Source organism: Nocardiopsis trehalosi NBRC 14201 (assembly GCF_001552555.1).
Lineage (GTDB): Bacteria > Actinomycetota > Actinomycetes > Streptosporangiales > Streptosporangiaceae > Nocardiopsis_B > Nocardiopsis_B trehalosi.
This window is the reverse complement of sequence record NZ_BCRK01000006.1, coordinates 1-56,095: the sequence shown is the minus strand read 5'-3', so window position 1 is coordinate 56,095 and position 56,095 is coordinate 1. Positions and strand designations below refer to the sequence as shown.

56 protein-coding genes and 1 tRNA gene (1 of these 57 cut by a window edge) are annotated in these 56,095 nt (G+C 74.3%); 24 read left to right on the top strand and 33 right to left on the bottom strand.

Annotation, left to right across the window (positions count from 1 at the left end):
• The 6 genes from NT8_RS02275 to NT8_RS02255 all read right to left on the bottom strand — a co-directional run.
• On the bottom strand, nt 1–526 hold the 5' portion of the coding sequence (locus NT8_RS02275; protein ID WP_174549504.1) for an alkaline shock response membrane anchor protein AmaP. 89 nt of this gene lie to the left of the window's left edge; the window shows 526 of its 615 coding nt (coding positions 1–526); its start codon is at nt 524–526; the stop codon falls past the left edge of the window.
• Nucleotides 527–531: 5 nt separating this feature from the next.
• A complete protein-coding gene (locus NT8_RS02270) occupies nt 532–1,137 on the bottom strand; it encodes a DUF6286 domain-containing protein (protein WP_067963661.1) in 606 nt (201 codons plus the stop codon).
• 44 nt (nt 1,138–1,181) lie between these two features.
• Nucleotides 1,182–1,580, bottom strand: a complete 399-nt coding sequence (locus NT8_RS02265; RefSeq protein WP_067963659.1) for an Asp23/Gls24 family envelope stress response protein — start codon at nt 1,578–1,580, stop codon at nt 1,182–1,184.
• Between the two features lie 28 nt (nt 1,581–1,608).
• Nucleotides 1,609–1,779, bottom strand: a complete 171-nt coding sequence (locus tag NT8_RS29730; protein ID WP_169805181.1) for a hypothetical protein — start codon at nt 1,777–1,779, stop codon at nt 1,609–1,611.
• 145 nt (nt 1,780–1,924) lie between these two features.
• The gene (locus NT8_RS02260) at nt 1,925–2,227 is read right to left on the bottom strand and encodes a hypothetical protein (protein ID WP_067963655.1); all 303 of its coding nucleotides are present in this window, start codon (nt 2,225–2,227) and stop codon (nt 1,925–1,927) included.
• A 4-nt stretch (nt 2,228–2,231) separates the two neighbouring features.
• Nucleotides 2,232–2,726 carry an Asp23/Gls24 family envelope stress response protein gene (locus tag NT8_RS02255; protein ID WP_067963652.1) on the bottom strand — a complete coding sequence of 165 codons (495 nt, stop codon included), beginning with the start codon at nt 2,724–2,726 and terminating at the stop codon, nt 2,232–2,234.
• Nucleotides 2,727–3,025: 299 nt separating this feature from the next.
• Between NT8_RS02255 and NT8_RS02250 the strand changes: the two genes are divergently transcribed.
• Both NT8_RS02250 and NT8_RS02245 read left to right on the top strand, forming a co-directional pair.
• Nucleotides 3,026–3,574, top strand: coding sequence for an RNA polymerase sigma factor (locus tag NT8_RS02250; protein ID WP_067963649.1), 549 nt, complete (start codon nt 3,026–3,028; stop codon nt 3,572–3,574).
• A complete protein-coding gene (locus NT8_RS02245; RefSeq protein WP_067963646.1) occupies nt 3,565–4,119 on the top strand; it encodes an Asp23/Gls24 family envelope stress response protein in 555 nt (184 codons plus the stop codon). Before NT8_RS02250 ends, NT8_RS02245 begins: the two co-directional genes overlap by 10 nt.
• Before the next feature lie 20 nt (nt 4,120–4,139).
• Here NT8_RS02245 and purU read toward each other — a convergent pair whose 3' ends face one another.
• Nucleotides 4,140–5,021: a formyltetrahydrofolate deformylase gene (gene purU / locus NT8_RS02240; protein ID WP_067963644.1), complete on the bottom strand. Its 882-nt coding sequence runs from the start codon at nt 5,019–5,021 to the stop codon at nt 4,140–4,142.
• Nucleotides 5,022–5,164: 143 nt separating this feature from the next.
• Here purU and NT8_RS02235 point away from each other — a divergent pair, with 143 nt between their 5' ends.
• On the top strand, nt 5,165–6,370 hold the full coding sequence (locus tag NT8_RS02235) for an alanine racemase (RefSeq protein ID WP_067963641.1): 1,206 nt from the start codon (nt 5,165–5,167) through the stop codon (nt 6,368–6,370).
• A 67-nt stretch (nt 6,371–6,437) separates the two neighbouring features.
• Here NT8_RS02235 and NT8_RS02230 read toward each other — a convergent pair whose 3' ends face one another.
• Nucleotides 6,438–6,842, bottom strand: coding sequence for a DUF3618 domain-containing protein (locus tag NT8_RS02230; RefSeq protein ID WP_067963637.1), 405 nt, complete (start codon nt 6,840–6,842; stop codon nt 6,438–6,440).
• Nucleotides 6,843–6,859: 17 nt separating this feature from the next.
• Nucleotides 6,860–7,927, bottom strand: a complete 1,068-nt coding sequence (locus NT8_RS02225) for a CDP-alcohol phosphatidyltransferase family protein (RefSeq protein WP_067963632.1) — start codon at nt 7,925–7,927, stop codon at nt 6,860–6,862.
• A gap of 268 nt (nt 7,928–8,195) precedes the next feature.
• Here NT8_RS02225 and bcp point away from each other — a divergent pair, with 268 nt between their 5' ends.
• Entirely contained in the window at nt 8,196–8,681 is a 486-nt protein-coding gene (gene bcp, locus NT8_RS02220) for a thioredoxin-dependent thiol peroxidase (protein WP_067963629.1), read from the top strand.
• A 101-nt stretch (nt 8,682–8,782) separates the two neighbouring features.
• Nucleotides 8,783–8,855, top strand: a tRNA-Leu gene (locus NT8_RS02215).
• A 57-nt stretch (nt 8,856–8,912) separates the two neighbouring features.
• On the opposite strand, the gene NT8_RS02210 is transcribed toward NT8_RS02215, so the two are convergent.
• The 8 genes from NT8_RS02210 to NT8_RS02175 all read right to left on the bottom strand — a co-directional run bounded on the left by NT8_RS02210 (nt 8,913) and on the right by NT8_RS02175 (nt 18,187).
• A complete protein-coding gene (locus NT8_RS02210; protein ID WP_084468580.1) occupies nt 8,913–10,208 on the bottom strand; it encodes a serine/threonine-protein kinase in 1,296 nt (431 codons plus the stop codon).
• 254 nt (nt 10,209–10,462) lie between these two features.
• The gene (locus NT8_RS02205) at nt 10,463–11,809 is read right to left on the bottom strand and encodes a M16 family metallopeptidase (protein ID WP_067963623.1); all 1,347 of its coding nucleotides are present in this window, start codon (nt 11,807–11,809) and stop codon (nt 10,463–10,465) included.
• A 59-nt stretch (nt 11,810–11,868) separates the two neighbouring features.
• Complete coding sequence (locus NT8_RS02200; protein WP_067963621.1) at nt 11,869–13,188, bottom strand: M16 family metallopeptidase; 1,320 nt, start codon at nt 13,186–13,188, stop codon at nt 11,869–11,871.
• A 142-nt stretch (nt 13,189–13,330) separates the two neighbouring features.
• Nucleotides 13,331–13,951, bottom strand: a complete 621-nt coding sequence (locus tag NT8_RS02195; RefSeq protein WP_067963699.1) for a class I SAM-dependent methyltransferase — start codon at nt 13,949–13,951, stop codon at nt 13,331–13,333.
• Between the two features lie 81 nt (nt 13,952–14,032).
• On the bottom strand, nt 14,033–15,334 hold the full coding sequence (locus NT8_RS02190) for an SUKH-4 family immunity protein (protein ID WP_067963618.1): 1,302 nt from the start codon (nt 15,332–15,334) through the stop codon (nt 14,033–14,035).
• A 106-nt stretch (nt 15,335–15,440) separates the two neighbouring features.
• Nucleotides 15,441–16,619, bottom strand: a complete 1,179-nt coding sequence (locus NT8_RS02185; protein WP_084468576.1) for a pyridoxal phosphate-dependent aminotransferase — start codon at nt 16,617–16,619, stop codon at nt 15,441–15,443.
• 81 nt (nt 16,620–16,700) lie between these two features.
• Complete coding sequence (locus NT8_RS02180; RefSeq protein WP_174549506.1) at nt 16,701–17,087, bottom strand: BlaI/MecI/CopY family transcriptional regulator; 387 nt, start codon at nt 17,085–17,087, stop codon at nt 16,701–16,703.
• 200 nt (nt 17,088–17,287) lie between these two features.
• On the bottom strand, nt 17,288–18,187 hold the full coding sequence (locus tag NT8_RS02175; protein WP_067963608.1) for an SDR family oxidoreductase: 900 nt from the start codon (nt 18,185–18,187) through the stop codon (nt 17,288–17,290).
• A 725-nt stretch (nt 18,188–18,912) separates the two neighbouring features.
• Between NT8_RS02175 and NT8_RS02170 the strand changes: the two genes are divergently transcribed.
• The 4 genes from NT8_RS02170 (at nt 18,913) to NT8_RS02155 (ending at nt 25,069) form a co-directional block, all read left to right on the top strand.
• Nucleotides 18,913–22,587 (top strand): multifunctional oxoglutarate decarboxylase/oxoglutarate dehydrogenase thiamine pyrophosphate-binding subunit/dihydrolipoyllysine-residue succinyltransferase subunit, encoded by a 3,675-nt coding sequence (locus NT8_RS02170; RefSeq protein WP_067963604.1) that lies wholly within the window; start codon nt 18,913–18,915, stop codon nt 22,585–22,587.
• A gap of 2 nt (nt 22,588–22,589) precedes the next feature.
• Complete coding sequence (locus tag NT8_RS02165) at nt 22,590–22,775, top strand: DUF6104 family protein (protein ID WP_067963601.1); 186 nt, start codon at nt 22,590–22,592, stop codon at nt 22,773–22,775.
• A gap of 225 nt (nt 22,776–23,000) precedes the next feature.
• Nucleotides 23,001–23,855 (top strand): DUF4097 family beta strand repeat-containing protein, encoded by an 855-nt coding sequence (locus tag NT8_RS02160; protein WP_067963598.1) that lies wholly within the window; start codon nt 23,001–23,003, stop codon nt 23,853–23,855.
• On the top strand, nt 23,852–25,069 hold the full coding sequence (locus NT8_RS02155) for a PadR family transcriptional regulator (RefSeq protein ID WP_084468575.1): 1,218 nt from the start codon (nt 23,852–23,854) through the stop codon (nt 25,067–25,069). The genes NT8_RS02160 and NT8_RS02155 overlap by 4 nt, the downstream gene beginning before the upstream one ends.
• 106 nt (nt 25,070–25,175) lie before the next feature.
• Here NT8_RS02155 and NT8_RS02150 read toward each other — a convergent pair whose 3' ends face one another.
• Complete coding sequence (locus tag NT8_RS02150) at nt 25,176–26,144, bottom strand: zinc-binding dehydrogenase (protein WP_067963596.1); 969 nt, start codon at nt 26,142–26,144, stop codon at nt 25,176–25,178.
• Nucleotides 26,145–26,476: 332 nt separating this feature from the next.
• On the opposite strand from NT8_RS02150, the gene NT8_RS02145 reads away from it, so the two are divergent.
• Complete coding sequence (locus tag NT8_RS02145; RefSeq protein WP_245645997.1) at nt 26,477–27,373, top strand: helix-turn-helix domain-containing protein; 897 nt, start codon at nt 26,477–26,479, stop codon at nt 27,371–27,373.
• 12 nt (nt 27,374–27,385) lie between these two features.
• On the top strand, nt 27,386–27,586 hold the full coding sequence (locus NT8_RS02140; RefSeq protein WP_067963591.1) for a DUF397 domain-containing protein: 201 nt from the start codon (nt 27,386–27,388) through the stop codon (nt 27,584–27,586).
• A gap of 88 nt (nt 27,587–27,674) precedes the next feature.
• Here NT8_RS02140 and NT8_RS02135 read toward each other — a convergent pair whose 3' ends face one another.
• Nucleotides 27,675–28,853, bottom strand: a complete 1,179-nt coding sequence (locus NT8_RS02135) for an NAD(P)-dependent malic enzyme (RefSeq protein WP_067963589.1) — start codon at nt 28,851–28,853, stop codon at nt 27,675–27,677.
• Nucleotides 28,854–29,240: 387 nt separating this feature from the next.
• On the opposite strand from NT8_RS02135, the gene NT8_RS02130 reads away from it, so the two are divergent.
• From NT8_RS02130 to NT8_RS02105, 6 genes are all read left to right on the top strand, one after another.
• Nucleotides 29,241–30,161 (top strand): ABC transporter substrate-binding protein, encoded by a 921-nt coding sequence (locus NT8_RS02130; RefSeq protein WP_067963696.1) that lies wholly within the window; start codon nt 29,241–29,243, stop codon nt 30,159–30,161.
• A 7-nt stretch (nt 30,162–30,168) separates the two neighbouring features.
• Complete coding sequence (locus NT8_RS02125) at nt 30,169–31,131, top strand: amino acid ABC transporter permease (RefSeq protein WP_067963587.1); 963 nt, start codon at nt 30,169–30,171, stop codon at nt 31,129–31,131.
• 38 nt (nt 31,132–31,169) lie between these two features.
• The gene (locus NT8_RS02120; protein ID WP_084468579.1) at nt 31,170–31,922 is read left to right on the top strand and encodes an amino acid ABC transporter ATP-binding protein; all 753 of its coding nucleotides are present in this window, start codon (nt 31,170–31,172) and stop codon (nt 31,920–31,922) included.
• Nucleotides 31,923–31,974: 52 nt separating this feature from the next.
• Complete coding sequence (locus NT8_RS02115; protein ID WP_067963582.1) at nt 31,975–32,457, top strand: GNAT family N-acetyltransferase; 483 nt, start codon at nt 31,975–31,977, stop codon at nt 32,455–32,457.
• A gap of 126 nt (nt 32,458–32,583) precedes the next feature.
• Nucleotides 32,584–33,009, top strand: a complete 426-nt coding sequence (locus NT8_RS02110; RefSeq protein ID WP_067963580.1) for an ATP-binding protein — start codon at nt 32,584–32,586, stop codon at nt 33,007–33,009.
• A 41-nt stretch (nt 33,010–33,050) separates the two neighbouring features.
• On the top strand, nt 33,051–33,809 hold the full coding sequence (locus tag NT8_RS02105; protein ID WP_174549505.1) for an RNA polymerase sigma factor SigF: 759 nt from the start codon (nt 33,051–33,053) through the stop codon (nt 33,807–33,809).
• Nucleotides 33,810–33,902: 93 nt separating this feature from the next.
• On the opposite strand, the gene NT8_RS02100 is transcribed toward NT8_RS02105, so the two are convergent.
• Nucleotides 33,903–34,310 (bottom strand): hypothetical protein, encoded by a 408-nt coding sequence (locus NT8_RS02100; RefSeq protein WP_067963577.1) that lies wholly within the window; start codon nt 34,308–34,310, stop codon nt 33,903–33,905.
• Between the two features lie 82 nt (nt 34,311–34,392).
• Between NT8_RS02100 and NT8_RS02095 the strand changes: the two genes are divergently transcribed.
• Both NT8_RS02095 and NT8_RS02090 read left to right on the top strand, forming a co-directional pair.
• A complete protein-coding gene (locus NT8_RS02095; protein ID WP_067963573.1) occupies nt 34,393–35,328 on the top strand; it encodes a diacylglycerol/lipid kinase family protein in 936 nt (311 codons plus the stop codon).
• 342 nt (nt 35,329–35,670) lie between these two features.
• Nucleotides 35,671–35,928: a WhiB family transcriptional regulator gene (locus NT8_RS02090; RefSeq protein ID WP_067963570.1), complete on the top strand. Its 258-nt coding sequence runs from the start codon at nt 35,671–35,673 to the stop codon at nt 35,926–35,928.
• 69 nt (nt 35,929–35,997) lie between these two features.
• On the opposite strand, the gene NT8_RS02085 is transcribed toward NT8_RS02090, so the two are convergent.
• Nucleotides 35,998–37,548: a sensor histidine kinase gene (locus NT8_RS02085; RefSeq protein WP_067963568.1), complete on the bottom strand. Its 1,551-nt coding sequence runs from the start codon at nt 37,546–37,548 to the stop codon at nt 35,998–36,000.
• Between the two features lie 94 nt (nt 37,549–37,642).
• Here NT8_RS02085 and NT8_RS02080 point away from each other — a divergent pair, with 94 nt between their 5' ends.
• Nucleotides 37,643–38,386, top strand: a complete 744-nt coding sequence (locus NT8_RS02080) for a GntR family transcriptional regulator (protein WP_067963566.1) — start codon at nt 37,643–37,645, stop codon at nt 38,384–38,386.
• Nucleotides 38,387–38,540: 154 nt separating this feature from the next.
• Nucleotides 38,541–40,202, top strand: coding sequence for an acetolactate synthase (locus NT8_RS02075; RefSeq protein ID WP_067963563.1), 1,662 nt, complete (start codon nt 38,541–38,543; stop codon nt 40,200–40,202).
• 37 nt (nt 40,203–40,239) lie between these two features.
• Here NT8_RS02075 and NT8_RS02070 read toward each other — a convergent pair whose 3' ends face one another.
• From NT8_RS02070 to NT8_RS02045, 6 genes are all read right to left on the bottom strand, one after another.
• On the bottom strand, nt 40,240–40,626 hold the full coding sequence (locus NT8_RS02070; protein ID WP_067963561.1) for a thioesterase family protein: 387 nt from the start codon (nt 40,624–40,626) through the stop codon (nt 40,240–40,242).
• Nucleotides 40,627–40,675: 49 nt separating this feature from the next.
• Nucleotides 40,676–40,888 (bottom strand): biotin/lipoyl-containing protein, encoded by a 213-nt coding sequence (locus NT8_RS02065; protein ID WP_067963559.1) that lies wholly within the window; start codon nt 40,886–40,888, stop codon nt 40,676–40,678.
• A gap of 63 nt (nt 40,889–40,951) precedes the next feature.
• The gene (locus NT8_RS02060) at nt 40,952–42,268 is read right to left on the bottom strand and encodes an HD-GYP domain-containing protein (protein WP_157515454.1); all 1,317 of its coding nucleotides are present in this window, start codon (nt 42,266–42,268) and stop codon (nt 40,952–40,954) included.
• On the bottom strand, nt 42,265–43,581 hold the full coding sequence (locus NT8_RS02055) for an HD-GYP domain-containing protein (protein WP_067963556.1): 1,317 nt from the start codon (nt 43,579–43,581) through the stop codon (nt 42,265–42,267). The genes NT8_RS02060 and NT8_RS02055 overlap by 4 nt, the downstream gene beginning before the upstream one ends.
• A gap of 749 nt (nt 43,582–44,330) precedes the next feature.
• Nucleotides 44,331–44,615, bottom strand: coding sequence for a mycothiol system anti-sigma-R factor (gene rsrA, locus NT8_RS02050; RefSeq protein WP_067963552.1), 285 nt, complete (start codon nt 44,613–44,615; stop codon nt 44,331–44,333).
• The gene (locus tag NT8_RS02045; RefSeq protein WP_067963549.1) at nt 44,612–45,250 is read right to left on the bottom strand and encodes a sigma-70 family RNA polymerase sigma factor; all 639 of its coding nucleotides are present in this window, start codon (nt 45,248–45,250) and stop codon (nt 44,612–44,614) included. Before NT8_RS02045 ends, rsrA begins: the two co-directional genes overlap by 4 nt.
• Before the next feature lie 418 nt (nt 45,251–45,668).
• Here NT8_RS02045 and NT8_RS02040 point away from each other — a divergent pair, with 418 nt between their 5' ends.
• Nucleotides 45,669–46,511 carry a class I SAM-dependent methyltransferase gene (locus tag NT8_RS02040; RefSeq protein ID WP_067963545.1) on the top strand — a complete coding sequence of 281 codons (843 nt, stop codon included), beginning with the start codon at nt 45,669–45,671 and terminating at the stop codon, nt 46,509–46,511.
• 39 nt (nt 46,512–46,550) lie between these two features.
• Here the strand turns inward: NT8_RS02040 and thiC are convergent, their stop codons facing one another.
• From thiC to NT8_RS02020, 4 genes are all read right to left on the bottom strand, one after another.
• Nucleotides 46,551–48,215 carry a phosphomethylpyrimidine synthase ThiC gene (gene thiC, locus NT8_RS02035; RefSeq protein WP_067963542.1) on the bottom strand — a complete coding sequence of 555 codons (1,665 nt, stop codon included), beginning with the start codon at nt 48,213–48,215 and terminating at the stop codon, nt 46,551–46,553.
• Nucleotides 48,216–48,463: 248 nt separating this feature from the next.
• Entirely contained in the window at nt 48,464–49,327 is an 864-nt protein-coding gene (locus tag NT8_RS02030) for an SOS response-associated peptidase (protein ID WP_067963540.1), read from the bottom strand.
• Nucleotides 49,328–49,387: 60 nt separating this feature from the next.
• Nucleotides 49,388–50,833: a sodium/glutamate symporter gene (locus NT8_RS02025; RefSeq protein WP_067963536.1), complete on the bottom strand. Its 1,446-nt coding sequence runs from the start codon at nt 50,831–50,833 to the stop codon at nt 49,388–49,390.
• Between the two features lie 260 nt (nt 50,834–51,093).
• Nucleotides 51,094–51,600 carry an OsmC family protein gene (locus tag NT8_RS02020; RefSeq protein ID WP_067963533.1) on the bottom strand — a complete coding sequence of 169 codons (507 nt, stop codon included), beginning with the start codon at nt 51,598–51,600 and terminating at the stop codon, nt 51,094–51,096.
• 132 nt (nt 51,601–51,732) lie between these two features.
• Here NT8_RS02020 and aroA point away from each other — a divergent pair, with 132 nt between their 5' ends.
• Together aroA and rsgA are read left to right on the top strand one after the other, a co-directional pair.
• Nucleotides 51,733–53,010 (top strand): 3-phosphoshikimate 1-carboxyvinyltransferase, encoded by a 1,278-nt coding sequence (aroA, locus tag NT8_RS02015; RefSeq protein ID WP_067963530.1) that lies wholly within the window; start codon nt 51,733–51,735, stop codon nt 53,008–53,010.
• On the top strand, nt 53,007–53,999 hold the full coding sequence (gene rsgA, locus NT8_RS02010) for a ribosome small subunit-dependent GTPase A (RefSeq protein WP_067963527.1): 993 nt from the start codon (nt 53,007–53,009) through the stop codon (nt 53,997–53,999). Before aroA ends, rsgA begins: the two co-directional genes overlap by 4 nt.
• 33 nt (nt 54,000–54,032) lie before the next feature.
• Here rsgA and NT8_RS02005 read toward each other — a convergent pair whose 3' ends face one another.
• Both NT8_RS02005 and NT8_RS02000 read right to left on the bottom strand, forming a co-directional pair.
• Entirely contained in the window at nt 54,033–55,322 is a 1,290-nt protein-coding gene (locus NT8_RS02005) for a YeeE/YedE family protein (RefSeq protein ID WP_067963525.1), read from the bottom strand.
• Nucleotides 55,323–55,716: 394 nt separating this feature from the next.
• Nucleotides 55,717–56,095 (bottom strand): DUF2087 domain-containing protein (locus tag NT8_RS02000; RefSeq protein WP_245645996.1); only part of this gene is annotated, 379 nt, incomplete at its 5' end.

The window sequence follows — 56,095 nt, the reverse complement described above, 5'->3', positions numbered from 1 at the left end:
GCAGGTTCTCCAGGGCCTCGGCGCGGACGCGCCGCCACACGGCGGGCACGTCGGCGTCGTCATCCAGGGTGAGGTCGAGACGGACGTGCGGCGCGTGCTCGGACTCGGTCATGCGCGCCCGGGCGTGGCGCACCCCGGGGTAGTCGCCGACCTCGTCCTCGAACGCCCCGCGCGCCGCGCCCGCCGCCATGCGGGTGGTGCCGGCGCCGGCCGTGTCGCCGCCGGGGGTGACGGGGTCGAGGGCCAACCGGTCGACGGTGTCGGACCGGCCCTGCACCAGCAGCCAGCGCAGCGCCAGCAGGGCCGCCACGACCGCGAGGACGGCCGCCGCGTACGGCGGCCACACGCCGACCGCGCCGACCGCCGCGGCCCCGCCGGCCGGCGTCGTGCCGGAGACGCGCCCCCCGAACGCGCCCAGCCCGGCCGCCAGCGCCGCCGCGCCCGCGGCGGCGAGCAGCGCGCCGAGGAGCGCCAGCCCCCACCGGTTGCCGCGCGCCGTGGCGCGGGCCCTGTCAGTCCGGGTCATGCTCATCACGCCTTCGCATTCCGCACGCGCGTGGACACCTTCAGGTCGTACAGGGGCGCGAGTTCGGCGACGCGTTCCCGGACCGCGGCCGCCACCTCCTCGCGCAGGGGGGCGGGCTCGCGCAGGTCGGTGCGGACCCGCACTCGCACCCGGCGCCCCTGGACGGCGACCCGCGCCCCGCGCACCCCGCTGACGCGGTGCGCGGCCGCCGCCAGGGTGCGGCGCAGGGCCGGTCGCGACAGCCCCACCACGAGGCCGGGGTCGTCGGTGCGCAGCACCGTCCACCGGCCGCGCCCCGGCACCACTGCCAGGCCGATGAGGGCCAGGCCGATCACCGCGAGCACCGCCGACGCGGCCTGCACGGTGGGGTCGCTCCACCGCGTGGAGGCGGCGTAGTCGACCGCCGGGCCGGTGACGGGCAGCCGGAGGGGCGTACCGACGAGCGCCGAGATGACCTCGGCGGCGGCCACGGCGGCGACGGCCAGGACGAGGACCGCGGCCAGCAGCGCGGGCCAGGACCGCCGCGGCCGGAAGGTGTGCACGGCCACGCGCCGCGCCCGCCGCGCAACGGCCGGGTCCGGCCCGCTCAGTGCGTCGTCCACCGTCGTCATGCCCGTTTCCTTCCCGTCCCGGACCGGCCCCGTTCGGGGCCCGGTCAGTGTGCGCGCCGTGCGCGCCGCAGTTCCACGATCTCGATGTCGATGTGCCGGACCGATCTGCCGGTCAGGTGGCCGACGCGCTCCATGACACGTACCCGCACGTCGCGCGCCACACGTCGGGCCGGCCGGGGGTAGGCGACGGCGATCTCCAGCGCCAGGAACACGTACCGCCCGCTGGTGCGCACCCGCACCCGGGCCGGCGCGCCCCGGCCGCCCCCGACGCCCGCGACCCGGCGGGTCCGGACCGCGACGACGCCGTCGACCTCGGCCGCGGCCCGCGCCGCGATCCGGCCGATCACGCCGTCGCGGATGACGGTGGCGCCGCGGTCGGCGGGCGGGGCGAGCGGTGCCCGCTGGCGCGGGCCCCCGGTCGGCGGTGCCTCGGTGGCGGTCATGGCCGCCCCCTCGCCGCGGTCGGCCGCGCTATCCGCGGCGGGTGAACAGTTCGGCCAGGTCGAGTTCGCCCTCGTAGGCGCGGCCCGCGATGAACCCGAGCAGGCCCAGGACCAGTACCAGCCCGAAGGCCCCGAACCCGCCGAACGCTCCGGCGAGGCCCAGCACCGTCCCGAAGGCCAGTCCGACGATCGGCCACATGGGTCATCCCTTCCGTCCCCCTCCGATGGTGCGGAGGCCGTGTCCTTGGAGGCTCTGTCTGCGGAGGCGCTGGCCGCGGAGGCCCTGGCCCCGACTGCGGTGCCGGCCCCGGTACCCGGGGGCGGCGCGGTGGTCGGCCATGGCGTCACTCCGTTCCGGTGGCGACGTCGGCGACGTCGACGTGGACCCCGACGCCCTCGGGCAGCAGCCCGGCCGCCGCCGCGCGGACGTCGTCGGCGATGCCCGGCAGGGGCCGGCCCCACCGCGCGACCACCGCGATCTCGACCGTGTCGGCGCGGACCGCGACCCCCTCGACCCGACCGCCGAGGTCGGGCGTGGCGACCGTGCCGAACGGCCCGGCGGACAGTCCGGCGACGTCGGGCAGGGCGCGGACCGCGGCCGCGATGCGCCGCGCCGTCGCGGCGCCGTCCGGCACCGCGGAGGCCACGGGGTCACCGCACCCGGGGCTCGGCGGACCCGCCGGCCCCGGGGTCGTCGGTGTCGTCGTCCTCGTTGGGCAGGTGGATGTCGTCGACGGTGATGTTGACCTCGGTGACCTCCAGGCCGGTCATGCGCTCGACGCCGGTGATGACGTTGCGGCGCACCGCGGAGGCGAGGTCGGGGATGGCGACGCCGTACTCGACGACGAGGTCGATGTCGATGGCGGCCTGGCGCTCGCCGACCTCGACGGCGACCCCGCGGGCCGCGTTGTTCACCGAGGTGGAGCCGGGGATGCGGTCGCGCACCGCGCCGAACGCGCGCGCGGCTCCGCCGCCCATGCGGTGGACCCCGCCGACCTCGCGGGCGGTCATGCCCGCGATCTTGGCGACGACGTGGTCGGCGATCGAGGTGCGGCCGTTGGCGGTGACGAGGTCCCGCCCGCCGCGCGCGCCCTCGGGCACGTCGCGCGCTCCGGGCACCTTGGCTTCGGACTTGGTGTCGGTCACGTTCCCACTTCCTCGTCAGTGCGTGCGCGGCGGGCCGTGCGGCGCGCCGCGGTGCGTCCGCGCCGGGCGCGGTGGTCCGCGCCACGGCCGGCCCCTGGTCGGTCGGTTCGGCGGGCCGGGACGGCGCCGCCGTCACGCACTAAGGACACGGATGGCCCCCCATGCCTCACGGCCGGACACGTGTGATGCGCGACACACCCCACTCGGGGTGAATCCCCTTCACCTTAGCGCTACCGAGTGTAATCAATAAGAGGCGCGTTGTAACGTGCCGTTGAGGGGTGGGAGGTGACGGCCGACCGATGACCGCCGGTTCGCGGACGCCGGACGACCCGTTGGTGGTCCGTGCGCAGGACGGCGACCCCGCCGCCTTCGAGGCCCTGGTGCGCCGCCACCAGGACACCGTCTACCGCATCGCCCTGCGCGTCCTGGGCGATCCCGTGGACGCCGCCGACGCCGCCCAGGAGGCGCTGGTGGCGGCGTGGCGGGGGCTGCCCGGGCTGGACGACCCGGGGGTGTTCCGGGCGTGGCTCTACCGGATCGTCACGCGGCGCGCGCTCAACGCGCTGCGGGCGCGCGTCCCGGAGACGCCCGCCGATACGGTCGAGGAGCCGCGGAGCGCCGCCGCGGGCCCCGAGCAGTACACCGTGGCCGGGGGGCTGCGCGACGCGCTCGCCCGGGCGCTGGCCGACCTCCCGCCCCCGCAGCGGGTGCGCTGGGTCCTGCGGGAGTTGGAGGACATGAGCTACGAGGAGATCGCCGAGACCGTCGACGCTACCCCGAACGCCGTACGCGGCCGGATTCACCGCGCCCGTACCCACCTTGTGGAGGCGCTGCGACCATGGCGGTAGACCCCGCCGGCCCCGACCGGCTGCCCTGCGGCACCGACCTCGACACGCTGCTGGCGCACCTGCGCGCCGGCGCCCCCACCGCGCACGAGCGGACCTGCCCGCACTGCCGGGCCGCCGCCCGCGACCACGCCCCGCTGTCGGCGGCGCGCGACGAACTCGCCGCCGACACCGTGACCGCGCCGCCGAACCTGCTCGACGACGTGATGCGGGTGGTGCGGTCCGATCCGCGCAGCGGCCGGCTGCTGCCGGTGGCCGGCGCCGAGGCCGGCACCACGCACGTGCGCCGGTTCGCCGCCGCCGCGCTGCTGCGCACGGCCGCCGAGGAGGTCCCCGGGGTCGCCCGGGTGCGGGTGCGCGACATGGAGGAGACCGGCGACGGGGTCGCGGTGCGGGTGGCCGCGCACCTGCGGGTGGGCGCGCCCATCCCCGAGACCTCGGCGGCGCTGCGCCGGGCGGTGCGCACGGCCGGCCGGGCGCACCTGGGCTGGCACCGGGTGCGGGTGGACATCGAGGTCACCGGCATCGCCGACGACCCGGCCGGCTGAGCCGGGCGCCCGCGCGCGGGTCAGCCGAACACGACGGTCTTGTGCCCGTTCAGCAGCACCCGCCGCTGGGCGTGCCAGTTGACCGCGCGCGCCAGCGCGACGGACTCCAGGTCGCGGCCGATCGCGGCGAGCCGCTCGGGGCTGTGGGTGTGGTCGACCCGGGAGATCTCCTGCTCGATGATGGGGCCCTCGTCCAGGTCGGCCGTGACGTAGTGGGCGGTGGCCCCGATCAGCTTGACCCCGCGCGCGTGCGCCTGGTGGTAGGGCTTGGCGCCCTTGAAGCTCGGCAGGAAGGAGTGGTGGATGTTGATGATGCGGCCGGACATCTTCGCGCACAGGTCCGACGACAGCACCTGCATGTAGCGGGCGAGCACCACCAGGTCGACGTCGTGGGCGTCGACCAGTTCGAGCAGCCGGGCCTCCTGCGCGCGCTTGGTGGCGGGGTCGACGGGCAGGTGGTGGAAGTCGACCCCGTAGGAGCGGGCGAGGAACTCCAGATCGGGGTGGTTGGACACCACGGCCGCGATGTCGGCGTCGAGGAGCCCGCTGCGCTGCCGGTAGAGCAGGTCGTTGAGGCAGTGGCCGAACTTGGAGACCATGACCAGCACGCGCGGCCGCTGGTCGCGGCGGCGCAGCTCCCATTCGAGGCCGAGCCCGCCCGCCAGGGCGGCGAACGCCCCGCGCAGCTCGTCCTCGGCGGCCGGGGCGGCACCGGGGCGGTCGTCGGCGTCGAACTCCATGCGCAGGAAGAACCGGCCGGTGTAGGGATCGCCGTACTGCTGGCTCTCGGTGATGTTGCAGCCCCGGTCGGCGAGCAGGTTGGCCACGCCGGCGACGATGCCGCGGCTGTCGGGGCACGACAGGGTCAGCACGTACGCGCGGTCGGGTGCTCGGTCGCTCATGGCTGCGGTCTCCCGGGTGGGTGGGTGGGCGGGTCGGGCGTCGTCCCAGGGTATCCGCGCCGGGCGCGCGTCCGGGCGGGGTCGCCCGCACCCGGAGGCGGACGAACACGAACAGATTTCACGAAATGTGGCATGCTCGGCGCATGACACGCGCGCGCGACCGCCTCGACGCGGCGACCCGCCATCTCGAACCCCCCTTCGCCGCCGTCGACATGGCCGCGTTCCGCGCGAACGCGGCCGACCTGGTCCGGCGCGCCGGCGGCACCCCCGTCCGCGTCGCCAGCAAGTCCGTCCGCTGCCGGCACCTGCTCCGGGAGGTCCTGGCCCTGCCCGGGTTCTCCGGCGTGATGGCCTACACGCTCCCCGAGGCGCTGTGGCTGGCCGCCGACGGCCCGGACGGCCCGGTGAGCGACGACGTGCTCGTCGCCTACCCCACCGCCGACCGCGCCGCCCTGGCCCGGCTCGCCGCCGACCCGGTCGCGGCCGCCCGGATCACGGTGATGGTCGACGACCCCGCCCACCTCGACATGATCGCCGCCGCCGGGGCCGACCCCGCCCACCCGGTGCGGGTCTGCCTGGACATCGACACGAGCTGGCAGCCCCTCGGCCCCCGGCTGCGCATCGGGGCGCTGCGCTCCCCCGTCCGCACACCCGAGCAGGCCGCCGCGCTGGCCCGCGCGGTGGCCGCCCGGCCCGGTCTGCTGCTGGACGGACTCATGGCCTACGAGGCGCAGATCGCCGGGGTCGGCGACGCGCCCCCCGGGCGCCCGCTGCGCGCCCGCGCGGTGCGGTGGGTGCAGCGGCACTCGCGGACCGAGCTGGCCCGGCGGCGCGCGGCCCTGGTCCGCGCCGTGCGCGACGTCGCCGACCTGCGCTTCGTCAACGGGGGCGGTACCGGCAGCGTGCACACCACCGTCCGGGAGCGCGCCGTCACCGAGGTCGCGGCGGGCTCCGGCCTCTACCAGCCGGCGCTGTTCGACCACTACCGCGGCGTCACCGCGCGGCCGGCGGCGCTGTTCGCGCTGCCGGTGGTGCGCCGCCCGCGCCGCGGCGCGGTGACCGCCCTGGGCGGCGGGTACCCCGCGTCGGGCGCGCCCGGCGCCGACCGCCTGCCGGTCCCCCACCTGCCCGCCGGCCTGGCCTACAGCGGGACGGAGGGCGCGGGCGAGGTGCAGACCCCGCTGCTCGGCGCCGCCGCCGACACCCTGGCCATCGGCGACCGGGTCTGGTTCCGCCACGCCAAGGCCGGCGAGCTGTGCGAGCGGTTCAGCGAACTCCACCTGGTCGACGGCCCCGGCGCCGCCACCGCCGTCCCCACCTACCGCGGCGAGGGCCGGGCGTTCCTCTGAGGCCGCCCCGGGCATGACGGAGGAGGGGGAGGGGCCCACGCCCCTCCCCCTCCTGAACTCCGGCCGGTCAGCCCCTCCGGGCCCGCCTGCGGACCAGCGCCACCACACCGATGACGACCACCAGGCCGACGCCGGCGCCGAGGATCAGCACCTCGGTCGGCAGCGGCCCGCGCGCGGTGTAGGTGGTGACCACCTCACCGTCGCCGCGGAGCCGGACGGTGCCCTCGGGCGGCTCGATCTCGTGGCTCTCGCCGCGCACCGCGCCGCCGCCCGACACGAGCACCCGGGCCTCCTCGGCGAGGTGGCCGCCGACGTCGCGCACGCGGTCGAACCCGCGCCGCGCGACGTTGCGCGGGTTGGTGCGGTCGGTGATCCCGTCGATCGCCGCCGCCAGCCGCCGCTGCGTACGCTCGATCTCGGCCTGGACCTGGGCCGGTTCCCGGCGCGCCCTCGCGGGGTCGCGTCCCTCCATACCGCCGATTCCTTCCGCTAGCGCAGGGTCGCCTGAGACGGCTCCGCGGGCTCCCGCGCCACCGCCGCGCCATCAGACGAGCGCGTGAAACCCAACGCGCCTTCGATTCCGTCCACGACCCGGAAGAAATCCCGCGTGGACAACCACAGTTTATAGACGATCGCGATCTCGAACGCGAGAAGCAAAACGCCCACAACACAGGTAATCGCCACGATCGCGGCGGGCGCCACCGCCCCCGCCAGCGGCGCGGCCACGAAGACCGCGATCTGGAACTCGATGCCGCTGACCAGGTGGGTGCGGACCCGGCGGGCGCGCAGGGCCGACCAGACCCGCTCGTACCAGGGGAAGCGGCTGCGGAACTCCTGGTGCAGGTCGATCTTCGGCAGCCGCACGTCCGGCTGCTTGCCGGCGTCGCGCTCGTAGCGGGACTCCCGCTCGGTCTGCCGGCGCAGGATCTGCTCCAGCACCGAGATGCCGTGCCGCAGCACCGCCTGCTCGCCGGTGTCGCTCATGGGCGTGCCGGGGCCGCGCTCCGTGCCGGGTTCCAGCATGGACAGCGTGGCGCGCGCCCGCTCCAGCGCCCCCGCCAGGTGCGAGCGCATCTCCCGGCGCATCTTGTACACCTGGAGGGCGTTGAGGTAGCGCAGCATGTCGGCGAACACGACCGCCAGCGCCAGCCAGACGAACACCACCCGGCCGCTGAGCACGTACTGCCCGCCCATCAGCGCGACCGCGCAGACGAGCACCCGGAACCGGTCGAAGACGAAGTCCATCCACGACCCGAAGAGGCTCTCGCGCCCGGTCAGCCGCGCCAGCTTGCCGTCCATGCAGTCGACCAGGAAGCACAGGTAGTAGAGGACGGCCCCGGCCGCCAGGAACGCCGGGGAGCCCATGGCGAAGCAGGCCGCCGCGCCCAGCCCGAGGAACAGGGCGGTGACGGTGAGCTGGTTGGGGGTGACCGCGGTGCGGTTGGCCAGTGACCGCACCAGCCGGACGGCGAGCGGGTCGACCGCCGCCACCGTCCACCAGGAGTCGCGGCCCTTGCAGGTGCGTTCGCGGACCTCGTCCAGGGTGAAACCGGGCATCGTTGGAACTCCCACGCGCGAATGCGGATGTGCCGCGGCCCGGCGGGGGCGCGGCCGGGCGCCGGGGGCAGGCCGCACGGCCCTGTGCCGCGCCGGGGGCGCGCCGGCCGTGCGGGTCCTGCCCACTTTAGGGGATCACCCGCCCGGCGGCGGCGGGACCGCCGTCCCCGGGCGGTGGCGGCCGTCCGGCGACCGCGCCGCGGGACGGAGCATAGGCTGAGGTCACGACCCGCGCGGGGCCGCCGGCCCCCGTCCCCCGAGGAGATCCGTGACCGCGTCCACCGTCCGCCTGCAGCCCGGCGACACCGCCCCCGACTTCACCCTGCCCGACGCCGACGGCACCCCCGTCACTCTGAGCGAGGTGCTGAAGTCCGGCGGCGGCCGCGTCGTCCTGTACTTCTACCCGGCCGCCATGACCCCCGGCTGCACCACCGAGGCGTGCGACTTCCGCGACAACCTGCGGCAGTTCCAGGCCGCCGGGTTCACCGTGCTCGGGGTCTCGCCCGACACCCCCGAGCGGCTCGCGGAGTTCCGCGACCAGGAGGGGCTGACCTTCCCGCTGCTCGGCGACCCCGACCGCGAGGTCCTGCGCGCCTACGGGGCGTTCGGCGAGAAGAAGAACTACGGCAAGGTGGTCCAGGGGGTCATCCGGTCGACGTTCGCGATCGCCGCCGACGGCACGGTCGAGAAGGCGTTCTACAACGTGAAGGCCACCGGGCACGTCGGCCGCCTCCGGCGGGAACTCGGCGCCTGACAGCGGCCGGCCGGGGGCGGCGGCGAGTTGCGGTGCGTCCGCCGGAACTGCCATTCTCGGACGCAGGCACCGCCGCGCCCGGCCCGGCGCGGGGGCGCGCCGGGGCCGTAGTCCAACGGTAGAGACGACTGTTTTAGGGGCAGTACAGTGCGGGTTCGAATCCCGCCGGCCCTACCCCGGTGAGGCGCGGGACCCCGGTCCCGCGCCTTCGCGTTCACGGACGCGGGCGGGTCAGCCCCGGAACACCAGCGCCCACACCACGACCCCCAGCAGCGCCAGCACGCCCAGCACGACGGCGACGATGACCGTGATCGGGCTGCGCACCCGGTGGCGCCCCGAGCTGGTCAGCCCGAGGGTGTCGGTGGACTCGCGGATCGAGGTGAGCAGCGTGCTGACGGAGTCGGGGCGGTGCTTCTGCAGCTTCTCCTGCAGGTGCGTCATGGACTCCGACACCGACTCCTGCAGGTCCGACACCGACTCCTGGAGCGAGTTGCGCAGCACGTGCGCGCCCTGCCGGAAGTGCTCGCGGGCGGTGTCGAGGCCGGTCTCGCCGTTGGCGGGCGGCGGCACCGCCGCGTGCGCGCCGGTGGCGGCGCTGCGGGCCGCGGTCTCGGGGCTGGTCTCGGGCGCCCACGGCGCCAGCGCCGCGATCCGCAGCATCTTGGCCGCGTTGTCGGCGGTGAGCCGGTCCTCGGGCTTGACGTGCAGCAGCCCGGCGAGCACCGGCGCGAGCGGCCCCGCGTTCTCGGCGACCGGGGGCTCCTCCAGCTCCACGCCCTTCAGGATGCGGATGTAGCCCTTGCGGTCGTAGGGCGGGTGGCCCTCGACCGCGGCGTACAGGGTGGCGCCGAGCGACCACAGGTCGGACTCGGGGCCGACCGGGCCGGCCTTGGCCCGCTCCGGCGGGATGTAGGACGGGGACCCGATGATGCGGCCCGACGTGGTCAGCGCGGACTCGCCGGTCCAGGCGGCCAGCCCGAAGTCGGTGAGCACCACCCGCCCGCCCTCGCTGATCATCACGTTGTCGGGCTTGACGTCGCGGTGGACGATGCCCTCGTCGTGCGCGGCCTTAAGGGCGGCGATGAGCTGCAGGCCGATCTCGGCGACGCGCTGGTAGGGCAGCGGCCCCGCCATGTCGGTGATCTCGGCGAGCGTGCGCGCGACCACCAGCTCCATGACGATCCACGGGCGGTCGTCCTCGTCGACGACGTCGAGCACGGTGACCACGCCCGGGTGCGCCAGCCGGGCGGCGACCCGGGCCTCGCGCGTGGTGCGCTGGAGCAGGGAGTCGCGCTCGGCGGTGCTGAGGTCGGTGGGCAGCCGCAGCTCCTTGACCGCGACCTCGCGGTCGAGGACGAGGTCGGCGGCGCGCCACACGGTGCCCACGCCACCGCGCGCGATCTCGTCGACGAGCCGGTAGCGGCCCTTCAGCACACGCTCCTCGGGCCCGGCCTCAAGGGTGGCCGGGCGTGCGGAGTCGGGCGGCGTCGCGGGCCGCTGCGCTTCGGGGTTATCAGTGGAGGACACGGTCAATCAGCGAGTCTGATCTGGGGCCACATCGGCCTCCTGCGGGCTCTTGCGGTCGCGTTCGCGGCGAAGCTGTACGGACCCTCGTTATATCAGCCAAGAACAACATCCGAGCTGGTCGTTGCGGGATCAGCGGTATATGGGTCTGGTTTTGTTATGTCCGACCGAACCACCGCCAATGCAGTGATCTCCCTCTCCTTTTCCTCTCTTTACCTGCCGCGGCGGCGGGGAAACCGCTCAGGTCCGGAGAGTTTTCAGGTCCAGAGGGTTTCCGGGTCGCGCACGACGACCGGGCCGTGGCCGACCTCGGTCAGCGACGGCACCAGCTGCTCGGCGTCGCCCGCGACGATCACCACGGCCTCGCGCGGGGTGAGGTACTCGCGGGCGGCGGCGGCGAGGTCGTCGGCGGTCACGCGCTCGAAGCCGGCGCGCAGCCGGTCGACGTGGTCCTCGGGCAGGTCGTGCACGACCATCTCGACCAGCGCGCCGGCCAGGCTGCGCGAGGTCGAGTAGGTGACGGGCAGCCCCACGGTGTTGGACTCGCGCACCGCGGACAGCTCGGCCTCGGTGACGCCGTCGGCCTGCAGCTTCTCGATCTCGCCGAGGGTGGCGGTGATCGAGTGCGCGGTGGTGGGGGCCTCGACCTGGGTGCTGACGAGGAACACCCCGCTGTCGCGGCGCAGGTCGAACCGGCAGCCCACCCCGTAGGTGTAGCCCAGGCGCTCGCGCAGCTCCATGTTGAGGCGCGAGGTGAACATGCCGCCCAGCACGTCGCTCATGCCGTCGGCGCGGGGCAGGTCGATCTCGGACCGCGACGGCGCCCGGTGCGCCAGGATGAGCGCGGACTGCACCGACCCGGGCCGGTCGAGGACCACGATGCGCGGGAGGTCGCCCGGCGCGGACTCCGGCGCGGAGGGCACCGGGGCGGGCACGGTGGCGGCGCCCGCGAACACGGTGCGCCCCAGCTCCTCCAGGTCGACGCCGGAGAGGTCGCCCACGACGACCAGGGTGCCGGCGACGGCGGCCACGGCGTGGGCGTGGAAGTCGGCCACGGTCTCGGGCGTGACGTCGCGCAGCCGCACCGGCCCGCCGCTGAGGGGGGTGGCGTAGCGGCCCTTGAAGAGCTGTCCGCCGATGGCGCGGGTGGCCAGCGTGGAGGCCATGGACGCCTCCAGCCAGAACCGCTCCAGGAGCTGGTCGCGGCGGCGCTCGACGTCCTCGGGGCGCAGCGCCGGGGTGCGCACGGCCTCGGCGAACAGCTTGGTGGCGTCGGTGATGCGGTTGACCGGCGCGTCGACGCCGGTGACGAAGCTGTCCCAGGTGACCCGCGAGACCCATTCGGCGCCGTGGCGCTCCAGCGCCGGGGCGAGCGAGCTGTCGCCGCCGACGCCGTCCTCCAGCGCCTCGCTCGTGAGGGCCGCGACGCCCATGCGGTCGAGCGGCTCGGTGATGCCGCCCGAGGGCTGCACCAGGCGGACCGCGGCGTACTGCTGGCCGGGGACGTCGATGGCGACCACGGTCCCGCCGCCCACGCGCAGGCGGGTGGGCTCGGGGAAGTGGTAGGGCTGCGGGGCGCCGAGTTCGGGGCGGGTCTGGAGCATGTCGGAGGCGACTCTTTCTTCGACGTGGGTTCGCTTGGCCGGGAACGGGGCGGGCGGCGTCAGGAGGCCGCGGCCGCGCCGTCGGAGGCGCCGGACGCCTCGGGGTCGAAGCGGACGATCAGCAGGTTCTCCGGGGTGAGGAGCCGCTTGGCCCCGGCCACGACGTCGTCGGTGGTGATGCCGGCCCACCGCTGCGGCCAGGTGTAGGCGAGTTCGGGGTCGCCGAAGAGCTGGGTGCAGCTGCCGATGGTGTCGGCGAGCCCGCTGGGGTGCGACAGCGACTGGAGGTGGTCGCGCTCCAGGACGGCGCGGGCGCGCTCCAGCTCCTCGTCGGTGACGCCCTCGGCGAGCGCGGAGATCTCCTCGACCATGGCGGCTTCGAGGTCGTCGCCGCTGACGCCCTCGCGGGCGATCATGTTCACGAGCATCAGGCTGGGGGTGTAGCGGAACGGCAGCAGGTCGGCGGCCGCGCCGCCGTCGTCGGCGGCCAGGCCGCGCTCGACGACCAGGCGGCGGTAGAGCCGGCTGCCCTGGCCCTGGCCGAGGACGGCCGAGGCGAGGTGCAGCACGTCGAAGTCGCGCTCGCCGTAGGCGGGCACCCGGTAGCCGAGGAACACGGCCGGGGCGGGGACGTTCTCGACCACGGTGTCGCGGACGGGGCCGCCGATGGGGCCGTCGAGGGTGGCGTCGGGGGCCTCGGCGGCGGTGGGCCGGGCCGGGATGGCGCCGAAGTAGCGCTCGACCCGGGCGCGGACGTCCTGCGGGTCGAGGCCGCTGACCACGGTGAGGACCAGGTTGTCGGGGCCGTAGTGCCGCTCGTGGAAGGAGAGCACGTAGTCGAGGTCGGCGGCGTCGAGGTCGGCCATGGACCCGATGGTCGGGTGGTGGTACGGGTGGCCCTCGGGGTAGCCGAGGCGCAGGATGCGCTCCAGGGCGGTGCCGTAGGGCACGTTGTCGTAGCGCTGGCGGCGCTCGTTCTTGACGACGTCGCGCTGGTTGTCGAGGACCTCCTGGGTCATGCCCTCGCGCAGCGTCGCCAGGCGGTCGGCCTCCAGCCACAGGGCGAGGTCGAGCGCGTGCTCCGGGACGGTCTCGAAGTAGTTGGTGCGGTCGGTGGAGGTGGAGGCGTTGATGTCGCCGCCCAGCCGCTCGACCGCGTCGAAGTGCTCGCCCTTGCGGACGGTGCCGCTGCCCTGGAACATCAGGTGCTCGAAGAGGTGGGCGAAGCCGGTGCGGCCGGGGACCTCGTGCCGCGAGCCGACCCCGTACCACAGGTTGACGGCGGCCACCTGGCCGGTGGCGGCCGGAGCGGTCACCAGGCGGAGTCCGTTGTCGAGCGTGAACTGTTCGACGTGCCCCGCCGCGCCGTTGGTCGTCACCGGTTCTTGCACCCCTTGCTGGCCGTGATTCCCACTGTTGTCGTCCTGCGCTCACCGAGCCTATGTCCTCAAGGGCCGTCGCGCGTACCGATCCGCGCGGGAATCCGGACGCGGTCCCGGGTCCGCCGGCGGCGCCCGCGGTTCAGCCGGCGCGGCGCAGCAGCCGCAGCGATCCGGTGGCGCCGACCTCGGTGAAGCGCCCGGAGTCGAGCGCGCGCCGGTACACGTTGTACGGCGGCCGCCCGCCGTCGGCGGGGTCGGGGAAGACGTCGTGGATGGCGAGCAGGCCGCCGGGCGCCACGTGCGGGCTCCACCCCTCGTAGTCGGCCTGGGCGGCCTCCTCGGTGTGCCCGCCGTCGACGAACACCATGCCCAGCGGGGTGCTCCACAGCCGGGCCACGTCGGCCGAGCGGCCCACGACCGCGACCACCCGGTGCTCCAGGTCGGCCGCCGCCATGGTGTGCCGGAACGCGCGCAGCGTGTCGATGCGGCCGGTGACCGGGTCGACCAGGGAGGGGTCGTGGTACTCCCAGCCCTCCTGGTGCTCCTCGGACCCGTGGTGGTGGTCGACGGTGACCACGGTCCCGCCGGCGGCGCGGGCGGCGGCGCCGAGGAAGACGGTGGACTTGCCGCAGTAGGTGCCGATCTCCAGGACGGGGCCCAGCGCGAAAGCGCCGGCGGCGGCCGCGAACAGGGCGAGCCCTTCGTCGGTGGGCATGAAACCCTTGGCCGCCTCGGCGACGCGCAGCAGGTCGGCGGGCATCTCGGGCGCGGCGGGCGCGTCGGTCGGGGTCACGGGGGCCTCTCTCGTGGGTGGGCGGGGGCGGGCGCGGGCGGGGCGCGGCTAGAGCAGGCCGTCCCACATCTGCTCGACGACGACGGACCACCAGTTCTCGGGGTCGCCGAGTGCCGCCGGGTCGACGGCGGCGAGGTGGTCCTGGAACCCGGCGACCAGGCCGCCGGCCGTGTGGGGGTCGGTGTCGCGCAGCCGCGGCAGGGTGGCGGCGAGGCCGGCCAGGCAGCGGCCGAACCCGGCGACGGACCGGTTGACGAACCGGCCGATGCCGGTGCGCACGTCGATCGACCAGACCTGGCCGAGCCCGGTGCCGTCCTCGGCGCCGACGCACTGCACGGTGACCGCGGCACCGCCGTCGCTGCCGATGCGCACGTGGTGGGCGAGCACGTCGAGCGCCGGCCCGGGGGCCTCGGTGCCGCGGGCGCGCAGGTGGGCCGCCGCGTCGGTGAGCAGCCCGCCGATCGGCGGGTTGGCGGGGGTGTCGGCGGCGAAGAAGAAGGGGACCACCGCGGGGAGCCCGGCGGTGGCCAGGGTGGCGCGGGCGGCCTCGGGCAGCGGCGTGGCGGCCAGGTGCGCGGGGTCGTGCCGGCGCACGTCGGGGAACGCCGCGTCGAGCAGGGTGCCGAGTTCGGCGTCGGAGACGGGCGCGGCGGGGGCGGGCGGGGCGGGCGGCACGGGCCGGGCGTGCGGGCGGGGCTCGCCGCCGGTGAGGCGCCGCATCGTGTCGGCCTGCTCGGCCAGCGCCGCGGTGCCGGCGGCGCGGGAGTCGCGGGTGAGGCCGTAGTCGTGGGAGTAGGAGAGGGCGGCGTTGCGGAACGTCTCGCGGAGGAACTTGGCGCGGTAGGCGCCGGGCAGGTCGGCGGGGGCGAGGTCGGAGTGGACCGCCACCACGTCGTCGGCGCGCACGCCCTTGGCGCGCAGGTCCTGCCAGATGCGGAACTCGGGCGGCGGGGTGCCGGGGCCGGACAGCCCGTTGGCGTAGGTCTCGGCGCCCGACGCGTCGCGGTAGGTGAACACGACCATGTTGCCGGAGCCGACCGCGGGCGGCTCGGGGGCGGGCGGCCCGGCGGGGCCGTGGCGGTCGCGGTACATCTGCGCCACCTGCTCCAGGGAGAGCATGGGCCAGACGCTGACCTCACCGGTGCGGCGGTCGACGACCCCGCGCGACCCGCCGGGCTCGGCCGGCAGCGGGTGGCCGGTGGCCGGGTCGTAGCGGGTCGGCGGCGCGGGCGGCGACACGATCCAGCCGAGGTCGAACTCGTCCAGCCGGGGTTCGCGGCGCTGCGGGCCGGGTGCGGTGCCGTTGAGCCAGGCGTCCGCGATGGCCGCTGCCTGCTCGCGCGTGATCACGTGGGGACACTCCAATCGGTGGCGGCCGGTCGCGGCCCGGCGGGGCGGCGAGGTGGGGGGCCGCCCCTCTGCGGACGCCGCGGGCCGCCCGGGGGTTCCGCCGGGTTCAGCCGGCGAAGGCGCGGACGAGGCGGTCGACGGCCTCGTCGAGCACCTCGTCGCGCTTGCAGAAGGCGAAGCGGACGAGGTGGCGGCCCGCCTCGGTGTCGTCGTAGAGCACCTGGGCCGGGACGGCGGCCACCCCCGCCCGGCCGGGCAGGGCGCGGGTGAAGGCGATGCCGTCGGTGTGGCCGAGCGGCCGGATGTCGGTCATGACGAAGTAGGTGCCCTGGGGGCGCAGCACCCGGAACCCGGCGGCGCTCAGGCCGGCCGCGAGCCGGTCGCGCTTGGCGCGCAGGGCGTCGCGCTGGGCGGCCACCCACGCGGTCTCGTCGCGCAGGGCGTCGGCGACGGCGAGCTGGAGCGCCCCGTTGGCGGTGAAGGTGAGGAACTGGTTGACCGTGCGCACGGCGCGCACCAGCGGTTCGGGGCCGACCACCCAGCCGGTCTTCCACGCGGTGACCGAGAACGTCTTGCCGACCGAGGACACCGCCAGCGTGCGCTCGCGCATGCCGGGCAGCGAGGCGAGCGGCACGTGCTCGGCGCCGTCGAAGGTGAGGTGCTCGTAGACCTCGTCGGTGACGGCCACCAGGTCGTGCTCGCGGCACAGGTCGGCGACCTCGGCGAGTTCGGCGCGGGTGAACACGGTGCCGGTGGGGTTGTGCGGGCTGTTGAGCAGCACCATGCGGGTGCGCGGGCCGATGGCGGCGCGCAGCTCCGCGGGGTCGAAGGTGAACCGGCCGCCGTCGCCGGGGTCGGGGCGCAGGGTCACGGGGCGGCGGACGCCGCCGGCCAGGGCGATCACGGCGGCGTAGGAGTCGTACATGGGCTCGAAGAGCACGACCTCGTCGCCGGGTTCGACGAGGGCCAGGACGGCGGCGGCGATGCCGGCGGTGGCGCCGACGGTGACGTAGACCTCGGTGTCGGGGTCGTAGGCGGTGCCGAGGCGGCGCTCGCGGTCGGCGGCGACGGCGGCGCGCAGCTCGGGGCGGCCGGGGCCGGGCGGGTACTGGTTGACGCCGCCGAGGATGTGCCGCGCGGCCCCGTCGAGCAGGGAACGGGGGCCGTCGGTGTCGGGGAAGCCCTGGCCGAGGTTGACCGCCCCGGTCTCGGCGGCCAGGCGGCTCATCTCGGCGAAGATGGTCTCGCCGAAGGGGCGCATGCGCGCGACAAGCGGTTCGTCCACACGGGCAGCATAGGCCCTCGTGGCGGGGCCGGCGGGTCCGGCACCCCCGGGGCCCGCGCCCGCGGCGGGACCGGGGCCGCTTCACCCGGGGCGGCTGCCCGAGGTGGCCCGCTGGGCGCGCACGGTGCGCAGGGCGTCGGTGAGGCCGGCCATCTCCTCGTCGCTGAACCCCTCGATGAAGTGCAGCATGGTGGCCCCCCGATCGCCGCAGCCGCTGAAGACCTCGCTCATGACCCGGGCGGTGTGCGCCTCGCGGGACTCCCGGGGCCAGTACAGCCAGGCCCGCCCCGACTTCTCGCGGTGCAGCAGGCCCTTGTGGTAGAGGATGTTGGTCACGGTCATGACGGTCGTATAGGCGACGTCGCGGTCGTAGGTCATGGCCGCGCGGACCTCGCGGACGACCAGCGGCCCGTCCGCGCTCCAGAGCGCGTCCATGATGGCGGCCTCGAGCTCGCCGAACTCCTTCATCCTCACGCCTCCCCACCTCAGTGCCGCCATGCTAGGAGCGGGGCGGGCGGCGGCGGGCGGAAACGGCGGGCAGGACGCAGATCCGCAGCCCCGGCAGGGCCCGCGTGTCCGGCTCCACGGCCGGGACCGGGCGCGCGCCGTGGTTTCGGTCGGGGCGGGGTACCGTTCCGCCGGCCCCGGCGGGGGCCGGCGGGGCCGGGTCAGGTGAGGCCCTGGAAGTGCGCCTCGATCTGCTCGCCGAGGTTGCGCGGGATGACGTAGGGGCGCTCGGCGTTGACGTCGGGCCAGGTGTCGCGCAGCGCCTCGGCGCTGCCGTCCGCCAGCACCGCGCCCGGCCCCTCGGCGACGAAGACGCGGGCCACCCGGCCGCCGCCCACGGAGTAGGTCTCGCCGGTGGTCTCGCAGTCCTCGTGCGCCAGCCAGGCCACCAGCGGGCTGACCCGTTCGGGGCTGAGCAGCTCGCGGGCGCCGGGCGGGAACAGGTCCTCGGTGAGGCGCGTGTAGGCCACGGGCGCGATGGCGTTGGCGGTGATGTCGTAGGCGGCGCCCTCCAGGGCGAGGGTCTTGGTCAGCCCGATGACGCCCATCTTGGCGGCCGCGGAGTTGGACTGGCCGAAGTTGCCGAACAGCCCCGACGGCGAGGTGGTGTTGACGATCCGGCCGTACCCGTTCTCGCGCAGGTGGCCGAACACCGCCCGGGTGACCAGGAAGGTGCCGCGCAGGTGGACCCCGATCACGGCGTCCCAGTCGGCGGCGGTGATGTTCTTGAACGACCGGTCGCGCAGGATGCCGGCGTTGTTCACGACGACGTCGACCCGGCCGTAGGCGTCGAGCGCCGCGTCGACCAGGGAGCCGGCGCCGTCCTCGGTGGCGACGTCGGCGTCGTCGGCCAGCGCGGAGCCGCCGCGGGCGCGGATCTCCTCGGCGACGGATTCGGCCGGGGCGGGCTCGTCGCCCCGGGAGCCGTCGGCGGCGGCGCCGACGTCGTTGACCACGACCTTCGCGCCGCGCGCTGCGAGTTCGAGGGCGTGCGACCGGCCAAGCCCGTGCCCGGCCCCGGTGACGATCGCGACGCGCCCGTCGAACCGCAGTTCCGCCATGTCCATTCCTCCACGTGCTCGTGCGCCCGGGGGCGCGCGTCGTGTACCGCCGCGCCGGGCGCCGGCCGCGGTGGTCCTCCTCGGGTGTGTACCCCTTGCCGGGCGGGCGCGCGCCTCGCGCCGCCGCACCGCAAGCGGCCAGAATACGTTCCGCGCCGGGGTCCGCGGGCGGCGGCGCGGCGGCCGCGCCCGGCGGGGAGCGGCGCGCGGGCGGGGGGGCGTCCGCCGCGGTGCCCCGCGGCGGGGACGAGGACGTGCGCGGCCGGGCCCGGCCCCGCGGCCGCCGGAGCCCCCGTGGCCCGCCGGTCGCGGGGCCGGCCGTCCTGCCCGGTCCGCGCACACCCCCTGAGACGCCGCGCCCCGGACCGCGGTTCCGGCGGATTCCGCGCGCGGCGGCACGGTTAGCGGCGGCCGGCAGCGGGCATGGTGGAGGTCGACCCGGCGGGTGGCCCTCCCCCCTCCGGGACGTCACCCCACGTCAGGCAATGCGGCGGCCACGGGACGGCCGGTTTTTGTGAAGGATTGTTAGGTTTCTCCCAGTCCCGTTCCGGTCCGGGGTCCCCATCGGCATGCCCGGACGGCTAGCCTGTTACCCGAGATTGCTGACCGGGCGTGTGTCCAGGGTGGCCTTGTGGAGCCGCCGATCTTTCCAGCCCGCCCGCGCAAGCGGCCATCTCTGCGTACACACATTCACAAGCGAGCTGCGGAAGAGGGCGATCTCCGCCGTGTCGTCTGAGGCGTCTCAACCCCTGACAGATTTCGGCCCGAACGAGTGGCTGGTCGAGGAGCTTTACCAGAAGTACCTCAAGGACCCGAACTCGGTTGACAAGGCGTGGTGGAACTTCTTCGCGGACTACACGTCCGGCACCACCACGACCTCCTCCAACGGATCGGCCGGCGGTTCGCCGGCCAAGGACAAGGACACCGCCGCCAAGGGCGGCGGCGCGGCCGCGTCCGCGCCGGCCGCCAAGGCGGCACCGGCGCCGAAGAAGGCGGCCGCCGACTCCGGCGCGTCCGGCTCCGGCGACGGCGCGCTGAAGGTCAACGAGGAGCGGCTGCGGGGCGCGTCCGCGCGCACCGCCACCAACATGGAGTCCAGCCTCGCGCTGCCCACCGCCACCAGCGTGCGGGCCGTGCCGGTGAAGCTGCTTTTCGACAACCGCATCGTCATCAACAACCACCTCCGGCGGGGCCGGGGCGGGAAGGTCTCCTTCACGCACCTGATCGGCTACGCCATGGTCAAGGCGCTGGCCGCGCTGCCGGAGATGAATCACTCCTACACCGAGATCGACGGCAAGCCGGGCGTTGCCAAGCCCGAGCACGTCAACTTCGGCCTCGCCATCGACCTGCAGAAGCCCGACGGCTCCCGGCAGCTCGTGGTCCCCAGCATCAAGGCCGCCGACACCATGAACTTCAAGGAGTTCTGGTCGGCCTACGAGGACATCGTCCGCAAGGCCCGCAACAACAAGCTGGGCGTGCCCGACTTCCAGGGCACCACGATCAGCCTGACCAACCCCGGCGGCATCGGCACCGTGCACTCGGTGCCGCGGCTCATGCCGGGCCAGGGCACCATCGTGGGCGTCGGCGCCATGGAGTACCCGGCCGAGTTCCAGGGCGCCTCCCCCGAGACCCTGAACCAGCTCGCGGTCAGCAAGGTCATGACCCTGACCTCGACCTATGACCACCGGATCATCCAGGGCGCGCAGTCGGGCGAGTTCCTCCGCCGCATCCACCAGCTCCTGCTGGGCGAGGACGGCTTCTTCGACGACATCTTCCGCTCCCTGCGCATCCCCTACGAGCCGGTGCGCTGGACCCAGGACATCCCCGAGGGCCACGGCGACCGGCTCGACAAGGCCGCCCGGGTGCAGGAGCTGATCCACGCCTACCGGGTCCGCGGCCACCTCATGGCCGCCACCGACCCGCTGGAGTACGAGCAGCGCCGCCACCCCGACCTCGACGTGCTGGAGCACGGGCTCACCCTGTGGGACCTGGAGCGCGAGTTCCCCACCGGCGGCTTCGGCGGCCGGCCGGTCATGAAGCTCCGCGACATCCTGGGCGTGCTGCGCGACACCTACTGCCGCACGGTGGGTATCGAGTACATGCACATCCAGAGCCCCGAAGAGCGCGAGTGGATCCAGTCGCACGTCGAGCGCGACCACGAGAAGCCGAACCGCGAGGAGCAGCTGCACATCCTCCGCCGGCTCAACAACGCCGAGGCGTTCGAGACCTTCCTGCAGACCAAGTACGTCGGGCAGAAGCGGTTCTCGCTGGAGGGCGGGGAGTCCCTGATCCCGCTGCTGGACGGGGTCATCACCCGGGCCGCGCACGACGGGCTCGACGAGGTCGTCATCGGCATGGCGCACCGCGGCCGGCTCAACGTGCTCGCCAACATCTGCGGCAAGTCCTACGGCCAGATCTTCGGCGAGTTCGAGGGCAACCTCGACCCGCGCAGCGCGCACGGCTCGGGCGACGTGAAGTACCACCTCGGCACCGAGGGCGTCTTCGAGACGGCCGACGGCGAGAAGATCGCCATCTCGCTCGCCGCCAACCCGAGCCACCTGGAGACCGTCAACCCGGTCGCCGAGGGCATCGTCCGCGCCAAGCAGGACCTGCTCAACAAGGGCCCGCAGGGCTTCACCGTCCTGCCGCTGCTCATCCACGGCGACGCCGCGTTCGCCGGCCAGGGCGTGGTGGCCGAGACCCTCAACTTGTCGCAGCTGCGCGGGTACCGCACCGGCGGCACCGTGCACGTCATCGTGAACAACCAGGTCGGGTTCACCACCTCCCCCGCCGACAGCCGGTCGAGCGTCTACGCCACCGACGTCGCTCGGATGGTGCAGGCCCCGATCTTCCACGTGAACGGCGACGACCCCGAGGCCGTCGTGCGGGTGGCGCAGCTCGCGTTCGCCTACCGGCAGGAGTTCAACAAGGACGTGGTCATCGACCTCGTCTGCTACCGCCGCCGGGGCCACAACGAGACCGACAACCCGTCGTTCACGCAGCCGCTGATGTACGACGTGATCGACTCCAAGCGGTCCACCCGCAAGCTGTACACCGAGGCGCTGATCGGCCGCGGCGACATCACGGTCGAGGAGGCCGAGCAGGCGCTGCGCGACTACCAGCAGCAGCTCGAACGCGCCTTCGCCGAGACCCGCGAGGCCGATCGCAAGCCGATCGAGCCGGGCGCGGTCATCAAGCCCGAGGTGTTCGACGAGGGCCGCATCGACCACGCCGCGGTGGCCACGGCCATCACCCCCGAGGTCGTCAAGCAGGTCATCGAGACCCAGGTGAGCCTGCCCGAGGGCTTCACCCCGCACCCGCGCCTGCAGCCGCAGCTGCAGCGCCGGGCGCAGATGGTCGAGAAGGACCAGATCGACTGGGCCACCGGCGAGGCCCTGGCCATCGGGTCGCTGCTGATCGACGAGCACCCGGTGCGGCTGGTCGGCCAGGACAGCCGCCGCGGCACCTTCGGCCAGCGGCACGCCGCCCTGGTCGACCGCAACACCGGCGAGGTGCACACCCCGCTCAAGCGGTTCGACAAGGGCACGTCGCGGTTCTACGTGCACGACTCCCTGCTGAGCGAGTACGCGGCGCTGGGCTTCGAGTACGGCTACTCGGTGGTGCGGCCCGAGGCCCTGGTGGCCTGGGAGGCGCAGTTCGGCGACTTCGTCAACGGCGCGCAGACCATCATCGACGAGTACATCAGCGCCAGCGAGCAGAAGTGGGGGCAGCGCTCCAGCGTCACCCTGCTGCTGCCGCACGGCTACGAGGGCCAGGGGCCCGACCACTCGTCGGCCCGCATCGAGCGGTTCCTGCAGCTGTGCGCGCAGGAGAACATGACCGTCGCCCTGCCGACCACCCCGGCGAACTACTTCCACCTGCTGCGCTGGCAGGTGAAGTCGCCGTACCGGCGGCCGCTGATCGTGTTCACGCCCAAGTCGCTGCTCCGCCACAAGGCCGCGGTCTCGGCCGCGGCGGAGTTCACCTCGGGCGCGTTCCAGCCGATCATCCCGGACGCCACGGGGCTCGACCCCAAGGCCGTCCGCCGCGTGGTGCTCTGCTCGGGCAAGGTCTACTACGACCTCGACGCCGCCCGGAAGAGCACCGGCGACACCCAGACCGCGGTCATCCGGGTCGAGCGGCTGTACCCGCTGCCGATCGACGAGATCCGCCAGCAGCTCGCCGCGTTCCCCAACGCGGGCGAGGTGCTGTGGGTGCAGGAGGAGCCGGCGAACATGGGCCCGTGGCCGTTCGTGGCGCTGGTGTTCTCCGAGCAGCTCGACCGCCCGTTCACCCGGGTGTCGCGCCCGGCCGGGTCGGCGCCCTCCGCCGGTTCCGCCAAGCGGCACGAGGTCGAGCAGCAGGCGCTGGTCAACACCGTGTTCCCGCCGGCGGACTAGCCGTGTACTACACCGATCGCGGGATCGAGGAGCTGGAGCGGCGGCGCGGCGAGGAGCAGGTGTCCGTCGCCCTGCTCGCCGAGCACCTGCGCACGTTCACCGACCTGCACCCGGAGTTCGAGACCGCCGTCGACCGGCTGGCCACCTGGCTGGCGCGGGTCGACGACGAGGAGGACGACGACGAGTGAGCGGCGGGGCGCCTCCGCGCCCCGCTGAGCCCGCGGAAGGGCCCCGGCCGACCGGCCGGGGCCCTTCCGCGTCCCCGCGGGCACCCCGGTGCGGCCCGGGGGCGCCCCCGGGCCGCACCGGGGTCGACCCGGGCCCGTCCCGGATTCAACGCGACATATCTTGAAGTCCCCGAGTACGCGACATATCGTGAATGCCATCAGCACTTCGAAGCGAAAGGGCAACCGATGGCGCGCTGGACCATCGACCAGCCGACGACACGCACGCTCGACGGGATCGTGGCCCTGCGTGTGCGCGTGGTCGGCGGGATCGTCAACATCCTTCCCACCGACGACCCGGTGACCTTCGAGATCGCCGACATCGTCGGCGGCCCCGTGCAGGTCACCCAGGAGGCGGGCATCCTCGCCATCACCTACGAGGACCTGACCGGCAGCGGGCTGATGGACCGGCTCCGCCCGATCCAGCTCTCCGGCTACCGCGACGTGGCCCGCCGGTCGGCCACGGTGAACCTGCGGGTGCCGCGCGACTGCCCGGTGGAGGTCACCACCCTCTCCGCCCCGGTGGTCGCGGCCGGGCTGGCCGCCAAGACCCAGATCCGCACCGCGACGGGCGACGTGACGCTCGACGGGGTGGGCGGCGAGGTGGACGTCACCACCGCCTCCGGCAACGCGGCGGTCCGCGACGCCGGCGGGGGGCTGCGCTTCGGCAGCGTCAGCGGGCAGCTGGGGGTGGCGGGCGGCCGGCTCTCCGACCTCGCCGGCAAGACGGCGTCCGGCGGGCTGCTCGCCGACGTCGACCTGGCGCCGTCGGCCCGGGTCCGGCTCGCGTCGATCTCGGGCGAGGTCGCGCTGCGGCTGCCGGCCGAGACGTCCGCGGGCGTGGAGCTGCGGTCGGCCACCGGCCGGCTCGACTCCGCGTTCACGCTCGACCGCCGCGACGCGCGCGGCCGCAGCCGCCTGGGGGGCAAGATCGGCAGCGGCATCGACCCCGCCGACGTCTCCGCCACCACCGTCTCCGGGCGCGTCTCGCTGCTCCGCCGCGAGAGCGACGCCCCCGCCGCGATCCCGGGAGGGAACCGATGAGCACGATCTTCGGCCACGGCCGCCTGCGGCTGTACCTGCTGAAGCTGCTGGACGAGAGCCCGCGCCACGGCTACGAGATCATCAGCCTGCTGCGGGACCGCTTCCTCGGCGTCTACTCCCCCTCGCCCGGCACCATCTACCCGCGGCTCGCCCGCCTGGAGGAGGAGGGCCTGGTCACCCACGAGGAGGTGAACGGGCGGAAGGTCTACCGACTGACCGACAAGGGCCGCGCGGAGCTGCACCGGCGCGAGGCCGACCTCCACGACCTGGAGCGGGAGCTGACCGACTCCGTGCGCGACGTGGCCCGCGCGGTGCGCGAGGACGTGCGCGACACCATCAGCTCGCTGCGCGAGGAGCTCAAGTTCGCCGCGGGCGGCGGCCGCCGCCCGCGCCCCGGCGCGGCGCCCTCCGGCGCCTCCGGGGAGAAGGCGGCCGGCGGCGCGGACACCGGTCAGGCCACCGGGGAGAAGGCGGACGCCCCCGGCACCGCGGACGCCGCCGGGGCGGCGGACGGCACCGCCGACGGGTCCGGGGCGGCCCCGGGCGGGGAGCGGGAGCGCTCCGGCGCCTGGTGGGAGCGCGACTGGGAGCGCTTCGCCCAGGGGTTCGGCGCCTTCGGCGCGGGCTGGACCCGGCGCGGCGCCGGTGAGCACCGCCCCGAGTTCGAGCACGCGCTGCGCGACTTCACCGAGCGGGTGCGCGACGTGGTCCGCGACGCCGGCCACGTCGGCGAGTCCGCCGCCCGGGACCTGCGCCGCATCCTGGACGAGACCGTCGAGGTGATCCGCCGCGACGCGCGCTCCTGGGGGCCGCGCGAGGACGAGGAGGGGGACCGGTCGGCCGGGTCCGGCGAGGCGGCCGGCCCCGCTGCCGCACCGGAGCCCGAGGCCGCCCCGAAGCCCGAGCCCGCCGCCGAGGCACCCCGCCCCACGGGCGACCCGTGGTCCGCCGCCGTCAACGAGGACGGAACCACGGACGGGACCACCACCGCACCCAAGCCCGGACCCGCCGCCGAGGCGCCCCGCCCCACCGGTGACTCCTGGGCCACCGCCGTCAACGAGGACGGCGGCACGGACGGGACCGCCGGGACCGGGGACGCGGCCGGGGACACCCCCGGGGACGGCACCGGGGACGCGGCCGGTGCCGAGCGCGCGGACGCGGGCTCCGCCGACCGGCCGGACGCCGGTCCCGAGGAGCCGCGTCCGGGCGCCTGAGCCGCCCGGAGGACACGGCAGAGCACATGACGGCGGAGGCGCCGCCCGGTACCGGGCGGCGCCTCCGCCGTCGTCCACGGGACGGCCGTTGCGGCGGGTGCGGCCGTCAGACGGTGAGGACGACCTTGCCGAACAGCTCCCCCGCCGCCATCGCGGCGAACCCCTCGGCGGCGCGCGCCAGGGGCAGCACGCGGTCGATCTCGGGGCGGACCCCGGTGCGCGCGCAGAACTCGGCCAGGCGGACGAGCTGGTCGCGGGTGCCCATGGTGGACCCCACGACCGAGAGCTGCAGGAAGAACACCCGGGTCAGCTCGGCCGAGGGGGCGTCGCCGCTGGTGGCGCCGCAGGTGACGATCCGCCCGCCGGGGCGCAGCGAGCGCACCGAGTGCGCCCACGTGGCCTGCCCGACGGTGTCGAAGACGGCGTCGACCTTCTCGGGCAGCCGCTCCCCCGTGGGCACGGCGGCGTGCGCGCCGAGGCGCACCGCCCGGTCCCGCTTGTCCTCGCTGCGGCTGGTGGCGTAGACGCGGTGGCCGACCGTGCTCGCCAACCGGATGAGCGCGCCCGCGACCCCGCCACCCGCGCCTTGGACGAGCAGCGTGGACCCGGGTTCCAGCCCGGCCTTCTCGAACAGCATGCGGTAGGCGGTCAGCCAGGCGGTGGGCAGGCAGGCGGCCTCCTCGAAGCTCAGCTCGGGGGGCTTGGGCACCAGGTTGCGGCGCGGCACGGCGACCTTCTCGGCCAGGGTGCCGTCGTGGACCTCGGAGAGCAGGGAGCGGCGGGGGTCGCGGGTCTCGTCGCCGCCGCCGGCGTCCGGGTCGCCGATCACGGAGTGCACGATGACCTCGCGGCCGTCCTCGTCGATGCCCGCCGCATCGCAGCCGAGCACCATGGGCAGCCGGTCGGCGGACAGCCCCACGCCGCGCAGGCTCCACAGGTCGTGGTGGTTGAGCGCGGCGGCCTTCACGGTGACGGTGGTCCAGCCGTCGGGTGCCACCGGGTCCGGGCGCTCACCCGAGGCGAGGCCGGAGAGCGGGTCGTCCTTGTCGATGCGCGCTGCGGTGATGGCGAACATGCCTCCGACAGTAGCCATCGCCTGTGGTCAACCGCACACCGGGCCCGGCGGTCGATGCCACCCGGTCCCCGTTCGGGCGAATTTCCCGGTGCGGAAGTGCCGCGAGGGGCGTCGACCGGTGAACAGCACCCCGCAGGCGTGTGATCATATAACCACCTTCCGTGATCCCCGGTGTTCGGGAAAACAGGGGTGGCGAACGCGCGTTCGCAAACGGCGCCGTCCGGGCCGCTTATCCCGGCCGCGCAATTGCTCCCCGAAATCGGCGACGCGCTTATCGAGTAGCCTTCTCCCGGTTCTCGATTCAGCCTCTCCCCCCGGAAAAGGAGGCTCCAGTGGCCGCAGCCAACAACCCCACCGTCCGCCGCCGCCGTCTTGGTGTCGAATTGCGGCGTCTGCGGGAGAACGCCGGAATGACCGGAGAGGAAGCCGCCGAGCGGATGTCCTGGTCCGGAAGCAAGCTGTCGCGCATCGAGCGCGGACAGGTGGCCACCAACTCCGACGACGTCCGCGACCTGCTGGAACTCTACGGGGTGGCCGACCCCGGCCTCCGCCAGACGCTCGTCATGCTCGCCCGGGAGTCCCGGCGGCGGGGGTGGTGGCACGTCTACGGCGACGTCATGCCCGAGCGGTTCGACGTCTATCTCGGGCTGGAGCCCGAAGCGAGCACCCTCCGGTTCTTCCAGTCGCAGATCGTGCCCGGCCTGTTCCAGACCGAGGCGTACGCGCGCGCCCTCATGACGGCGCACCCCTCGCCGGTGAGCGACGAGGAGATCGACCGGCGGACCGAACTGCGGACACGGCGCCAGGACCTCCTCTTCACCGACAATCCACCGGACATATGGGTGGTCATGGACGAATCAATCCTGCATCGCCCCATCGGCGGCCCCGAGGTCATGGCCGACCAACTGCGTCATGTACACGATCTAAGCGAAAAAGCCCACATCACGGTACAGATCGTTCCGTTCGACGCCGGCGCCCAGCCCGGCCTGAACGGTTCGTTCGACATCCTGGAGTTCACCGAATCCGATCTCTACGCACCGCGGCTCGTGCATTTGGAAAACCTGACGAGCAGTCTCTACATAGAAAAGGCGAAAGAGGTGCGCTTCTACACCGTCGCCTTCGAGCACCTGCGCACCGCGGCGCTGCATCCGGAGAGGACACGGGAGGTCATCAGTGAGGTGGAGCGGCGCCTGCGTGCGCGGGAGGGAGAGAAACACCGTGAGAAATGAAGGAGAGGCGGCATGGCCGCGAATGATCCGCAGCGCCCGACGTGGCGCACGAGCTCCTACAGCACCACTGGAGGAGGGCAGTGCGTGGAGGTCGCGGAGCTGCGAGGGGGAATGGGCCTGCGTGATTCCAAGGCCCCGGACACCGCGGTCCTGAACTTCCCCCATGGCGCGTGGGCGGCCTTCATCAGGGCCGCCGCGCGCCGTCACCTGTAGGCGGCCGGACTCGCCGGACCCCCCGGGGGCGGACGATCCGGAGCGGGCCAACCCCGCTCCGGATCGACTACGGAGAGGTACCGACCGATTACGCTCGGGCGACGCCGTCGGCGCGCGCCTGCGCGGCGACGGCGGCCGACACCGCCGCGACCACCCGGTCGTCGAAGGTGCTGGGGATGATGTAGTCGGCGGCGAGGTCGTCGCCCACCAGACCGGCCAGGGCGTCGGCCGCGGCCAGCTTCATGTTCTCGGTGATGTCGGTGGCGCGCGCGTCCAGGGCGCCGCGGAACACACCGGGGAAGGCCAGCACGTTGTTGATCTGGTTGGGGAAGTCGCTCCGCCCGGTGGCCACCACGGCCGCGTACTTGCGCGCGACGTCGGGGTGGATCTCCGGGTTGGGGTTGGCCATGGCGCAGATGATGGCGTCCGGCGCCATGGTGGCGACCACGGACTCCGGCACCTCGCCGGCGGACAGGCCGATGAACACGTCGGCCCCCGCGAGGGCGGTCTCGATCGAGCCGGTGATCCCGGTGCGGTTGCTGATCGCGGCCAGCTCCGCCTTGACCGGGTTCAGCCCTTCGCGGCCCTCGTAGATGATGCCCTTGCTGTCGGCCACGGCGATGTCGCCGATACCGCCGTCGATCAGCATCTTGGTGACCGCGACCCCCGCGGCGCCCGCGCCCGACACCACGACCCGCAGGTCGGCGAGCGTGCGGCCGGTGAGCCGCGCGGCGTTGCGCAGCGCCGCGACGGTGACGATCGCGGTACCGTGCTGGTCGTCATGGAACACGGGGATGTCCAGCCGCTCGCGCAGCCGCCGCTCGATCTCGAAGCAGCGCGGCGCGGCGATGTCCTCCAGGTTGATGCCGCCGAACGACGGCGCCATGCGCACGACGGTCTCGACGATCTCGTCGACGTCGGTGCAGGCCAGCGCAACGGGCACGGAGTCGACCCCGCCGAACTGCCGGAACAGCAGCGCCTTGCCCTCCATCACGGGCAGCGACGCCTCGGGGCCGATGTCGCCGAGGCCCAGGACCGCGGAGCCGTCGGTGACGACCGCGACCACGTTGCTCTTCCAGGTGTAGGTGTCGACCAGCTCCGGGGAGTCGGCGATCGCGCTGCACACACGGGCGACACCGGGGGTGTAGGCGAGGGCGAGGCCCTCGTGGTCGACGACCTCGACGGTCGACCGCACGGCGAGCTTGCCGTTCCGGTGCAGGGCGAACGCCGGATCGTCCTCGAACTGAGATCGGGAATCGGTGGTCAACTTCTCAAACCCCTCGTCATCAGGTGCGCGCCCACGCCGGCCATGGCGCGAACGGCGGTGTACGAACGGTGGCGGCACGCGGAGACGGGGTGCTAGGGGAGGCCCCCGTTCCCCCGGCCGGCCATGACCGGGGGGCTGCGAGGGGGCGGTCTCCGCTCGGTCCGTATGGTGACCAGGCACCGCCGATTGCACGGGGTTGACCCGTTACCCAATCATCTCACAACGGTGACCACAGGAACATGGCCGGTTCGGCACGATAGATCGTCCACGTTGCTCACGGTTTGTCGTAATGTTCGACGCGCCGTCGTACGTACGTGACCGGCCGCGTCTCCAGGGCGGCCGCCTCACCCAGAGAAGGAGACAGACGTGGCCGTGCCGAAGCTTCCGATGCCGTCCGCGCCCGGCGCGCGGCTCGCCTCCGCCGGCGCGATCGCCGCCGTGCTGGCGCTCACCGCCTGCGGCGGGGGTGGCGGTGGCGGCGAGGAGACCGGCGGGGACGCCGGGGCGAGCCCCCAGGTGGAGGCCGACCCCGAGCTCGCCGCGCTGGTGCCCGACGACATCCGGGAGCAGGGCGCGCTGCGCATCGGCACGGACGCCAGCTACGCGCCCGCCGAGTTCCTGGACGCCGACGGCGAGACCGTCATCGGGTTCGACGTCGAGCTGTTCAACGCGGTCGCCGCAAAGCTGGACCTGGAGGCCCAGTGGGAGCCGTCCTCGTTCGGCACCATCGTCGAGGGCGTGTCCACCGGCACCTACGACGTCGGCATCTCCTCGTTCACCATCAACGAGGAGCGCCTGGAGCAGGTGAACATGGTGAGCTACTACACCGTGGGCACCCAGTGGTTCACCGCCGCGGGCAACCCCGCCGGCGTCGACCCGGACAACGCGTGCGGCAAGCGCGTCGCCGTGCAGGCCGACACCGTGCAGGTCCCCGACATCGAGGCCCGCAGCGAGCAGTGCGAGGCCGACGGCGAGGACCCCATCGAGATCAACCAGTTCGAGGGCCAGGACCAGGCCACCGAGTCGATCGTCTCCGGCCGCAACGACGCCGGGCTCGCCGACATGCCGGTGGCCGTCTACGCCGTCGAGCAGACCGGCGACCAGCTGGAGACCCTGGGCGAGCAGTACGAGGCCGCGCCCTACGGCGCCGTGGTCGCCAAGGACGACACCGAGCTGGCCGAGGCCATCGCCGCGGGGTACCAGTCGATCATCGACGACGGCACCTACACCGAGATCCTCGGAGAGTGGGGTCTCGCCGAGCAGGGCACGCTGGAGACCGCCGAGGTGAACCCGAGCGTCGAGGGCTGACACACCGTTGACTACCACCACCGACTCCACCCGGCCGCCGGAGCCCCCGGCCGGCCCCGCGCCCGAGCCCGTCAAGGCGGTGCCGGTGCGCCACCCCGGCCGCTGGGTGGCGGCCGCGGTCCTGCTGGTCCTGGCGGCCATGTTCGTGCACATGCTGGTCACGAACGAGGCGTTCCAGTGGCCGTTCCTGTTCGAGAACATGTTCGCCGAGCCGGTCCTGGTCGGCGTGCGCACCACCGTGGTGCTGGCGGCGCTGTCGCTGTTCATCGGCATCGTCCTGGGCATCGTGGTGGCCGTGATGCGGCTGTCCGCCAACCCGATCCTGTCCGGGCTGGCGTGGGTGTACACCTGGTTCTTCCGGGCGATGCCCCGGCTGGTGCTGTGCGTCCTGTTCGGCAACCTCGGCATCCTCTACACGACGCTGGAGTTCGGGCTCCCGTTCGACAACTACTGGATGCCGCTGCTGGGCCTGGAGGGCGACGCCCGCTTCTTCTCCGTCCCGATGAACACGCTGCTGAGCGCGTTCGTCGCGGCCGTCCTGGCGCTGTCGCTGTCGCAGGGCGCCTACATGGCCGAGATCGTCCGGGCCGGCCTGCTGTCGGTCGACAAGGGCCAGACCGAGGCCGCCCAGGCGCTGGGCATGAGCCGGGCCAAGGTGCTGCGCCGCATCACCCTGCCGCAGGCGCTGCGGGTCATCGTGCCGCCCACCGGCAACGAGGCCACCGCCATGCTGAAGGACACCTCGCTGGTGTCGGCCATCCCGCTGACCACCGAGCTGTTCTTCCAGCTCCAGGCGGTCGGCGCGCGGACGTTCAACCTCTTCCCGATGCTCGTCGCCGCCTGCCTGTGGTACCTGGCGATCACCAGCCTGCTGATGGTCGGCCAGTACTTCCTGGAGCGGTCCTTCGCCCGGGGCGACCGGCGGGCCCAGGCCGGATTCACGATGCTGCGGAGCGGGGCGGGACATTGACAGAGCACGACGCGGCGGCCGGGCCGGCCGCCGACCTCATGGTCGTGGCCGAGAACGTGCACAAGAGCTTCGGCCGCCTGGAGGTGCTGCGCGGCATCGACCTGGAGGTGCGCCGCGGCGAGGTGATGTGCGTGGTCGGCCCCTCGGGGTCGGGCAAGTCCACCTTCCTGCGCTGCGTCAACCACCTGGAGAAGATCAACGCCGGGCGGCTGTGGGTCGACGGCCAGCTCATGGGCTACCGGCAGAAGGGCGGCCGGCTCCACGAGCTGCGCGACACCCAGGTGGCCGAGCAGCGGCGCGGCATCGGCATGGTCTTCCAGAACTTCAACCTGTTCCCGCACATGACGGTGCTCGGCAACGTCATGGAGGCGCCCGTCCAGGTCAAGCGGGAGCGGCGGGCCGACGTGCGCGAGCACGCGCTGCGCCTGCTCGACCGGGTCGGCCTGGCCGACAAGGCCGCCGCCTACCCGCGGCAGCTCTCCGGCGGGCAGCAGCAGCGGGTGGCGATCGCGCGGGCGCTGGCCATGCGGCCCGAGCTGATGCTGTTCGACGAGCCCACCAGCGCCCTCGACCCGGAGCTGGTCGGCGAGGTGCTGGACGTGATGAAGGACCTGGCGCGCGACGGCATGACCATGATCGTGGTGACCCACGAGATGGGATTCGCCCGCGAGGTCGGCGACAGCCTGGTGTTCATGGACGGCGGCGTGGTCGTCGAGTCCGGGCCGCCGCGCGAGGTGCTGGGCTCGCCCCGGCACGAGCGCACCCAGGCGTTCCTGTCCAAGGTGCTGTGAGCAGTGGTCTAACGTTGGCGCGTCCGCCCCGCTCCGGCCCCCGAGGAGAGTCGTGATCCGCCCCGCCCGCCCCGAGGACGTCCCCGCCATCGCCCAGCTCGTCCGCGACCTCGCCGCGTACGAGCGTGAACCGGACGCCGCCCAGGCCACCGAGGCCGACTTCCACACCGCGCTGTTCGGCCCGGAGCCGGCGGTGTACGCGCACCTCGCCGAGAACACCGAGGGCGGGGTCCCGGTCGTCGCCGGCTTCGCGCTGTGGTTCCGCAACTTCTCGACCTGGACCGGGACGCACGGCATCTACCTGGAGGACCTCTACGTCCGCCCGGAGCTGCGCGGGCGCGGCTACGGGCGGGCGCTGCTGACCGAGCTGGCGCGCATCTGCGCCGAGCGCGGCTACCAGCGCCTGGAGTGGTCGGTGCTCGACTGGAACGCCCCCTCCATCGAGTTCTACCGGTCCCTGGGGGCCCGGCCGATGGACGAGTGGACCGTCTTCCGGCTCACCGGGGACGCGCTGGCGGAGCTCGGCAAGGGCTGACGCGCCGCGCGCGCCGGGTCTGCGGCGGGCCCGCCGGCGGACACGGTTCCGCGGGCGTGCACCAGGGGTGCAGAGAAACAAGATAGATTGCTCTCAAGCGGCAATCTCGCTTCCCGGAGGAGGGACGTGACCGAAGAAACCGCCGCGCCGGCATCCGGCGCCACGGACGTACGCGACGCTGTCACCGTCAGGATGCCGGCCGACAGCGCCTACCTCTCCGTGCTGCGCACGGCAACGGCCGGCCTGGCGGCGCGCCTCGACTTCACCCTCGACGAGATCGAGGACCTCCGCATCGGCGTCGACGAGGCGTGCGCGATGCTGCTGGCGCAGGCGCTGCCCGGCACGGACCTGACCACCGAGTTCGAACTGACCGGCGACGGGATGCGCATCTCGGTGTCGGTGCTGACCGCCGACGGCAGACTCCCGGCGCGCGACACGTTCGCCTGGACCGTCCTGTCGGCCCTGGCCGGAGAGGTCGACGCCGGCGTCGGCCCCGACGACCGCGTCTTCATCGTCCTGCACAAGCGGCGCGGCGCGGTGGAGCCGGCGTGAGCGAAAGGGGGCCCGCTCTGACGGCGAAAACGGAACACGCGGTGCCCGACCGGGCCCGCGCGCGCGAGTTGTTCGAGCGCCTGAGCGAGCTCCCAGCGGACGCTCCGGAACGGCAGCGCATCCGCGACGAACTCGTCGAACTGCACCTGCCCCTCGTCGAGTACCTCGCCCGGCGCTTCCGCAACCGCGGCGAGTGGCTGGACGACCTCACCCAGGTCGCCACCATCGGGCTGATCAAGTCGATCGACCGGTTCGACCTGGAGCGCGGCGTGGAGTTCTCCACCTACGCCACGCCCACGATCGTCGGCGAGATCAAGCGGCACTTCCGCGACAAGGGGTGGGCGGTGCGCGTCCCGCGCCGCCTCCAGGAGCTCAAGCTGTCGCTCACCAAGGCGGTCAGCGACCTCTCCCAGCGCGAGGGCCGCGCCCCGACGGTGCACGAGCTGGCCGAGCACCTCGGCATGACCGATGAGGAGGTGCTGGAGGGCCTGGAGTCCGCCAACGCCTACTCCACGGTCTCCCTCGACGCCCCCGACAGCGGTGACGAGGACGCCCCCGCGGTGGCCGACTCCCTGGGCATCGTCGACGACAGCCTGGAGGGCGTCGAGTACCGCGAGTCCCTCAAGCCGCTGCTGGAGCAGCTCCCCCCGCGCGAGAAGCGCATCCTGCTGCTCCGGTTCTTCGGCAACATGACCCAGTCGCAGATCGCGCAGGAGCTGGGGATCTCGCAGATGCACGTGTCGCGGCTGCTCGCCCGCACGCTCGCGCAGCTGCGGCAGGCGCTCACCACCGACGACTGAGCCACCGGCGACCGGGGCGCGGCGGGTCCGCGTCCGCGACGGCCCCGTTCCGGCACCCGCCGGGCGGGGCCGTCGGCGTCGCGGCGCGCGCGGTCAGTCCCGGCGCCGGCCGGCGCCCGCGGACTCCTCGGGGAACAGCGCCGCCGTGCTGGCGGGGGCGAGCACGGTGCCCAGCCCGGCGGCGGCGACGGCCACCAGCGCGGCGCACAGCGGGTACTGCCCGCTGGTGCCCATGTAGTAGGCGATGACGAGCACGAACAACTGGGTGACCACCACGGGGGTGCGCGCCCAGTTGTGCAGGTGCCACAGCCCCCAGGCGACGTAGCCGAGCGCGGCGGCGGCGCCCAGGGCGAGCACGGCCAGCGGGAGCGCCGACCCGGCGTCGGCGGCGCGGCCGAGCAGGGTCCCGGCGAGGACGTAGACCCCCTCGGCGGCGACGACGAGCGCGATCAGCGCCTCGACGGCCGCGGCGAGGGTGAGGGTGACGGGGCGCGAAGACACGTTCCAGCCTATCCGCCGTCCGGGCCGGCCGCCCCCGGGGGCGCGGGCGGGCCGTGCCGGGGGGTGTCACTAGACTGGCCGTGTGCGCGCCCTCTTCATCGTCAACCCGCAGGCGACCACCACGACGCCGCGGTCGCGCGACGTGATCGTCGGCGCGATCGCCCGCGACGTCGAACTCCACGTGGCCCAGACCGAGTACCGCGACCACGCCCGCGAACTCGCCCGCGAGGCCGCCGGCGAGGGCTTCGAGCTGGTGATCAGCCTGGGCGGCGACGGCACGGTGAACGAGGTCGTCAACGGGCTGCTGGCCACCCCCGAGGGCCTGGACCGGCCCAGCTACGCGGCGCTGCCCGGCGGCAGCGCCAACGTGTTCATCCGCGCGCTGGGGCTGCCCGCCGATCCGGTCGAGGCCACCGGCGCCATGCTGGAGGCGCTGCGGTCGGGGTACCGGCGCACCGTGGGGCTGGGCCGCATCACCGGCGACGAGGACGACCGCTACTTCACGTTCTGCGCCGGGTTCGGCTGGGACGCGGCGGTGGTGCACGAGGTCGAGCGGCAGCGGCGGCGCGGCCGCCGGGCCTCGCCCGCGCTGTACATGGGCATCGCGCTCAAGCTGTTCCTGGAGGGTGACATCCAGTTGCCGTCGCTGCGGGTCGAGGCGCCGGGGCACGCGCCGGTGCACGATCTGCACATGGCGCTGGTCACCAATACCACGCCCTGGACCTACGCCGGGTCGGTGCCGGTGCAGCCGACCCCCCGCTCGCGGTTCGGGCTCGGGCTCGACGCGTTCGCTCTGACGCAGATGTCGACCGCCACGACGGTGCGGCTGCTCCGGCAGATGCTGTCGCACAAGGGGGTGCCCCCGTTCGGCCGCGGGTACGTCGGCTGGCACGACCAGGCGGAACTCACCGTGACGTCGCGCACGGCCCGCCCGTTCCAGGTCGACGGCGAGTACCTGGGGCACCGCACGCGTGTCAATTTCCGATCCGTACCGAAGGCGTTGCGGATCGTCGGCTGACCGGCCCGGCCGGGAGCGGACCGCCGTACTTGTGACGCACGCGACACGCCGTCGGCCAGGATGGACGACGGCCGCCCTTGCATGCGCCGATCAAGCCTGACAGGCTCAAAGTGTCGCCGCACGTTACGGGCGAGTAAACGGAAGATTCCGAGGTCAGGAAGCACGGTGCGGCACCTCTCGGCCCGCCGCCGCTCCCCGGCCTCGCACCCGCCGGGCGGGCGCATGAGCGGGCCGGGGGTCGACGATGACGTTCCGCCGGACCGGCGTCGACTTAGTGAATTGCTTCACAAAGAGCGCGCCCCGGACCGCCTCAGACCGCCTCAGTGTGAGGAGTTGACCCGCATGGACTGGCGCCACCACGCAGCCTGCCGTGACGAAGACCCCGAGCTGTTCTTCCCCATCGGGAACTCCGGGCCGGCAGTACTCCAGATCGAGGATGCCAAGGAGGTCTGCCGGGCCTGTCCGGTCACGTCCTCCTGCCTGCGGTGGGCCCTGGAGACCGGTCAGGACGGGGGGGTGTGGGGCGGCATGAGCGAGGACGAGCGCCGTGCCCTGAAGCGCCGCCGCACCGCCCGGCCCATGGTCCGCTCCGCCGTCTGACCCCTCCCCCTCCCCGAGCGCGCGCCCTCCCCCGCCGCCCGCGGCGGCCGGGGGGCGGCGGGGCCCCTCTCAGGGGTAGGACTCCACGTCCCGCTCCACCGGCAGCGCGATGGCCACCATCGTCCCGCCGCCCTCGCGCGGGCGCACCTCCAGGGTGCCGCCCAGCTCCCCCACGATCAGCGTCCGCACGATCTGCAGACCCAGGCTCGTGGCCCCCTCCAGGTCGAACCCCTCGGGCAGCCCCTTGCCGTCGTCGGCCACCTCGATGTGCAGCCGGCCCGCCGCGTCGTCGGCGCCCGGGCGGGAGCCGTCGCGGTGGACGTGCACGTCGATGGTGCCCGGCCCCTGGTCCAGCCCGTGCTCGACCGCGTTCTGCACCAGCTCGGCCAGCACCATCGACAGCGGGGTGGCGACCAGCGCCGACAGCAGCCCGAACTGGCCCCGGCGGCGCGGCAGGACCGGGGCGCCGGTGGAGGAGACCTCCGCGGCCATCTCGATCACCCGGTCGGCGATGTCGTCGAAGTCGACCACCTCGTCGGGGGTGTGCGACAGCATCTCGTGCACGATCGCGATCGACCCGACGCGGCGCACCGCCTCGTCGAGCGCCGCGCGGCCCTCGGGGACGTCGAGCCGGCGCGACTGCAGGCGCAGCAGCGCCGCCACCGTCTGCAGGTTGTTCTTCACCCGGTGGTGGATCTCGCGGATGGTGGCGTCCTTGGTCATCAGCTCGCGCTCGCGGCGGCGCAGCTCGGTGACGTCGCGCACCATGATCAGCGCGCCGATGCGCACGCCCCCCACCACCAGCGGGATGGCGCGGAGCTGGATGGTCGACCCGCGCCCCTCGACCTCGGCCTCCTGCGGGACCCGGCCACCGGCGGTCCAGGTGAGCGACTCGTCGCGGGCGTCGCCGGCGGCGGCCAGCTCCAGCGTGGTGCGGGCCAGGCGGGCGCCGACCAGGTCGGCGGTGAGCCCGAGGCGGCGGTAGGCCGACAGCGCGTTGGGGCTGGCGTAGACGACCTCGCCGTCCTGGTCGAGGCGGAGCAGGCCGTCGCCGACCCGCGGCGACCGCACCATGAGCGGCCCCTGGTCGCTGAACGGGAACGCGCCCTCGGCGATCATCTGCGCGAGGTCGCTGGCGCTCTGCAGGTAGGTGAGCTCCAGCCGGCTGGGCGTGCGCGCCGAACTGAGGTTGGTGCTCCGCTGGATCACCCCGATGAGCTTGTCCGCGCGCCGCACCGGGATGGTCTCCTCGCGCACCGGGACGCCGCCCGACCAGTCGGGGTCGCCCTCGCGGCAGATGCGGCCCTCGGCCCAGGCGCGGTCGATGAGCGCGCGGCGGCCGACCAGGCGGCCGTCGACCGGCGCGTCCGCGGCGGTGGCGGGGCCGTCGCGGAGGACCGCCCCGACCAGGTCGTCCTGGAAGGCGGTGGGCCCGGTGGTGGGGCGCATCTGGGAGACCGCGACCCAGCCCTCGTCGTCGCGCAGCCGCACCCACAGCACCAGGTCGGCGAAGGAGAGGTCGGCGAGGAGCTGCCAGTCGGAGACGAGCGAGTGGAGCCACTCCAGGTCGGCGGTCTTGAGCGCCGTGTACCGCCGGATGAGATCACTGAGGTGAGGCACTCACAAATCATCCCATGGATGGGGGCATACTCAAGGGAGTGGTCGACCAGTGGTCCACACCAATCGCGCCCGGGAAGCGGTGGAGGATACCGACGTGACGAGTCAGCGGACAGTCGAGGACGGGCCCCGCGTCCCGAAGTACTACCGGGTGAAGAAGCTCCTCCTGGAGCTGATCGAGGCCATGCCGGCGGGCAACCCCGTGCCGCCGGAACGCGCCCTGGCCACGCAGTTCGGCACGTCGCGCACGACGGTCCGGCAGGCCCTCACCGAGATGGTGGTCGAGGGGCGGCTGCTGCGCATCCAGGGCAAGGGCACGTTCGTGGCCAAGCCGAAGGTCGCCCAGGTGCTCCAGCTCACCAGCTACACGCAGGAGATGCGGGCGCACGGGCTGCACCCCGCCACCCGCATCCTGGATGTGAGCTACATCAACGCCGACGACCAGCTCGCCGAGCTGCTGGCCATCCGCTCCGGCGGCCGGGTGCTGCGCATCGAGCGGCTGCGGCTGGCCAACGGCGAGCCCATGGCGGTCGAGACCGCCCACCTCGCCGCCCGCCGCTTCCCGGGGCTGCGCCGCCAGCTCGACCGGTACGCGTCCCTGTACGAGGCCCTCGCCAGCGCCTACGACGTGCGGCTGGCCGAGGCCGAGGCCACCATCGAGACCGTGCTGGCCACCCCCAACGAGGCCCGGATGCTCGGGGTCGACGTCGGCCTGCCGCTGGTCCTGCACTCCCAGCACAGCTTCGACGCCGACGGGCACCCGGTCGAGTGGGTGCGCTCGCTCTACCGGGGCGACCGCTACAAGTTCGTCACCCGGCTCCGCCCGCCGCACGGCGAGTGACCCCCGCCCCCGGCCCCCGCCTCCACCCCCGCTTCCGACCCCCGCCCTCAGGACCGCCCCGGCCTTGCCCCGCTGTGTCACCGGTCACTAGGCTCCGTGATTACCGGCGAGTAGCCGGAGTCCGGCCACCGCCCCCCGGGAGGAAGACGCACCGATGAGCACGCCCCCGTTCTCCGGCCGCATCACCGGCCACGGCGGCACGCACGCCGTCGAGGTCGCGCGCCACCACGGCATCGACACCATGTTCACGCTGAGCGGTGGGCACGTGTTCCCCCTCTACGACGGCGCGGTCCGCCCCGAGCCGACCGTGCGCCTCCTCGACGTCCGGCACGAGCAGACCGCCGTGTTCGCCGCCGAGGGCGTCGGCAAGCTCACCCGCCGGGCCGGCCTGGCCGTGGTCACCGCCGGCCCCGGGGTCACCAACGCCGTGAGCGGGGTGGCCACCGCGCACTTCAACGGGTCCCCGCTGGTGGTGATCGGCGGCCGCGCCCCCGACGGGCGCTGGGGCCAGGGCCTGCTCCAGGAGCTGGACCAGCCCCCGCTGCTCGCGCCCATCACCAAGCGCGCGTGGACGGTGCACGACACCGGCGCGATCGCCACCGCCGTGGACGAGGCGTTCCTGCTCGCCAACGGCGCCCACCGCGGCCCCGTCTTCCTCGACGTGCCCATGGACCGCCTCTACGACCAGGCCGAGGTGGACCTGGGCGACGGCTCCGGCCGCGCCGACCGCACCCCCGACCCCGACGACGTCGCCCGCGTGGCCCGGCTCATCGGCGAGGCCGAGCGGCCGGTCCTCGTGTACGGCTCCGACGTGTGGATGGACGGCGCCGAGCGCACCGCCCGCGAGGTCGCCGAGGAGCTGGGCATCCCGGTGGTCGCCAACGGGCAGGGCCGCGGCGTGCTGCCCGCCGGGCACCCGCTGCTGGCCACCCGCGCCCGCGGCGCCGCGTTCGGCCGCGCCGACCTCGTCGTGGTCGTCGGCACCCCCCTGGACTTCCGGCTCAACCACGGACTGTTCGGCGGCCGCGACGGCGCCCCGCTGGCCAAGGTGGTCCACCTCGTGGACGCGCCCGACCGCGTCGCCACCCACCTGACCCTGGCCGGCTCGGCCGCCGGCGACCTCTCCGCCGTCCTGCGGGGCGTCGGCGACGCCGCCGCGCCCGCCGCGGCGGTCAAGGCGTGGGCCGCCGAACTGGGCGCCGCCGCCCGCGCGGCGGCCGCCGCCGACGCCGAGGTGCTGGCCAGCGACGCCGACCCCATCCACCCGGGGCGCATCTACGGCGAGCTGAACCGGGTGCTGGACGACGACGCCGTGGTCATCGGCGACGGCGGCGACTTCGTGTCCTACGCCGGCAAGTACGTCGAGCAGCGGCGCCCCGGCAACTGGCTCGACCCCGGCCCCTTCGGCTGCTTGGGCACCGGCATGGGGTACGCGATCGCCGCCCGGTTGTCGCGCCCCTCCGCCCAGGTGGTGGCGCTGCTCGGCGACGGCGCGGCCGGGTTCTCCCTGATGGACGTCGACACCCTGGTCCGGCACCGCCTGCCGGTGGTCATGGTGTGCGGCAACAACGGCATCTGGGGCCTGGAGAAGGCGCCCATGCAGATGATCTACGGCTACGACGTGATCGCCGACCTGACCCCGCAGACCCGCTACGACGAGGTGGTGCGGGCGCTGGGCGGCGGCGGCGAGCTGGTCACCGACCCCGCCGAGATCGGCCCGGCGCTGCGCCGCGCCTTCGACTCGGGGGTGCCCTACCTGGTCAACGTGGCCACCGACCCCGAGAACGTCTACCCGCGCAAGACCATGGGGGTCTGACCCGGCGGGCGCGGGCCGCGTCCGGCGCCTCCGCCGGTCAGCGGGCGGCCCGCGCCGCTGCGGTGAACCGCGCGCGGTCGACCACCACGCGCTCGACCGTGCCCCGGGCGACGGTCCGGCCGCCCTGCCCGACCTCGACGTCGAACAGCAGGCGGCGGCCGTCGACCCGGCGCAACCGGGCGGTGGCGCGCACCTCGGCGCCCACCGGCGAGGCCGCGGTGTGGGTCAGCGCGACCTCGGTGCCGACGCTGGTGGCCCCCTCGGGCAGGTGCCCGGCGAGGGCGTCGACGGTCGCGGCCTCGGCCAGGGCCAGCACGCGCGGGGTGCCGAGGACGGGCACGTCGCCGCTGCCCAGCGCGAGCGCGGTGTCGGCGTCGGCCACCCGCAGCCCGGCGCCGCCCCGGAGTCCTTCGGAGATCGCCATGGTCGCCGAACCTACCGGGGCCGGGCGGGGGCGGGGCGGGCGGGGGCGGCTATTCGAGCACCACCAGGACGTCGCCCTCGCGGACGGTGTCGCCCTCGTCGACCTCGACGCCGACCACGCTGCCGGGGTCCTCGGTGCGCACGGGGACCTCCATCTTCGCGGCCTCCAGGACGACCAGGGTCGCGCCCGCGTCGACGGTGTCGCCCGGCGCCGCGGCCACCCGGAACACGTTCGCGGCCGTCGCCGCGCGGATCTCGGCCATGTCGCCCACCTCTTCCCGTGGTCGGTTGCGGTACCGTCCGCCGCTACCCGGCGGCGGGCCCGGCTACCCGCGGGCGTCGGCGGGCCGGCCGAGCACCCGGACGGCGGCCTCGACCACCTCGGGGTCGTACTCCACCCCGCTGTCCATGCGCAGCCGCTCCAGGACGGCGTTGGTGCGGTCGGTGTCGGTGGACTCCCCCACCAGGTCGTCGAAGGCGTTGGCCACCCGGATGATGCGGCTGCCGAGCGGCGGCGGCCCGGCGTCGCCGTCGCCCGCGCACGGCTCGCACTGGCGGCGCACGAGTTCGGCGACGCCGTCGAGGGCGCCGGTCTCGCGGATGACCGCCGACCCCAGTTCGGCGATGCGCCGCTGCTCGCGGGGCGAGGCCAGGACGGTGGCGCCGCTGGCGATGGGGTCGCGCAGCGACAGCTGCCCGATGTCGTGCATGAGCGCCGCGTACTCCAGCTCCAGCAGCTCGGACTCGCGCATGCTGAGCTCGCTGCCGATGGCGGTGGCCAGCCGGGTGACGCGCCGGGAGTGGCCGGTCTCGACGTACCCGCCGACCTCGGTGACCCGGGACAGGGCGCGGACGGTCTGCAGGTAGGTCAGCCGGATCTCGGCGAACCGGCGGAACGCCACCTGGGTCACCAGCAGCGGGGCGGTGAACACGAGCAGCCCGGCGAGGCCGGTGACGGTGCTGGCCAGCGAGATGAGGATGCCGCTGGACCCGATGGCCATGCCGAGGCCGAACTGGGCGCGCAGCTCGTCGTGGAGCGCGACGGCGAGCCGGGTGCGGATGCGCTCGGCGCGGATGGCCGCGGCGATGACCGCGTCGGTCAGCCACCCGCCGAAGACGAGGACGATCATCACGACGAGCACCGGCCACCAGCCGCCCTCGGGCGGCGGGGGCGCGGGCAGGGCCTGCACGGCGTAGCGGAAGACGAGCGAGAGCACGACGATGATCAGCATGCGCCGGGCCAGGCCGCCCCATTGCGGCGGGCGGCCGACCGCGATGTGCGGCAGCTCGCCCACGGCGAAGCCCAGCGCCACCACCGCCATGACCTGCCAGGCGCTGTGGTGGGCGGCGTCGCCGCCGATGTCGAGCAGGAACGTGTAGCCGATGGCGCCGGCCGAGGCGATCGGCGCGACCTGCCGCTGGCCGGGCAGGGTGATGCGGGCGAGTTCGCCGACGGCGACGAGCACCCCGAAGGCGAGCGCCGCGTGCGGTTCGACGAACCCGGTGAGCGCGGTGTACAGCAGCGAACCGCCGGCGCACCCGGCGGCGAGCAGGATCATCAGCAGCCGGGTGGGCCGGCAGCGGTGCCGGCGCGGGGCCCCGCCGATGTGCGCCTCGGGGGCGCCGAGGTCGCGGAGGATCATCGTTCGGCCTCCCCCGCGACCCGCAGCGGCACGCTGGGGTCGTCGTGGTCCTGCTGGGCGACCTCGGCGGTGTCGTCCTCGGGCGGGTCGACGGCCTCGTGGGCCTCCCAGCCGTCGCGGTCGACGGCGGCGATGAGGGCGTCGACCATCTTGGGGTCGAACTGCGGTCCGGCGCAGCGGCGCAGCTCGGCGATGGCCTCCTCGGTGGACCGGGCCCGGCGGTAGGACCGGGTGGAGGTCATGCAGTCGAAGGCGTCGGCGACGGAGATGATCCGGGCGAACTCCGGGATGTCGGTGCCGGCCAGGCCCATGGGGTAGCCGCGGCCGTCCATGCGCTCGTGGTGGTGCATGATCCCGGCGAGGGCCTCGTCGAGGAAGCCGATCTCGCGGACGATCTCGTAGCCGCGCATGGGGTGGAGCTGGATGGCGGCGTACTCCTCCTCGGTGAGCTTCCCGGACTTCTGCAGCACCTTGGTGGGCACGCCGAGCTTGCCGACGTCGTGCAGCATCCCCGCGTAGCGGATGGTCTGCACGCGCTCGGCGTTCATGCCGAGTTCGCGGGCGATCATCCCGCTGCCCTTGGACACCCGCATGCAGTGCCCGCGGGTGTAGTAGTCCTTGGTCTCGACCGCCTGGCAGAGCGTGGCCAGGGTGGCGTCGTGGGCGCGCTGCTCGGCGATGTACTGGTCGAACGCCCAGCGCGCGGTGAACATCGGCAGCAGTACGAGCACGATGGCGAAGGCGCCCACGACCCCCCAGATGGCGGCGATGAGCAGGCCGAGCACGCCGTAGCCGATGGACGACAGCTCCAGGGTGACGAGCGGGCGCCAGCGGAACCGGCGCGGCTGCAGCCGGATGACGCCCAGGCACCACATCAGTCCGCCCATCAGCAGGGTGTTGACCAGGGTGTGCACGAGCAGGGCGGCGACGAAGGGGGCCACCACGAGCGGGAAGTCCGCCCGCCCCGGCACCCCGATGTCGCCGCCGAGCGCCACGAAGGTGTGCCCGGCGGCGTAGGCGGCGATGGCGAACTGGGCCCCGTTGAACGCCCGCTTGACCAGGCTCTGCCGGCGGAAGACGAGCAGCCAGGACACCAGGTCGACGAGGGCGGCCCCCACGGGGCCCACCAGGACGACGGCCGCGAGTGAGGCGGAGGAGCTGGGCGAGATGCCGGTCTTGCCCATGACGGTGCCCATGCTCTCGGCGACCACGAAGAGCACGGCGAGCAGCACGAGCGTGGCGGGGTCGATGCCGTCATACGGTCCGGCGGCGACCACCCCGACCGCGCAGAGGACGACGATTCCGACGAACAACCGCGCCGCTCCCGGAAGCGCACGCAATTCCCGGTACCTCCCGCCCCACAGCCGACCGAACTGTCATGTTTTCATCGATTCCGTTCTACCACCAGGACCACCCGCTCACGCCCGGTACGAACCGGCTCGCGAGGATGAACAGGATGCCGGTTTTCGCCAACAGCAAAAGCATGTGGACCCCCCTGAGAGATGTGGGCCGCGCCCGCGCGTTCCCCCGGATCGCAGAGCGCGAATTACCCCATACGGTGGATATGGCGGCCAGTTTAACGGCAACAGGCGGTCGACCGTTTTCCCATCGGCGGACCGCACGGCGGACATCCGGATCGGCGCGTTCCGCGCTTTCGGATCGCGAAATTACTAAACCGATTCGGAGAAAAGAGCATCACGCTGCGCAATCAACTCCGAACGGCTCCTTTCCCCGGAATCGCCGTTTCCACCGACATCTCCGTTCGGCGCCACCCGCCGCCCTCACCTGGCATGATCACTCAGTGTAGTGGCCTTTGAGCGATGGCGCGGAGGGGACGCCGGGAAGGACGGCGGCCCGCCGTTCGCGGAATCGGACACCCGCCCGGGCGTGTCGCGTGCCGCTCCGAAAATTCCACCCGCCGACCGGGCCACCCGCCCTGGCCCCGGCGCACCACCGGGTGTTCCGGACCCCCGGAAAACACGGACGGCGGCCGGTCCACCGGCCGCCGTCAGCTCGTCCTTGAATTCGCATAAATATGATCACAAGGGGAAAATGGGACGTACTATTCCACCCGTGCCTCCCGGACCGCCTCGTCCGCCCGCGCCAGCTCCAGCCGGTGCAGCACCTTCCCCCGGAGGTCGCCCGGCACCGGGTCGCACCCGCAGTGCTTCGCCACCAGCTTCTTCACGACCTCCTCGAGGCCGTACTCCGCCAGGCACGGACCGCACTCGTCGAGGTGGTCCCGGATCTCGGCGCAGTTGGTCTCCTCCAGCTCACCGTCGATGTAGCTGTAGACCCGCGCCAGGATCTCGCTGCACGGTGTCGCGTGCTCGCCGCCGCAGTTCATCGCTGGTCCCTCCGCGTCCCGCCCTTGGCCGCCCCCATGGCCATCGACACGTCGTCCGCCTGCAGGATGCCGCGGTCGACCGCGTACTCCTCCAGCAGCGAACGGAGCTGGCGTCTCCCGCGGTGCAGCCGCGACATCACCGTGCCGATCGGGGTGTCCATGATCTCGGCGACCTCCTTGTAGGCGAACCCCTCGACGTCCGCGAGGTACACCGCGATGCGGAAGTCCTCCGGAAGCTCCTGGAGGGCGCGCTTGACGTCGCTGTCGGGCAGGTGCTCCAGCGCCTCGGCCTCGGCGGACTTCAGCCCCGACGAGGAGTGCGACGCGGCCTGGGCGAGCTGCCAGTCCTCGACGTCCTCGGTCCCCGCCTGCTTCGGCTCCCGCTGCTTCTTGCGGTAGGAGTTGATGAAGGTGTTGGTGAGGATTCGGTACAGCCACGCCTTGAGGTTCGTCCCCTCCTTGAACTGGTGGAACGAACCGAACGCCTTGGCGAAGGTCTCCTGGACGAGGTCCTCGGCGTCGGACGGGTTGCGGGTCATGCGCAACGCCGCCGAGTACAGCTGGTCCAGGAACGGGAGCACGTCCCGTTCGAACCGCGCACCCCGCTCGTCGAGTGTCTCTTGGCCCTGATTCAAGCCGGCCTGCCTCCCTGTACTGGTCTCCCGTGGGGCAACCGTAGCCTCACGATACGACCAGGGGGAAACGGGCGGTCCGTCCCCGGCGGGCGGCGCCGCGCCGGACCGGGTATCCGGCAAAATCGCGGTAGCGGCTGGCATTGACCTGCCTTTACTGTCGAGGTCCGGCGGCGCGCGCACACCTCCGCGGCGTCCCGCGGTCGGGGTGCGGCCGACCGGTGCGGTGATGACCGTGCCAACAACGGGGGCCCCGCCCTGATTCCGCGCCGGACCGCCCGTGTCCGCCCCGTATCCCCCCGTGCGCACCCGTGTCCGCCCGCCGCGAACTTTCGGTTTCCGCGCGTTCCCGGAGGTGCAGCGTGCGAGAGTACGGGTAAAACCGAGAGCAAAGACCCGGGACCGTGCGAGAGGAGCGTGCGTGCGACCGTCCGCCGACTCCGCGTCCCACCCGCCGGCCGCATCCCCCACCGACCCCCACCGCGCGCGGTCCACCGCGGCCCACTTCGCCACCACCGACTCCCTGTCGGCGTACTGGCGGTTCTACTGGGCCGTGGCCGACGCCCAGCTCGCGCGGTGGCTGCCCGCCGAACCCGGCCGGGTGCTCGACCTCTCCAGCCCCGACTTCCGCGGCGCCCAGCGCGCGGTGGCCGCCGGGCACGACGTCGTCACCCTGCTGCCCTCCACCGATGTCACCGTGCGGCCGCCGCTGACCCTGGTCAACGGGCACGCCCGCACCCCGCCGCGGCACGCCCCCGGCCGGCTCCGCCCGGTCGTCGCCGACAGCACGTTCCTGTCGAGCTTCGCCTCCGACGCCTTCGACTCCGTTGTGGCCGACAACCGGGTGCTCTCCCGCCACCTCGCCACCGAGGCCTCCCTCGGCGAGATCGCGCGGGTGCTGCGCCCGGGCGGGCGCACGCTGCTGTGCGTCGACTCCGTCGTGCTGGGCATGGCGCTGCTGGCCGAGCAGGACTGCTGGCCCGAACTCAGCCACGCCCCCAGCGCCGACGTGCTGCTGGTGCCCTGGCCGGACGGGTCGATCACGCGCTGCTTCACCGCCGAGCAGCTCGCCGAACTGCTGACCGACGTCGGCCTGGAACTCGACTGGATCCGGCCGCGCACCGTGCTGTCGGCCTCCACCGTCGAGATGATGCTGCCGCGCGACCCGCACATGCTCGCCCACCTGGTCGAGATGGAGCTCAAGGCCGCCGAGTCCGACGACTACGTCGGCGTGCACCTGCTCGCCAGCGCGCGCAAGCCGTGAACCGCGGGGGCGGCGGCCACCGGCCGCCGCCCCCGGGCGCTACTCCGCGAGCGGCAGGTACACCCGGCCGCCCCCGTCGGCGAACTCCGCCGATTTGTCCCGCATGCCCTCCTCGATCGCGGCCACGGTCGACAGCCCCTTCTCCGCCGCGTACCTGCGGACGTCCTGGGTGATCTTCATGGAGCAGAACTTCGGCCCGCACATCGAGCAGAAGTGCGCGGTCTTGGCGGGCTCGGCCGGCAGGGTCGCGTCGTGGTACGCCTGCGCGGTCTCCGGGTCCAGCGCCAGGTGGAACTGGTCGCGCCAGCGGAACTCGAACCTGGCCTTCGACAGCGCGTCGTCCCACTCCCGGGCGCGCGGGTGGCCCTTGGCGAGGTCGGCCGCGTGCGCCGCGAGCTTGTAGGTGACGACCCCGGTCTTGACGTCGTCGCGGTCGGGCAGCCCCAGGTGCTCCTTGGGGGTCACGTAGCAGAGCATCGCGGTCCCGTGCCAGGCGATCTGGGCCGCGCCGATGGCCGAGGTGATGTGGTCGTAGCCGGGGGCGATGTCGGTGGCCAGCGGGCCCAGCGTGTAGAACGGGGCCTCACCGCACAGCTCCTCCTCCAGCCGCACGTTCTCGGCGATCTTGTGCAGGGGCACGTGCCCCGGTCCCTCGATCATCACCTGCACGTCGTGGCCGCGCGCGACGTGGGTCAGCTCGCCCAGCGTGCGCAGCTCGGCGAACTGCGCCTCGTCGTTGGCGTCCGCGATCGACCCGGGCCGCAGTCCGTCGCCGAGGGAGAACGTGATGTCGTAGGCGCGGAAGATCTCGCACAGCTCCTCGAACCGGGTGTAGAGGAAGCTCTCGCGGTGGTGGGCCAGGCACCACGCCGCCATGATCGAGCCGCCGCGCGAGACGATGCCGGTGACCCGGCGGGCGGTGAGCGGGACGTAGCGCAGCAGCACGCCCGCGTGCACCGTCATGTAGTCGACGCCCTGCTCCGCCTGCTCGATCACCGTGTCGCGGTAGACCTCCCAGGACAGCGCGGCGGGGTCGCCGCCGACCTTCTCCAGGGCCTGGTAGATCGGCACCGTGCCGATGGGCACCGGCGCGTTGCGCACGATCCATTCGCGCGTCTCGTGGATGCGCTTGCCGGTGGAGAGGTCCATGACGGTGTCGGCGCCCCACCGGGTGGCCCACACCATCTTCTCGACCTCCTCGGCCACCGAGGAGGTGACGGCGGAGTTGCCGATGTTGGCGTTCACCTTCACCAGGAAGTTCTTGCCGATCACCATCGGCTCGGCCTCGGGGTGGCACCGGTTGAGCGGGATGACCGCCCGCCCGATGGCCACCTCGGAGCGCACGGACTCCGGGTCGACACCCTCGCGGGCGGCGGCGAAGCGCATCTCGGGGGTGATCACGCCGGCCTTCGCGTAGGCCGCCTGGGTGACCGCGCCGCCGATGGGGGCGCGGTCGGCGATCCAGTCGGCGCGCAGGCGGGGCAGCCCCGCGTGCACGTCGACGGACGCCGTGTCGTCGGTGTACGGACCCGAGGTGTCGTACAGGTCGATGTGGGTGCCGTCGCTCAGTCCGACCCGCCGCTGCGGGACCCGCAGCGTCCGGCCGGACGCGGGGTCGTCAACGGGGAGATGGGTCTTCGCCGAACCCGGGATGGGGCCGGTGGTCACCGTGGGTCGGACATCGTGGTCGTCGAGCGCCGTCAAGGCACGCCTCCCTACGCCGGAATTACCCGAACAGGTTCTGCGGTCGGCGGCACCGGCCCCTTGGGGGTCCAGCCGCCCTCTCAGCCCGCCATGGCGCGAGCTCCCGCGGTCTCTTTGGTTGTGGGTGCAGCAGCGCCGCCGTCGCGGCGCGCCCCGCTGGTGCGGGGTGGTCGACCGGGGCCACCCTACGTCAGCGAGGGGACGGGGGCCAGACCCGGAGCCGGCCCCGTCCCGGCCCCCGGGACGCGTCAGAACAGGGTGGCGGCCTCGGGTTCGGGGGTGTCGTCGACGCGGTCGAGCAGGTGGGGGCCGTTGTTGCGGACGCTGTTGACGTCGGTGCCGACCGGGCGGACCTCGAACGCGTCGGCGGGGGTGCGGGCGAGGACGTCGTGCAGGTCGGCGGGTTCGGCTGCGGGGTCGAGCCAGACCGCCCACCGGTCCGGGGGGACGACGACGGGCATGCGCTCGTGGATGGCGCTGAGGCGGGGCGCGGCCTCGGTGGTGATGACGGCGCAGGTCCACAGCCAGGCGGCGGGGTCGTCGTCGGGGCGGGTGGGGTCGCGCCAGCGCTCGAAGATCCCGGCGAACGCCAGCGGGGCGTCCTCGGTGTAGCCGATGGCGTAGGGGCGCTTGCGGGCGCGGGCCTTGCGGCGGCGGTGCCCGGGGTCGGTGGCGGGCGAGGTGCCGGGTTCGGCGGCGCCGGGGGCGCCGTCGGGCAGCAGCTGCCACTCGTAGTAGGCGTCGGCCGGGATGAGGCACCGGCGGCGGGCGAACGCGGCGCGGAACGAGGGCTTCTCGGCCACGGTCTCGGCGCGGGCGTTGATCATCTTGTACCCGACGTTGGGGTCCTTGGCCCACGACGGGACCAGGCCCCAGCGCAGCGTGCGCAGCGACCGGGGGCCGGTGGGGGCGCCGGGTTCGGCGTCGCCGGGCGGGGTGCCCAGCACGGCGTAGACCCGCTTGCCGGGCGCGACGTTGTAGTCGGGCGCGACCTCCTCCAGGGGCGGCCACGCGCGCGTGCCGCGGTCGCCGTCCGCCTCGGGGGGCTCGGCGAAGTCGAAGGCCAACTGGAGTTCATGGACGTTGCGCGCCTGGGCGTACCGACCGCACATGGGCTCCAGTGTGCCAGCCGCGGGCGGGCGGCGCCGACGGGGGCGCCGCCCGGCGCGGGGTCAGGCGGGGACGGCGTCCGAGGCGCCGGCCCGGTCGTCCAGCGGGCGCATGCGGCCGAACACGAGCAGGCCGAGCGCCAGCGTGAGCGCCAGCACCAGGGAGGCGCCGAGCAGGAACGGCCACGGGCCGTAGTGCAGGATCAGCGGGATCTGCACCGCGGTGACGATGCCGCCGCCGAAGAACGGCTGGACGGCGAGCTGCTTGTAGCCGAACGCCTCCAGCGCCGGGGAGCGCAGCCCGGGGTCGGCGAGCCGGATCAGCATGAGGCCGACGGCGCTCACGCCGAGGGTCTGGCCGAGGTTGCCGATGCCCAGCTCGAACCAGTGCGAGGGGAGCATGCGGGGGGCGAGCAGCACGAAGGAGCCGACGCACCACACGACCCCCGCGGTGGCCAGGATGAGGAACGGGGCGAGGTGCGCGGCGATGACGGTCAGCGACAGCGAGCCCAGGGCGGTGATGACGATGACCTCCAGGGTGAACCCCTGGACGCGGCCGATCAGCGCGCGGTCGACGAACCCGGGCGGGGCGAACCGGTCGACGAGCGCCTGGACGATGACACCGCCGAACATGGCGAGCGGGAACAGCGGGACGTAGGCGAACACCTCGATGCCGCCGGGGAAGAGCGCCTGCTCGACGGCCTGGCAGAGCCGGAGCAGGCCCTGGCCGACCATGATGGCGACGGCGATGAGCCCGACGTGCATGACCAGCGGTTCGACGCCGACGCGCCGGGCGGCGGCCGGCGCGGCCGGGCGGGACGGCGCCCCGCCCTCCTCCCGGCCGATCTGCTCGCCGACGTGCCGCCGCCCGCCGATGAACAGTTCGGCGGTGTGGCCGCGCCGGACGCCCCAGTTGACCAGCGCGATGCCGGTGATGATGGCGGCGAGCATGCCGGTGGTGGCGAGGGCGAGCGCGAGTTCGCGCCCTTCGGCGAAGCCGGCGTTGGCGAAGGTGTCGCCGAGGCGGGCGACGGTGCCCGGGCCGCCCTCGAACGCGACCTCCAGCAGCACGCCGGAGACCGCCGGGAGCCCGAACACCGGGCCGAGGACGCACTGCGCCAGGAGCAGCCCGATGACGTACTGCCCGGCGCACTGCGCCAGGCCGAAGGTGATCTGGGGGGCGGCGAGCCGGCTGGCCGCGGAGAGGCGGGGCAGCGGCTGGCCGAGGAACAGGGCGGCGAACACCACCGAGATCAGCAGCTCGGGCAGGACCCGCCAGACGTCGTAGACGTCCGCGCCGAACAGGCCGCCGGACAGCGGGGCGGCGCCGAGGGCGGCGGCCGCGCGGCCCAGCAGTTCGGGGCCGAGCAGGAGGGCGATGGTGCCGCCGATGATGGAGCTGGGTAGGAAGAGCCGGCGCGCGGTGCGCCATCGGGTGCGGACGAGCTTGGCGAGCAACAGGAGGGCGCCGAGGAGGAGCAGCGCGAAACCGGTGGTCTGGGGGGACATGCGTACCTTGTTTCGATGACGGGCATGGCGCCCGGCGGCGCGCCCGCCCTGGATGACGCGCTCCGTCCCGGCCGTCCTGCCGCAAAGGGCTCGTGCTGCGGTGTGCGGGCACCGGGGAATGCCCGACCGCGCTCTGCCATCGCCCGCAAACTAGTGCGTCCCACCGACCATTATTTGCGTTTCGGTCATATCGAATCCGTCTCGTGACCTCCGGTCCGCCACGCGCCCGCGCGTCCCGGCCGGCGTCCGCCGGAGGCCTCCTACGCGCCCTGCGGCCCGGCGCCGGTGTCCCCGTCCGCGACGCGGACGACCGCCTCGTGGCGCACCGGGAAGTTCACCGAACGCGCGATGAAGCAGGCCCGGTGCGCCCGCGCGTGCAGGTCCCGGGCCGCGTCGGCCATGTCCGGCGCGGCGACCGTCACCACGGGGCGCAGCACCGCCTCGGTGAACTCCCCCGAGGCGTCGGCGCGGGTCACCAGGGAGGCGGTGGCCGTGTCGGTGTAGGCGACCACGTCGACGCCCGCCGCTACGGACAGCGCCAGGTAGGACAGCATGTGGCACTCGCTGAGCGCGGCGAGGAGCAGGTCCTCGGGGTTCCACCGCTCCGGGTCGCCGCGGAACGCGGCGGCGGCCGACGCCCGCAGCACCGGCCGGCCGTCGGCCTCGACGTCGTGCCCGCGCCCGTACCCCCGGTAGGAGGTGGTGCCCGCCCCGGTGTTGCCGGTCCAGCGGGTGCGGACCTCGAAGTGGTGGACCTTGTCGCCCATGGCGGCCTCCCCTGCGGTGCTGCGGCGGGGCGCGGGCGCGCGCCCCGCCGCTCCCCCGGACCCCTCCAGGGTGCCGCACGCCGGCCGCCCGGCGCCGCCCGCCCCGCCGTCCGGGACGGCTAACCTTGGGCTATGCCTGCTTCCGCCCCGCACTGGCCCGCCCCCGCGGCCGCCGGCCCGGTCGACGCCGAGGTCACCCTGCCCGGCTCCAAGTCGATGACCAACCGGGCGCTGGTCCTCGCCGCCCTGTCGGAGACCCCCAGCGTGGTGCGCCGCCCGCTGCGCAGCCGCGACACCGACCTCATGGCGGCGGCGCTGCGCTCGCTGGGCACCGGCGTCACCGCCGACGGCGCCGACTGGGCCGTCGTGCCCGCGCCGCCGCGCGGCCCCGCGGCGGTCGACGTCGGCAACGCGGGCACGGTCATGCGGTTCGTGCCGCCGGTGGCGGCGCTGGCCGACGGCGAGGTCCGCTTCGACGGCGACCCCCGCGCCCGCGAGCGCCCGGTGGGCCCGCTGCTGTCGGCGCTGCGCGCCCTCGGCGCCGACATCGACGACGGCGGGCGCGGCGCGCTGCCGCTCACCGTCCGCGGCACCGGGGCGGTGCCGGGCGGCGCGGTCACCGTCGACGCGTCCGGGTCGTCGCAGTTCATCTCCGCGCTGCTGCTCAGCGGCGCCCGCTTCCGCAACGGGGTCGAGGTCCGCCACGAGGGGCCGCCGGTGCCCTCGCAGCCGCACCTCGACATGACCGCCGCGATGCTGCGCGACGCCGGGGTCGAGGTCGACACCTCGGTCCCCGACGTGTGGCGGGTCGCCCCCGGCCCGATCAAGGCCGCCGAGGTCGTCGTCGAACCCGACCTGTCCAACGCCGCGCCGTTCCTGGCCGCCGCGCTGGTCACCGGCGGCCGGGTGACCGTCCGCGACTGGCCCGCGCGCACCACCCAGCCGGGCGACGCGCTGCGCGGACTGTTCACCGACATGGGCGGCGCCGTCGAGCACGGCCCCGACGGCCTCACCCTGCGCGGCACCGGCACGGTCCGCGGCATCACCGCCGACCTGCGCGAGGTCGGCGAACTCACCCCCACGATCGCGGCCGTCGCGGCGCTGGCCGACTCCCCGTCGCGGCTGACCGGCATCGCCCACCTGCGCCGGCACGAGACCGACCGGATCGCCGCCCTGGCGCGCGAGGTCAACCGGCTCGGCGGCGACGCCGAGGAGCTGCCCGACGGCCTGGTCATCCGCCCCCGCCCGCTGCGCGGCGGGGTGTTCCGCAGCTACGACGACCACCGCATGGCCACCTCCGGCGCGGTCATCGGGCTCGTTGTGCCGGGGGTGCTGGTCGAGGACATCGCCACCACCGGGAAGACCCTGCCCGACTTCCCCGGGCTGTGGACCGGGGTGGTCGCCCCTTGAGCGGTGGCCGCTACCTCGACGAGGACGACGTCCGCGTACGCGCGCGCGGGGGGTCGCGGCCCCGCACCCGCACCCGGCCCAAGCACGACGACGCCCGCTCCGGGTTCGTCACCGCGGTCGACCGCGGCCGGTACCGGTGCCTGGTCGACGGCAGCCCGGTCGTCGCCATGAAGGCGCGCGAACTGGGCCGGGGCAGCATCGTCGTCGGCGACCGGGTCGCGCTGGTGGGCGACCTCTCCGGGCGCCCCGACACCCTGGCGCGGGTGGTGCGGGTCGAGGAGCGCCGGTCGGTGCTGCGCCGCACCGCCGACGACACCGACCCGGTCGAGCGGATCATCGTCGCCAACGCCGACCAGCTCGTCATCGTCTGCGCCCTGGCCGACCCCGAGCCGCAGCCCCGGTTCGTCGACCGGTGCCTGGTGGCGGCCTACGACGCCGGGCTCGACCCGCTGCTCTGCCTCACCAAGGCCGACCTCGCCGCGCCGGACGCGCTGCTGGCGTCCTACGCGGCGCTGGCGGTCCCCGCGGTCGCCACCCGCCGCGACGGCGACCTCGCCCCGCTGGCCGAGCGGCTGGTGGGGCGGGTGAGCGTGCTCGTCGGGTCGTCGGGGGTCGGCAAGTCCACCCTGGTGAACCTGCTGGTGCCCGCGGCCGAGCGCGCGGTGGGCCGGGTCAACCCGGTCACCGGGCGCGGCCGGCACACCTCCACGTCGGCGGTCGCCCTGCCGGTCGAGGGCGGCTGGATCATCGACACCCCGGGCGTGCGCAGCTTCGGTTTGGCCCACGTCAGCCCCGACGACGTCGTCGCGGGCTTCCCGGAGCTGGCCGCGACCGCCGCCGACTGCCCGCCGGGCTGCCCGCACGCGGCCGACGCGCCGGGCTGCGCGCTCGACACCGGGGTGGCCGAGGGGCGGCTCGACCCCGACCGGGTGGCGTCGCTGCGGCGGCTGCTGGGCAGCCGCGAGGGCGACGACCGCGGCGACGGCTGAGGCCCCGCCGCGGCCGTCCGGCCGCCCGGCGGGTCAGCAGACGCTGTCGGACGGCTTGGGGTTGGGCAGCCGGAACAGGGTGCGGGCGCGCAGCCCCACCCAGGTGCCGGCGATGGCGGCGAGGGCCCACAGCCACCCGTGCAAGCTGCCCGAGGCGATGCCGGCGAGGTAGGCGCCGATGTTGCAGCCGCCCGCCAGTCGGGCGCCGACGCCCATCAGCACGCCGCCGATCAGCGACGCGGCCACCACGTTGCCGCGCAGCCCGGTGTGCAGTTTCCACGCCCCGGCCGCCGCGGCGGCCACGGCCGCGCCGAGGATGATGCCGATGTCGGTGAGGCTCGTCTTGTCGGTGAGCACCGGCGCGGCGAGCTGCGCGGCCTGCTCCGGCCGGCTCCAGAACGCCCACTCCTCCGGGTGCAGGCCGACCAGCTGGAGCAGCTTGGCGCCCCACAGGTTGAAGGCGCTGGTGATGCCCCACGCGCCGCCGGAGACGACCAGCACGGCGCCGCCCAGCACGGCGAGGACGACCGCGCCCACCAGCATCGGCCAGCTGCCGCGCAGGACGCGGGCGGCGCCGCTCGCGCTGGGCACCGCGCCCACCGGCGGGGGCGTGCGCCGGTTCTGCACCACCCGGGTGCCCACGACGATCGCGCCGAGCACCGCGACGGTGACCGCCCACGACCCCGCCCACCCGACGTGGTCGGACAGCAGGAACGGGGGCAGCGCCGGCAGGTCGGCCACCAGCGGCCACGCGGCGCTGTAGAGCACCGAGCCGGCGATGAACCCGCCCAGGGTGAGGACGATCGCGGACTGGCCCGACCCGATCGCGAACAGGGTGCCCGACGCGCACGCCCCGCCGAGCTGCATGCCGATGCCGAACACGAACGCACCGAGGAACAGGGCGACCCCGATGGGCCCGGCCGACGGTTCGGGGGTGCTGCCGAACAGGCCGGTGCCGGTGCCGATCACCAGGGCGAACAGGGTGGCGGTGGTACCGAGCAGCAGGGCGTGGGCGCGCAGCCCGGTGCCGTTGCCGACCGCGACGAACTGCCGCCACGCGGAGGTGAACCCGAACCGGGAGTGGAACAGCGCCAGGCCCAGTCCGGCGCCGAGCAGCAGCAGCACGGCGGGCCGGGCGCCGTGGACGGCGCCGACGTAGGCGGCGAGGGCGGCGGTGGCGGCCAGCGCGACGCCCAGCGGCACCCAGCGCACCGGTTCGGGGCGCGGGGCGGCGGGCGGCGGGGCCGACAGGGCGTTGTGGAAGAGCAGGCGGGCCGCCGGGGAGGCGGGCGGCGACGCGGGCGAGGGGGCGGCTGTCGTCATGGCGACGGGACTCCTGGGCGTGCGGGACCCGGGGGCGGGTGTGTGCGGTCGGTGGGGACGGATCTTCGCCCTCGGCCGGAGGCGGCGGGGCGCGCGGGCGGCCGCGTCAGAGCGCGCGGCGGCGGCACCGGCGGCGACACAGGCCGTCATCGGTGCTGGTGAGCGACATGGAGATGAGCACCATGCGCAGGAAGATCGTCGGACCGGACATATCTCCCCAACCCTAGGCGCGGGGCGCCGCGGGCGCGAGGTCGGCTCCGTCACACCGGGCCGGGCCGCGCGGCGCCCCCGGCGCGCGGGAGCGGTGGCACGGCGGGGCACCGGCAGCGTCGGCGCGCGGTGGCGCGGTGGCGCGACACGGCGGCACGGCACGGCGGGGCGCCGGCGCGCGGTGTCACGGCGCGACCGTGCCGCCGCACCGCCAGTAGTGGGTGGTGTCGCGGTCGAGGAACCCCTCGTCGACCAGGGTGCGGCGGAGCGTGGCGCTGTCGGCGTGGAAGGCGCGCAGCACCGCCTCGACCTCCGCCTCGGCGTAGCGGATGCCCGGTTCGAAGGCGCGCGCGACGTGGTCGAGCAGCTCCAGCCGGGGCCCCCGCTGCGCGGGCAGCGCCACGATGCGGCCGTCGCGGGTGAAGTCGCGGGCCACCGCCGGGTCGGGGCGGCTGCCGGCCATCGGGTGGCGGTCGGGTGGCGCGGCCCCGGCCGCCGCGGCGTTGCGCAGCGCGTCGGGGCGGGCCGCCCACCCGCCGCCCGCGCGCTCGGCCAGCCCGCCG

Excerpts from the sequence above, each read along its gene's own strand:
- NT8_RS02230 (WP_067963637.1), bottom strand. The coding sequence starts at position 6,842 with ATGGAGGGACGCGACCCCGCGAGGGCGCGCCGGGAACCGGCCCAGGTC.
- NT8_RS02065 (WP_067963559.1), bottom strand. The coding sequence starts at position 40,888 with ATGGCCGAGATCCGCGCGGCGACGGCCGCGAACGTGTTCCGGGTGGCC.
- NT8_RS02180 (WP_174549506.1), bottom strand. The coding sequence starts at position 17,087 with ATGAAGGAGTTCGGCGAGCTCGAGGCCGCCATCATGGACGCGCTCTGG.
- NT8_RS02140 (WP_067963591.1), top strand. The coding sequence starts at position 27,386 with ATGGCCGCGAATGATCCGCAGCGCCCGACGTGGCGCACGAGCTCCTAC.
- NT8_RS02070 (WP_067963561.1), bottom strand. The coding sequence starts at position 40,626 with ATGGCGATCTCCGAAGGACTCCGGGGCGGCGCCGGGCTGCGGGTGGCC.
- NT8_RS02120 (WP_084468579.1), top strand. The coding sequence starts at position 31,170 with ATGGTCGTGGCCGAGAACGTGCACAAGAGCTTCGGCCGCCTGGAGGTG.
- NT8_RS02205 (WP_067963623.1), bottom strand. The coding sequence starts at position 11,809 with ATGCTCCAGACCCGCCCCGAACTCGGCGCCCCGCAGCCCTACCACTTC.
- purU (WP_067963644.1), bottom strand. The coding sequence starts at position 5,021 with ATGAGCGACCGAGCACCCGACCGCGCGTACGTGCTGACCCTGTCGTGC.
- NT8_RS02250 (WP_067963649.1), top strand. The coding sequence starts at position 3,026 with ATGACCGCCGGTTCGCGGACGCCGGACGACCCGTTGGTGGTCCGTGCG.
- NT8_RS29730 (WP_169805181.1), bottom strand. The coding sequence starts at position 1,779 with ATGTGGCCGATCGTCGGACTGGCCTTCGGGACGGTGCTGGGCCTCGCC.
- NT8_RS02195 (WP_067963699.1), bottom strand. The coding sequence starts at position 13,951 with ATGCCCGCCGACCTGCTGCGCGTCGCCGAGGCGGCCAAGGGTTTCATG.
- NT8_RS02130 (WP_067963696.1), top strand. The coding sequence starts at position 29,241 with ATGCCGTCCGCGCCCGGCGCGCGGCTCGCCTCCGCCGGCGCGATCGCC.
- NT8_RS02225 (WP_067963632.1), bottom strand. The coding sequence starts at position 7,927 with ATGCCCGGTTTCACCCTGGACGAGGTCCGCGAACGCACCTGCAAGGGC.
- NT8_RS02175 (WP_067963608.1), bottom strand. The coding sequence starts at position 18,187 with ATGGCGGAACTGCGGTTCGACGGGCGCGTCGCGATCGTCACCGGGGCC.
- rsrA (WP_067963552.1), bottom strand. The coding sequence starts at position 44,615 with ATGAACTGCGGCGGCGAGCACGCGACACCGTGCAGCGAGATCCTGGCG.
- NT8_RS02160 (WP_067963598.1), top strand. The coding sequence starts at position 23,001 with ATGGCGCGCTGGACCATCGACCAGCCGACGACACGCACGCTCGACGGG.
- NT8_RS02020 (WP_067963533.1), bottom strand. The coding sequence starts at position 51,600 with ATGGGCGACAAGGTCCACCACTTCGAGGTCCGCACCCGCTGGACCGGC.
- NT8_RS02155 (WP_084468575.1), top strand. The coding sequence starts at position 23,852 with ATGAGCACGATCTTCGGCCACGGCCGCCTGCGGCTGTACCTGCTGAAG.
- NT8_RS02090 (WP_067963570.1), top strand. The coding sequence starts at position 35,671 with ATGGACTGGCGCCACCACGCAGCCTGCCGTGACGAAGACCCCGAGCTG.
- NT8_RS02235 (WP_067963641.1), top strand. The coding sequence starts at position 5,165 with ATGACACGCGCGCGCGACCGCCTCGACGCGGCGACCCGCCATCTCGAA.
- NT8_RS02245 (WP_067963646.1), top strand. The coding sequence starts at position 3,565 with ATGGCGGTAGACCCCGCCGGCCCCGACCGGCTGCCCTGCGGCACCGAC.
- aroA (WP_067963530.1), top strand. The coding sequence starts at position 51,733 with ATGCCTGCTTCCGCCCCGCACTGGCCCGCCCCCGCGGCCGCCGGCCCG.
- NT8_RS02075 (WP_067963563.1), top strand. The coding sequence starts at position 38,541 with ATGAGCACGCCCCCGTTCTCCGGCCGCATCACCGGCCACGGCGGCACG.
- NT8_RS02265 (WP_067963659.1), bottom strand. The coding sequence starts at position 1,580 with ATGACCGCCACCGAGGCACCGCCGACCGGGGGCCCGCGCCAGCGGGCA.
- NT8_RS02025 (WP_067963536.1), bottom strand. The coding sequence starts at position 50,833 with ATGTCCCCCCAGACCACCGGTTTCGCGCTGCTCCTCCTCGGCGCCCTC.
- NT8_RS02030 (WP_067963540.1), bottom strand. The coding sequence starts at position 49,327 with ATGTGCGGTCGGTACGCCCAGGCGCGCAACGTCCATGAACTCCAGTTG.
- NT8_RS02005 (WP_067963525.1), bottom strand. The coding sequence starts at position 55,322 with ATGACGACAGCCGCCCCCTCGCCCGCGTCGCCGCCCGCCTCCCCGGCG.
- NT8_RS02060 (WP_157515454.1), bottom strand. The coding sequence starts at position 42,268 with ATGATCCTCCGCGACCTCGGCGCCCCCGAGGCGCACATCGGCGGGGCC.
- NT8_RS02150 (WP_067963596.1), bottom strand. The coding sequence starts at position 26,144 with ATGTTCGCCATCACCGCAGCGCGCATCGACAAGGACGACCCGCTCTCC.
- NT8_RS02270 (WP_067963661.1), bottom strand. The coding sequence starts at position 1,137 with ATGACGACGGTGGACGACGCACTGAGCGGGCCGGACCCGGCCGTTGCG.